This window comes from Streptomyces yunnanensis, from assembly GCF_029011865.1.
Taxonomy (GTDB): domain Bacteria; phylum Actinomycetota; class Actinomycetes; order Streptomycetales; family Streptomycetaceae; genus Streptomyces; species Streptomyces yunnanensis.
The window spans coordinates 396592-454262 of sequence record NZ_CP095749.1 but is presented as its reverse complement, the minus strand read 5'-3'; the positions used below and the strand labels follow the sequence as shown (position 1 = coordinate 454262).

The window sequence follows — 57671 nt, the reverse complement described above, 5'->3', positions numbered from 1 at the left end:
GAGGCGGGGGACAGGTCGTTGGTGTATTCCGGCGACACGGCGCCATGCCCGAGCCTCGCCGAACTGGCCGCGGGGTGCGACGTGTTGCTGTGCGAGGCCGAGAGCGCACAGGCGCCTGTCGAGGGCGAACAGGTCCACCACACGCCCGAGGACACCGGTGACACGGCGCGCGGGGCCCGGGCGGGCCGGCTGATCGTCACACACGTCGGCCGTTTCCTCACGCCGCGGCAGGCGGTGGCGCGGGCATCGGCCCGGTTCGACGGTCCCGTCGAATACGCCGCGCCCGGCGCCACCTTCACCTTCCGTTAGCTCGCCGCAGCCTCAGGGCGTCCGCCGAGGCGGCCGGGCGGGCAACAGGCCCTGGCGCCGGAACGGAGGGGGACGGCACCCCGGGATTGACATAGGCACGCCAAAAATCATGGGGCATCTGCCTTGTTCTCTTCAGGGGCGCATGCCTCAATTGGCACCCCCTCACAAAGGTGGTCCCCCATGAGACACAGCAAGCTCGGCATCGGCTCATTACTCGGCGTCGGCATCGCCCTCGCGGGCACCCTCGCGATGGCACCGGACTCCGTCGCGGTGACTCCGGACACCGCGACCCTCTCGTTCGACTGCGGTAGCTACGGCTCCGGCACGGCCACGCTCACCGCCACCCAGAACGGCACGGACGCGACCATCAGCGTTTCCACATCGGCGATCTCCTCGCCCATCGACCTCGGGGAGAACTCGGTCACCTCGCAGCTCACGATGACCAAGAACGGCACGGACACGACGGTGTTCAGCGGCAGCTCCAACCCGGCGATCCCGGCCGGTGGCGCGGTCTCCACCGGACCGCTCACCGGCACCGTCGCCCCGGGGGACAAGTTGGAAGGCTCCTCGCTCCAGGTGGTGGTGCTGGGCATCACCGCAACCTGCAAGGCCACGTCGCCGCAGACCCCGGGACCGTTCGTGTTCTGACGGCGGGCATGACGGCACGGCCCGACGGGCAGTGGGGTCGGCGGCCGGACAGCGGGGTCGACGGACAGCGGTCGTCGACCCCGCGCGTCACTGCGGGACCTCGTTCTGCCTCGTCACTGCGCGCGGCACACCTGCGGCGCCGTCTCCTTGATGCCGAGCAGACGGAAGTAGTTCTCACCCAACGCGATGTCGCGGAACGCCGTGTCGTTCAGCGCCTTGTTGATGCGGCTCGTGACTTCGAGCTCTTCCTGGTAGACCTGGAAATCCTTGTTCCGGGAAGCCACGAAGTCGGTTCCGGGAATGGCTCTGGTCGGATTGCGGTCGAGGAAGGACGCGTACTTCGCCCGCACCCCCGGCTTGCTGAAGTACTGGTCCTCCAGGACGCGCCAGCTGAGGTCCAGCGTCAGGTTGGGGTGTTCGTCGAGGAGGCGCTGCATGAGGCGGATGTGCTCGTCCGGGTTCATGGTGGACAGTTCCTTGGAGAGTCCCATATGAGCCCAGACGATCTTGTTGTCGGGGTAGCGCCGCAGCACCTCTTCCATCAGGTGCAGGTATTTCGTCGGTTCGGCGTTGCTGCCCAGGTCGGAGTGGAGGGTGATCGGAATCCCGCGCTCCCGCAGCGTTTTCATGAACGGCGCCCAGTTCTTGATGTTCTCGCTCGTCGCGGGCTTGTGGTGGTTGGGGAATAACGCCTGTTTGACGAGGTTCACCTCGCCGGCCCAGCGGAACATATCCGGGTACTCGCTGTCGTAGAGCGCGATCCCGGCGGGGATCGTCTCCGGGCGGTTCAGGTCCATGAAGGTCATGGACAGGGTGAGTTCGGGATCCTTCGACTGCTCCTGCGCATAGTCGGACGCGTTGACGAAGTCGTTCTTCATGCTCGGCGTGACGGGCGTGCCGGGGCAGTCCAGGTAGTAGGTGCAGCCCGAATTCACGGGCAGCGTCTGGCCGATGCCGTACATGCTCGCGTGGCGCACGCCGCTCTTGCGGAGATATCCGGTGAGTTCGTCGAAGGGAATCGCCTTGCCGCCGAAGGGGCGGAAGTGAAGGTGACTGTCCACCGCCGAGGTGTACGGCTCGGTCGCCCGGTCGTAACAGCCGCGCTCCAGTCGCCCCGCGTCGGCGCCGGCGGGCGAGGCGACGACGGCGACGGCCGTCAGGGCCGCTCCGAGCACGGCGAGATGCCGGTGGATTCGCGCCTTGCTCATGGGACCTCCGTTGTTGCTGATGCCGAATGGGTCTGCAGGGATTCTTACGGACCCGTGCCGGGGCACACCGCGAAATTCGGACGATGTGCGGGGCGCGCCATTCGGAGCGACCGCATTGCTGTCACGCGCCACCACGCGCCACCACATGCCCAACAGGAAAGCCTTTCGACAGGCTTCGCCTCCTGAGCAGGCACGTCGAGAATCACCGCCACCCTCGCCGCCGCCGCTCTGCGCCAACTCACAGGAACCGCTGGGAAATCGCCGGCACGATCATCATCGCGAGGGAAGCGGCCGCCGCGAGCGCCGCGCCCACGGAAACTCTGCTGAGCAGCCACAGCAGAGCACCCCAGGGTTGCGGATTGGCGCCCAACCGCACGCCCTTTCCGAAGGAGACTTTCAGGGGCAGCAGGCGCAGGAAGAGCAACAGCGCCGCCGCGCCGCTCACGTTCGTCGCGTCGACCGGAGCATTCACCGACGGCTCCGCGCACACCTACGAGCAGGCCGAGAGTGGTCCACGACAGACTGGGCGACAGCTCGGGCTTCTCTTCCATGCCTGCGTTATATCTGCGGTCCTGCGGTCCTGCGGTCCTGCGGTCCTGCGGTCCTGCGGTCCTGCGGTCCGGTCGGTGTCCCGCCGGTCGGACGACGGATCCGTACACGACATTGACGTGCGCACCTCCGCGATGCCGGAGACCGGAGCCCGCGGCGCAAACGTGGTCACGCGTCGGCCGGGCCCGCCAGCCATCCGCCGTCCATCCGCCCTCCGCACAGTTCGTGCGACCGCCCCGCCCCGCCGGACGGTGTCTCAGTCGCTGATCAAAGGAGCGTACGGTTCGCCCTCCGGCGTGAAGACGAGGACGAAGTCCTCCCCGGCTCCGAGGGCTACCTCGCGCATGCGGGCCAAGGCGTCCTCCTCGGCGGGAAGGTCGAGGCCGAGGGCCGCGGCGGCGCGGTCTCGCCGGGCCATGAGGTCGGGCATGTCCTCCTCGTACTCGGCCGCGAGGTCGCGGCTCTCCTCCGCGGTGAACGTTCGAGCGTCGCGCCACCACGGGGCGACCAGCAGGAGCCGCAGGAGTTCGGGCAGGCCGATCGCGACCAGCGCCGCGCCCCCTTCGGAGTCCGCGTACAAGACAGGCCGTTCCTCGCCGCCTTGGCCGCAGAAGAAGAACGTGCCCCCGGCGCCGTCACCGGCAAAGCCCTCCAACGCGGCGCCCGAGGCCAGGTGGACCTCCTCGACATGGTCGCCGCGATCCAGGTCGAAATCGCCGGGCCAGGCGAGGTAGGACGCGGCGTCGTCGTGTTCGCGGAGGGCGGCGAGCAAGGATGTCATGTCTGAAACCTTAAGGGCGTCACAGATGACAGGCATCATGAGGGGCGTCGTGGTCGCGTCGGTCAGCCGGGCTCGGCTGCCGGATCCGCGGTGCGCGCTGCCGCCACGATCCTTTCGAGGGCGGAGGCGTGCCGTTGGAATGCCTGGCGGCCGTGTGCGGTGAGCCGGAGGTGGGTGTGGCGGCCCGTGTGGTTCCGTGTCTTGCGCACCTCTACGTAGCCTGCCTCGGCCAACGCGGTGATCTGCTTGGACAGGGCGGAGTCGCTGGTGTCGACGGCGTCCCGGACGAAGCCGAACGCCACCCAGTCGGCCGGGGCCAGCAGCGCGACGATGGACAACCGGGCCTGCACGTGCAGGAATTCGTCGAAGTCCGGGTCCATCAGCCCTGGTCGTCCCTCTTGGCGATGCGCTTGACGAGGGGGCGGGTCGCGTAGGTGGCCACCAGTGTCACGACGGCGGCGACGGCCGCGGCGGGCACGGAGGGAATCGGCAGGTGGGCCAGGCGGGCAGCGATCACCGATGCGACGAACACCGCGATGACAACTGCCGCCACCCACAGGCTGAACAGTGCCCCCGCGACGGAGGTCCTCTTGTGCACGCGTGCCTGGCGGCGCTGCACCACCAGTCCGCCGACGATCAGGCCGGCGCCCACCAGCCTGGTGACCAGGCTCCACGGGCTCGGCAGATCGATGGACGATCCGGTGGCGAACACGGACAGCGCCGCGACGAGCCCGTAGGTGCCGGAGGAGGCATGGCGGACGTACTCGTCACGGGTCTGTTGCTGGCGGTGGTGTATGGCGTCGAGCGCGGCCTGCGCGTCGTAGGAGGTCATGAGGGGTCCCCGTTCCCGTCGTCCAGATTCTTTCCTGTAAGGAAAGTACCACCTTCTTTCTCTCGGGGAAAGAAGGTGGTCGGCGGTGCGGCGCGGATGCCTGGGAACGCGTCCGCAACGCACGGCCGCGGCATGGTCGTCGCGCGGCTGTTCGCCCGTCTCGACGGGGCCGCGATCGCCGGGAAGGCTAGAACCTGGAGGTCAGGCCCTTCCCGGTGTCGCCGGGTTCGGTGCCCAGGCCCTGCGAGTCGGGGAGTCGGGCCAGGCGGCCGTCGAGGTCCTGCGGCCAGTGCGTACCGACCTCGGCGTCCATCGTCGCCAGTCGGGAGCGCAGTGGCGTGACCTGTTCGGTGGTGCATGCCTGGGCGACGGTGGCGTACAGGGCGCGCAATCGCCGCTGTACCTGCATCGAGGCACCGCTGTAGTGCCGGATCTCGTCGGTGGCGATACAGACGTAGTCGGGCCAGGAGCGGGTGCGGTGTTGGAATGCGGCCGACGGGGCCGCGGGGCGCCGGGCGGCGAGCCTGGGCGCGATCATCACCAGCAGGTCCTCGATGTGGTCCAGGCACTGCACGGCGCGCCCGGGGTCGTTGATGGCCGGGGACAGTGCCTTGAGCGCGATGTCGACGAACGCGCGCAGTGCCCCGGCCGGATCGGTGCCCGCGCTGTAGGTGGTGCCGAACAACAGGTGGCGCGTCAGGCCCATGCGGTCCGGCGGCTTCGTGCCCGGGTGCACCAGGAACAGCGGTGCCTGTTGGGCGACGAAGTCGCCGGTGACCGGGACGAGTTGGATGCGCGCCCCGGTGCGTCGGGCGAGCCGCGCCAGACCGTGGTCGTCGCAGGCGATGAGCGTCTGGCCGTGCCTGGGCGGGGTGCCGAGCCGGATCACCACGGGCTCGGCGTCGGGCCGGGCGTCCGGGTCGGCAGCCTCCTCGGCAGGCGCGGCGGGCGCGTCCTTCGGGTGTGTGCGGTCCACCGCCTTACGGCCCTCGGCGGCCAGATAGCGCAGCAGCTGCCCCGAGTTCAGCACCGTCGTCACGCGCGCGACGAGCGCGAAGAACAGCACGGCGGACACCAGGGCGAGCAGGATCGCGAAGAACATCGAGATGACGGGCCGATAGTCCTCCTGGGTGACGGCGAGTCGCACCGAGATCATCAGTGTGTAGACGAACGTGGCCATGAAGGTGCCGATCGCCCAGCGCATCACGGGGTCCTGCCGCAGGATCGGCACCACGCGCACCGACAGTTGCGAGGCGCCGAACTGCATGGCCAGGGTGATCGCCGTGAACACCAGACCGGTCAGGGTGATCATGCCGCCCGCGACGGCGGACAGCAGCGTGGACATCGAGCCGCTGTCCAGGTGGACGAAGAAGCGCTTGCCGAGCTCATCCCCGTAGTAGGTGACCTCGCGGTCGATCAGCGGGAACAGCCAGGACAGGAAGAGCGCGGCGCACAGCAGGGTGACCGGCAGCGGCCAGAGCCGGGGAGCACGCAGCCGGTGGCGCGTGAGGTACCACTTCCAACGACCGCGACTCATGTGCCGAATGTATCGATCGCCGGTGCGTTGTCAGGGCCTGCCGCACCCCGGGACGTTCCCCCGTGACACGTTCGGCCGGCGCCGAACGCCGCGTGCTACGTCCCGGCGAACTCGGTGGTGCTGCTCAGGCCGTCGAGCAGTCCGACCAGCGCCTCGGTGGCGGCGCGCGGATCGGTGCCGCGCCAGGCGACGACGTGATCCGGCCTGATGAGCAGGGACTGGTCGGAGGGGAGGAAGTCCACGTCCAGGCGGTGCACGGCGAGGCCGGTGTGTTCGGGGTCCGGGTGCGGTGAGCGGGGGCCGGTCAACAGGGCCCAGCCCGGCCCGGCGAGGTCGACGGTCGAGCGGGTGCGGGCCTGGTCGAGCCAGCGGTGGGGAATGCGGGTGCCGACGCGGCCGATGGGATGGAATTCGGTGATCGGTTCGGGGTCGTTGGGTGATTCCGGGGTGACTGCGAGGGCTCCCTCGGTGTATTGGAAACCGCCGGCGCCCAGCACGAAGTGGTGAGCGAGCGTGGGGTCGGGGGACGACAGCTGATCACGGAGGTTCAGCGTGCGGCGGCTCGACTGGTCGGCCGCGAACCATCCGGCCGGACGGCGCTCCGCGTGGTAGCTGTCCAGCAGCGCCGGTGCCGCCTGGCCCCGGAGGACCGCGGCGAGTTTCCAACCGAGGTTGTGCGCGTCGGCGATGCCGGTGTTGGCGCCGCTGGCGGCGAAGGGCGGCATGACGTGTGCGGCGTCGCCGGCCAGGTGCACGCGGCCGGCGGAGTAGCGGTCGGCGACGAGCATCTCGGCCTGCCACGGCAGCACGCTGCGGACTTCCAGGTCGGGGGCCGGAACGCCGAGAACCGTGCGGAGCAGGGTGGGCCAGTCCCGGTCGGTGGCGTTCCCGCCGCCCATGAACACCCATCGGTGACGGCCGTCGACCGATGCCAGTGCGCCGGGACTGTCGGGGTGCTCGATCTGGCAGAGGTTGAATTCCCGGCCGCGCACGACCTCGCCGAGATCGGCGTGGAAGTAGACGTTCACGTTCGGCTCGCCGATGGGACCGCGCCCCGAGCGGCCGATGCCCAGTGCCTGGCGTACCGGGCTGCGTGCGCCGTCGGCGGCTATCACGTAGCGGGCCCGCAGCGATGAACGGTCCCCGGTGGCGCGGTCGAGGAGTTCGGCGACCACCTCGTCGTCGTGCTGCTCGAAGGCGACGAGTTCGGTGTCGAACCGCACCGTGGCGCCGGCCTCGACCGCGGCCTCGCGCAGCACCGGTTCCAGTACGTCCTGGGCGATCAGACAGGGCGCCTCCGGGCTGACGTCCACGACGGCTCCGCCCGCGCCGGCGGCGTGCCACAGGGGGAGTTGCTCGGACTCGGCCAGCGTCCGCCCCGCGGCCATGTGGTCGTGCCCGGCGAGATCGCGGGCCGCGTGATGGACCAGGCCGGCCAGGCCGAGTTCGCGGAAGATCTCCATGCTGCGCATGTGGAAGCGGCGTGCCTTGGGCTGCGGCGAGGTGGTCGACCGCTTCTCCACCACGGTCACCGCCACGCCGTGGTGGCGCAGGACCAAAGCGGAGGTGAGCCCCACCAGTCCGCCGCCCACGACGAGTACTTCAGGGGTCGGTGTACGTTGTCCACTCATGGTGTACAACGTACACCACCGCTACAGTGAATCCACCATGACTTCTTCTGAACGCCGGCCCGATACCGGTGGGCTGGTGTGGTTCGACGAGCCCGCACCGCCTCGCGCCACCGAACAACTCAGCCGCGAGCGCATCGTGGCCGCCGCGATGGAACTCGCCGACGACCAGGTGCCCGGCGAGATCACCATGCGGGCACTGGCCGCGCGCCTGGGCGTACGCAGCCCGATGGCCCTCTACCGCTACGTCGGCAGCAAGGACGGTCTGGTCGACCTCATGACCGACCAGGTCTACGGGCAGATCACCGTGCCCCGGGGCGACGGCTGGCGGGCCGCGCTCCAGGGGCTCGGCCGCACCAGTTGGGACGCCGTGCAGCGGCACCTCTGGTTCGCGCGCCTCGCCTTCAGCCGTCCCCCCATGGGGCCCAACGCCCTCCACCTCTACGACACCGCACTCGCCGAACTCGAACCACTCGGCCTCGACGCGGCAACCCGCATGGGATTCGTCAAGACCGTGCTCGGCCACGTCCTCGGCTCCGGACTCGCGCTGCTGGAGGAGCACACCATGCGGGCCCGGGTCGGACTCCACTCCGACAGTGACCTGCACGCCGCCGTGGTTCCCTACCTGGAACGCATCGCGGCCGCGGGCGAACACCCCCACTTCATCCGTTGGGCCACCGATCCCCAACGCCTCGCGCCCGAACCCCAGTCGTTCGAGCAGGTCCTGGAGTGGCTCCTCGACGGACTGGCCACCCTGCTCCCGCCCGAGGACCGGTCACCGGTCTGACGGGCCCATGCCGCGCCGCGGCGCCGGTCGACCGCCGCGCACTCGGTGGCGGCACGCTCGCGATCGACCGGCCGTGGTCAGTCCTGCCTGGCGAGAACGGTGCGCAGGACCTCGGCGAGGGTCGCGGCCGGATCCGCCGCGCCGGCTTGGCTGCGCCAGGCGACGAAGCCGTCCGGGCGGACGAGCACCGCGCCGCCCGGGCCGATGCCGTGCGCCTCCTCGCCGTCCGCGATGTCGATGTCCGCGCCGAGGACGTACGACCGGACCTCGACGCCCGACACGGTGCCCGGGTCCTTCGCGGACCTGGCCCACTCCTGGCCCTCGCTGCCGGCCAGGAGGACGAAGGTCTCGCCGTACAGGTCGAGGGTGGAACCGCCGTCCGCGGTCGGGCGGTGCGGAGCCCGCGTGCCTGGCTGGGCACGCAGCTCGGTGGCGGGGACCGGGGCGGTGTCGTGGTTGCCTGGCACTGCCGCCGAGGCGTACCGGAAGCCCATCGTCACCGCGGCGTAGTCGAGGAGTTCCCCCTGCGCGCCACCGGCCATCCGGTCGCCGAACCGGGCGAACGCCTGCCGCATGGCGAGCTCGCCGTAGGGGCGCCGCTCGGCGTCGTAGGTGTCGAGCAGACCGGGGCCGGCCCGCCCGGCGAGGACGGCGGCGAGCTTCCAGGCCAGGTTGTGCGCGTCCTGGACCCCGGTGCTCCCGCCGAAGCCGCCCGTGGGCGGCTGGATGCGCGCGGCGTCCCCGGCCAGGAAGACCCGGCCCGAGCGGTACGACCGTGCGACCTGGGCGCCGATCGGGAAGCCGAGCACGGTGACGTCGGTGCCGGGGATCTGCGGTCGCAGCGACACCTCGACGTCGTCCAGACCGGATGCGGCCCGCACCATCTCCGCCACGCGCTCGGTGGTGAAGTCCGCCACCGACTCCTGCCGCGGGTCGTACCCGGTGCTGAACAGCCATCGCGTGCCCGAGTCGTCGTGCGGCATCATCGAGCTGAACGGGCGCGGCTTCTGAAGGTAGGCGATGCCGATCCGGCGGCCGCGCACCGCGGCTGACAGGTCCGCGTGGACGAGCGCGGTGATCGTGTCGAACAGGACTCCCGGTCCGTCGGTTTCGATCCCCAGCCATGTGCGGACCGGGCTCCTGGAGCCGTCGGCCGCGACGAGGTAGTCCGCGCGGACCGCTCCCTCGTCGCCGCTCGCGCGCTCCCGGATCGTCACCGTGACGCCGTCCGCGTCCTGGTCGAGGGCGGTCACCTCGGTGAAGTGCCGTATGTCGGCCCCGAGTTCGCGGGCGCGGTCGCGCAGCAGGAGTTCGAGCCGGTCCTGGTCGATCCCGGCGTAGGTGTCGGTGCTGAAGGTGCGGGGGTCGTCGAATTCCGCCCCGGTGGTCTCCGCCACCGGTTCGTACTCGTCCGCGAGCGTGTTCGCCCGGAGCGGCACGAAGGCGCCGTCCTCGGCGCTGAAGCTCGCCCGGTGGATCGACGGACCGAGCCCCACCTGGCGGAAGACCTCGACGGTCCGCGGGGTGATGCCGCGCAGTCTGGGGTGTGGGAGCAGGTCGGGGTGGCGCTCGACCACCGTGACCCGGATGCCCTGATGGGCGAGGAAGAGGGCGGCGCTCAGCCCGGTGAGGGCGCCCCCGACGACGACTACCTGAGTCCTCTGCTGATTCATGTGCGCCAGAATCAACTGCCTGGATGAATTTGTCAAACGGTTGGATGATTAGGTTAGCCGGCCGGATGGCAGAATCCTGGCCATGACCAGCAAGAAGAGCGACACCAACGCACCGCGGGCGACGCGCCGGGCGCCGGCGGCGCACGAGCGGCAGCGCGACCCCGAGCGCACCAAGGCAGCGATCCTCGATGCCGCGATCGAGGTCTTCTCCGCCAAGGGCTTCGCGGGCGCCCGGGTGTCGGAGATCGCCGCGCGCGCCGGCGTGAACCAGCAGCTCATCTCGTACTACTTCGACGGCAAGGAGGGCCTGTACCGGGAGATCGGCCGGCGATGGCGGACCTACGAGGCCGAGACGATCCCCGACGACACCGACCACGCCGAGATGATCAAGCGCTATGTGCGGGCGAGCGTCGACCCCCGTCTCGGCGGGCGCCTGCTCGCCTGGGAGGGACTCGCCGACACCGGTGAGGACGACGACGAGGACGCGACCGAACGCAACGCCCGGCTGCAACACGAGGTGGCGCAGATCCGCGCGCGCCAGCAGGCCGGCGAACTCGACGACCGGCTCGACCCGGCCGCGCTGCTGCTCATCGAGATGAGCGCATCGAACGCGCTGGCCGTCTACCCCCAGCTGGCTCGCGGCCTGTTCGGCGCCGACGCGAACTCGCCCGAAGTGGTCGAGCACTACGCCGGGCAACTCGCCCAGCTGATCGGCTGCCTCGTCCGCGGCGACGCCGATCGCCCCGACTGACCTTCGACGGGCGTGTCCCGGTCGGCCCGCGCGGACGCCGGGACGGGCCGCGACCACCGGCCGCCTAGCACAGGAAGGCGGTCGGAGCCCCGTTGGGCAGCTCAGGGGTGTTGAGCATCAGGTCGCTGTCCGCGACCCCCGCCCAACCGAGCATGTAGCCGACGAGCGAGGTGTGCCCCGGCGCTCCGACGTAGAAGCCGGTCTGCCGGGCCTGCGCCAGCACCCGGTGCTGGTAGGACCGTGCCCGGTCGATCAGCGTCGGGTCGTCCAGATGGCGGGAGGCGGCGAGCAGGCACTGGACCACCCCGGAGGTCCCGTGGCACACCGACAGGTCCACCGGCCGGTCGTCGGGCAACGCGACAGCGGCCTGCACCAGGCGTTCCGCATGCGCACGCACCAGGTCGTCGAGCCCGGTGCGCCGGCCGATCTCGCCGGCCGCGAGGAGAACCCCGGCGGCGCCGTTGCACCAACCGGCGAGCGTCGGCCGACAGTCCGGCAGCTGGCGTTCCAGCCACTCGGCGGCCTCCCGCCGCCACTGCCCATGGGACATCAGCTGCCCGGCCCGGGCCTTGGCCCACATCACGCCGAGTTGCCCGTGCGCGACCTCCCACCCGGCGCCCTTGGGCTGGGGCCCGTGCGGATCGAAGGCCGTGCGCGCCAGAGCGTCGAGAGCTGCGGCACGCACCGGGATGCCGCTCTCCATACGGGACAGCAGGAGCATCAGGGGACCGGCCGGCCCGTTGGACAGATCGCCCTCGCGGTCCTCGCCCCGCTTGGCGATCTTTTCGAGCAGGGTGTCCAGCCAGCCGTCGTCGATCGCATCGGGCATCGACAGCAGTTGTGAGGCGAATCCGGAGAACGCCGATTCCGGGAGGGCGTCCAACTGCTCGCCGTACGTGTCGGTGAGTTCGCGGAGGCCGACTTCGGCGGCATGCGCGGTGCTGTGGCGCCCGGCCGATACCAGCGCGCGTCGAATGCCTCCCATGTCGTGGAAGGCCACGTGGTTGCCCGGGTTGATGGTGGGCGTATGGCGGTCCGGGCCGATGCTGCCGATCCATCCGGCGCCGGCGCCGTGCTCGGGCTCGTTGCCACTGGTGACCGCCAGATCGCCGATCACCTCGGCGATCCGCCCGCCCCAGGTGCCGGGCCCGGCCGGTACGAGGGTGGGGCCGAAGACCGAGTGCCGCCACACCCCGCCGGCATCGGGGGCGATGTGGCCGAGGCACTCCTCGACCAGGAACCGGTGGAACCTGTCATGGCGCTCTCGTGCCATGGCCAGTCCGCGGCGGGCCGTGGCGAGGGGAGAGCGGTGGAACAACGGCCACGGCTCGCCACCGTACGCACAGACGTCGGTGTCGCCGGCGAGCGTGGAGAAGTACGGGATGTCACCGGTGTCCAGGGCCGCGTGCTCGGCGGCGGCCAGCGCATCGTTCTGTTCCGGCGTCAGCGTCCTGTGGAACCGCCGTAGCAGACCGAACAACCGGCGGGATTCGCTCTCGTCGCGCAGATACGTCGGGTGGGTGGAGGCGTCCAGGTAGCGGGCGTAGACCTCCGTCGCCCGTATGAGGCACCGCACCGGCATGTCCGCGAACCGGCCCAGTACCGCGTCGATCGTGCCGGACCGCACGCATTCCAGGGCATCCCGATAGCCGCTCATCACGTCGACGAAGTAGTCGCCGATGGCGAGCTGTTCGCCCTTCAGGGACGGGACGTTGGCGGAATGCCGGTGGGTGAACGTCCGCCATTCGACCCGAATGCCGTCGCTCTCGGGGTCCACGACCGTCGGGTTCTTCAGCGACGACTTCTGCTCACCGAGCACGCCGACACCGGCAAGCATCACATCGATCACGGAGTGCGGGTTGTTGACCGGCAGCAGCAGCGTGGACGCCGGCCAGAGCCTCATCTGCTCCACCAGCGTGTCGGTGAGCGTGTCCTTCATCGCGGCACCGAAGTGGGCGCGCAGCAGCGTCTCGGTATCGACCACGCACGGGAACTCGCCGCAGGCGAGCAGGTTTTCGTCGTGCAGATAGGTGGCGCCGAGAGCGCCGAACAAGCAGATCAGAGCCCCGAGACGGTAGAAATAGCGCCCCGCCTGCACGTCGGAGGTCATGGGGTTAGTGGCCAGCATTGCCTGCCAGCCGTGGCCGCCCGGCGAGAGCGATGCGGGAACGCAACCGGAGAGGCTGTGTTGCAAATACGGCTCGGCGGCCTCGAACAGGGCATGGGCGAAAGCGTCCCCGGCCAGCGGCCTCGGCTTGTAGACCAGCTGCGCGCCCGAGGTGGTGGTGACGAACATGACCCGCTGATTGCCGTTGTGCGGATCGGAGTTCGACAGACTCACTTCCCGGATCGTCTCCTGCGCGCCGATTCCGGCGATGTCGGCCAATTGCGCACGGTCGTCGCGGAAGGCGACGAACATCCTCGCGTACGCCTTTCGCAGGTTCTCCGTGATCTTCCCCAGGCGACGCCGCAACACCGGGTACGCGTCCAAGACCGCCTCGCAGGTGTCCGGATGACGCAAGGCGAGGCGGAACGCATCGATGCCGGTGCGGCTGCCGGGATCCAGGGGGAGGCCGCGCTCGGTACGGAAGTGGTGGAAGCGCTCTATCAACGTGCGGTAGCTATGGTCCTCCACGACATGCAACGCCACCTGCCACAACTTGGCGGTGACCTTCTCGCGGTCCTCCTCGGCCACGGTCGCGGCGAGTTGCGGCGCCAGGTTCTCCGCGAACGTCTCCAGCGGAAGGACGTGCCGATAGAAGGGAAGGAACGCCTGCACGCCCAGAGTCGGATTGCTCATGCTCGCTCGCCAATCAGAGAAGAACCGGCGCCCGCCTTCGGAACACGGTGACGTGACCGGTTGTCGACCAGTTTCCGGTGGGGACCGTGCCGGATTTCCGGACGGAGACTCCGTGGAGAAGTCGCAATGCGGTACCCCATTGCGCGCAGATACGAGACAATGCGAGCTGACCCAGCGGGGTGAGGGTCACGATCCGACCCTCACCCCGCCGGGCGGTCATGCCGCAGTTATCTGGGCAACGATGTCATTGCTCAGTCGCGGAAACAGAAGCTGAAGCTGCACCCGATCTGGCTCGCGTTGGGGGCCGACTCCTGCTCCGGCTCCTGGCTCATCTCGATGAGCTGAGTCTCGTCGTACGTACCCAGAAGATCATCGCTCATGGCTGTTCATCTCCCTTTGTGTGGTAGGTGCTTACTCTGTGACCTTGACAGGGGGGAGTGAGATGTCGATGAAATCTCGATAGCGCGCCACATCTCGGGCTTCATCGGGGGCGTGCCCCACGAGCGCCGCGCACCCGACGCCGCGCGGCCGCCCTCCGGGCGACGACGGGAAGGTGACGACAGGCCCGAGATGGCGGAATAGGGATCCGGCAGGGCCGCAACGGGTTGACCGCGCCTGCTCAGTTCAGGCGCCGCCGGTAATAGGAGAGCGTGACGACCACGAGCAGTGGTCCCCACAGCAGCAGGGGTGCGTAACAGGCGTTCATCACGACGAGCGCCGGCCCGGTCGGGGCTCCGTGGGCCCCTCCGAAGCCGCCCGCCCGGGGGATCGTCAACAGCATCACAACGGCCGCGCCGAGCAACGCCGGGATCACCGCCGCCAGCGGCGCGACACGCTTCCCTCCGATCAGCGGGATCCAGCCCGGCACCACCTCGCCCCAGGGCTTGACCAGCCCCAGTGTGAGCAATGTGAGCCCTTCGGTGGCCAAGCTCATCGCGATGCACATGGCGCTGAACCAGCCGGGGATGTCCCATCCCGTGGTGTCGAATCCCACCGGTATGCCGACCCCCATCGCGATCCGCCAGATCCCGGACGGCACAGCGGTGAGTGCCGCAACGTGCGCGACTCGGACCACCCAACGGGCGGGGGGCCGAGTCTCGGAGACGGCAGCGGCTGTCGGTGTCTCAAACGTGACCATGGCCCCATGCTGTCCCGCAGTCCGCTCCGCCGAATCGTGCGCAAGGTCCAACCCGCCTCCCCCGCATGGGGGAGGGAGCCCTTCGACCTCGGCCGGAGGGCCGGCGACCCCCGCCTGCCCGCGCACCGACCGAGCCCAAGGGATCGCCTGCGGGCATGGCGCGGTGGTATCCGATGTCGGTGTGTGAAGAGGGAATTGGACTCCGGCACGAGGGCCACGAGGGCGCAGCGGTACGTGGAGCGCCGGTACGGCACGTGGTCCAACGATCGCCCCATGACGCAGGAGCGGCGAGACGAACAGGGCGCGGACCGGTCGCCCACGCGCCCGGTCCGGGCCCCGGCCGCGCTCGCGGTGGGACGAGGCCCACGACTGTCAGCGGTCGGCCAACGGCGTCACCGTCAACTACACGCGGATTCCGCCGTTTTGGCCGGAGCTGGTGCCAACGAATCCGCGGCCCCTCAGCGGCGGCGGGCGACGGTGATGATTTCCCGGCTGGAGGTGGTGATCGGCTCGCGGTTCCAGTCGCCGTACTGCGCCTCGATGTCGAAGCCTGCCGCCGCGAGGAACCGGCCCAGCGATGCGACATCGAGGAAGCGCAGATCGTCGTGGAGGACCCGGAGCACCGTGCCGTCCGGTTGCGCGACCGTCCCGCGGAGGGTGACCACGTCGCCGACGACGGAGTCCACATGGTGTCCGTACCGCAGGGGCCGGCTGGCCGCGTCGACGATCTCGACCATGTCATCGGGGTTGGCGGGTGTCCAGTTCTCCCAGGCCCGTGCCTGCGGGTGCCTGGTGTCGAAGAGGAAACGGCCCCCGGGGCGCAGTGCGTCGTGGATCGCGGCGAGTGAGGAGCGCACGTCATGATCGGTGATCAGGCACTGGAAGGCATGGCCGTTCATCGTCGCGAGAACGAAGCCGGCACCGCTCGGTGCCTGCGCCGCGGTGCCCTCGACCCAGGTGATGTCGGACCGGCGCCTGGCCCGGTCCAGCGCGGCGCGGTCCGGGTCCAGGCCGACCAGCCGGCCACGGTGGCCACGCTCACGGGCCAGCCGGAGCATGGCGCCGGTGCCGCAGCCGACGTCGAGGACCGACTCGGCGCCCATCACGAACGGGAAGTAGAAGCCGTCGTCGGGGCGCCCGTCGGGGTCCCACGGGTTCAGCACGTCGTACAGCGCGGCAGCGTCGGCGTCGGAGAACATCGCGAAAGTGTCCACCGTCTGCTGCGGCCCCGCAACGGCCCGTCCGTGGCGTACGGCAGACGCGCGTTCATGTTCACGGGGATCGACGACGTCGACGGGGCGTCCATGGGCCATGCATACGGCGACGCTTCGGACGTTCCGGGCCCGCTGCGAGGGTTGGCGTCCCCGGACGCGGCTGAGCGGGAGGTGGCGCTGGACGGCATGTACGGCGCGGGGCACCACCAGGGGGGACGTCTACGACAGCGCGGTCGCGTGCATCCCCTTCCTGTTCGCGCGGGTGGCGATGCTGGCTGCACGCCTGGTCGGCCCATCGCGACAACCGTCCGGACGTGGCCGGCGCGTGGGCCCGGATGGGCCCGGCGGCCACCGCGGCCGTGCCCCTGCTGCGCCCTGCGACAGCCCCCTGCCCGACATCCGGGTAGGCGGGCGCGCCGGCGACATCCTCACCTTCCCCGCCTTCCACCAAAACCACGTCCGGCTCGCGCCGCTGGCCTTCGGCGCGCTCTTCGACCGCACACCGGGAGTCGTGAACGGTGCCTGTGCGGGTACGGAGTCGCCGGTGGACGGCGCGCCAGCGCAGGGAATCGTGTGATTTCCGACCATAGTGGGGCGTCATGAGCACGGAGCCCACGTATCCAGTCACCCGCGACCCCCACCCCCAGGACCAACCCCCGGACCCGAGGATCGTGGCCATCGGCGTGGTGGCGGTTCTGCTGGTGGTGGCCTGGGCGTCGCTCGGGAAGGGCAACTTCGCCGCCGTGTCGGACGCCGCACTGCACTGGGTGCTGGCCAACTTCGGCTGGCTCTTCGTGGTGGCTGCCGACTTCTTCCTGGTGCTGTGCGTCGTCCTCGCATTCAGCCGGTTCGGCATGATCCGACTCGGCCGGGACGACGCGGAGCCGGAGTTCACCAATCTCGCCTGGATCGCGATGATGTTCAGCGCCGGCATGGGCATCGGCCTGATGTTCTAAGGAGTGGGCGAACCGCTCCAGCACTACCTGTCACCACCGCCCGGCTCCGGGGCCGAAGCCCGAACCGGTCACGCGGCCCGCACGGCGATGGAGTACTCCTTCTTCCACTGGACGCTCACCCCATGGGCCATCTACGGCGTCGCCGGCCTGGCCCTGGCGTACGCGGGCTTCCGCAAGGCCCGTGGCAACCGGCTGAGCTCGGCGTTCGTCCCGCTGATCGGCGAGCGCCGAGCCAACGGACGGACAGGCACGGCGATCGATCTCCTGGCGGTCTTCGCCACCGTCTTCGGCACGGCGACCAGTCTCGGACTCGGCACGCTCCAGGTCGCCGAGGGCCTCAACCTGACGGCGGGCACGCCCAATTCCCGGACCCTGCAGCTGGTCATCATCGTCGCGCTGTCGGCGGCCTTCGTGGGCTCGGCCTTCTCCGGGCTGCACCGGGGCGTGAAGTGGCTGAGCACGCTCAACATCGCGCTGGCGGCCCTCCTGATGACGTTCGTCTTCGTGGCCGGCCCCACCGTGTACGTACTGAACACGATCCCGGCGAGCCTGGGCGGATACCTCGGCAACCTGCTCCCCATGGCCTCACAGACCGGCGCCTTCACCGATCCCGGCTGGATGGGGTGGTGGACCATCTTCTACTGGGCGTGGTGGTTGTCCTGGGCGCCCTTCGTCGGCACCTTCCTCGCCCGGATCTCGCACGGCAGGACCATCCGCGAATTCCTCGTCGGCGTGCTGCTGGTCCCCAGTGGCGCGACCATGATCTGGTTCTCCGTCATGGGCGGCAGCGCGATCCGCCAGGACGCGACCGGTCGGGCCGACCTCGCCAAGACGGTCGCCAAGGGCGCCGAGGCGTCGCTGTTCGGGCTGCTCGACAGTCTGCCGCTGGGCACCGTCACCTCCTGGGTGGCGATGGTGCTGGTGATGACGTACTTCGTGACGAGCGCCGACTCGGCCTCGCTGGTCATGGGCTCGCTGACCAGCCGTGGCGCGTTGCACCCCAGGACCTGGTTGGTCGTCCTCTGGGGTGTGCTGATGGCCGCTGTCGCGGCCGTGCTGCTGGTCGCCGGCGGGCTCACCGCGCTGCAGGCGGCGACCATCCTGGTGGCGCTGCCGTTCGTGCTGGTGATGCTGACGCTGTGTTGGTCGCTGCTGGCCGAGCTGCGCGAAGACCCGGGCGCGGGCTCGCCGCGGCACGCCCTGCACGGGCTGCGGGACGCGGTGACGGCCATGGTCGGCGATGCGGTCACCGAGCACCGCAGACCGCGACACCCGCGGTTGCAGCGCTTGCATCGCACGGCCACCATGCGGCGCGGCGAGGCCGGCGACCGCGGACAGGAAGGCCAGGGGGACGGTGACGGCGCGGGGCGGTGACTGCCCCGAGGGTTTGTCGGCGGGGCAACGGGGCGATGGGGTCGCGCGCGACCACCTCTCGACGCCCCGGGAAGGGGAGGGGAGGGGAGGGGAGAGCTTGCCCGAAGACGGAGCGGCAAGCCCTCCCCGGGAAGCCTGGCACGTCGGAGGGGTGGAGCCACCTGCCCGTGTTGCGGATTCGGACAACTTCCGGTGGGGCGCCGGGTGGGCGGGCGAGGTTTCCGCTCCGGCCAACGGAAGTGATCACTGTGCTGATCCTGGAGGTGTCGGGGTCGGTATGCGGGCGTAGGGGGAGCTCGTGACGATTGGCGTGAACTCGTCCCTCTTTGCCTGGTCGACGTCGGCGCCTGTCACGGTTCTACTCGCGAGTAGGCATGATGTTGATCATGAACAGGACAGTCGCTGCCGGCGCAGCCCCCCGTGACCCGCAGGCGCAGGCACAGCAACATCCGCAGAGCCCACTGACCGCCTATCAACGGGACATCTGGGCCGCCGGTTCGCAGGCTCCGCAGTCACCGCAGTTCAACTGCGTACTCCACGAACGCTTACGCGGCACGATCGACCACGACGTCCTCGCCGCATGCGTCGAGAGCGCACTGCACCGCCACGCGACGTTCCGACTGCGGTTCGCGGAGCACGCGGGCAAGCCCGTGCAGTGGGTGGCGGCGGACGAGAGCATCCAGGTCGGCCGGGTCGACCTGACATCCGAGCCCGAACCGCGAGCGGCCTGTGCCGAGTGGATGCGGCGCTCGATGGCGACGGCACTGCCGCTCACGGAGGGCGGCGCGCTGGTCGAGGCCACGCTGCTGCTGGAGGGCCCGGACGTCACGCATCTGCACGTCAAGGCGCACCACATCGTCGCCGACGGCTGGACCGTCAACCGGCTGAGCCACGAGATCCTGGAGGACTACGCGCGGGCCACGGGTGACGGCGGACCGGGCGCCGCCGGTCCTCGCACGTCGTCCTCCTACCTGGCATTCATCGAGGAGGAAGCCGCCTACCGTGCCGGTGCCGAGGGCGAGCGCGACCGTGCTTTCCACCGGGAGGCCCTCGCCGGCGTGGCGCCCGCGCTCTTCCCGCGCACGGCCGGCGGGGGCGGGCGCGGCCGCCACTCGTTCGTCGTCGACGGGCATCTCGCCGACCGGGTCCGCGCCGCCGGCCTCTCGCCGTTCGCCTACCGCGCCACCATGTTCGGCATCTGGCTGACGCGGCTGCACCGCACCGAGGAAGTGGTCCTCGGCATCCCCTTCCTCAATCGGCCGGCGGACCACCACAAGGACGTCCTCGGTCAGTTCGCCAACACCCTGCCGCTGCGGTTCACCGCACCCGGTGAGCGGACGATACGGGAGCTGGTCGCCGCCACCCAGGACGCGATCCGTGCGCTTCGGCCCCACGCACGGCTCTCGCTGGGCGACATCCTGCGCGAACTGCCCACGTCGGCCGGAGGCCCCCGCCAGCTCTTCGACGTGACGGTCTCCTACCTGCGGTGGCCGCGGCCGGCACCGATACCGGGCGTCGAACGGCAGACGGTCATGATGGCCCCCTCACACGAACAGGACGCTCTGGGTGTCGTCGTGTCCGACTTCGACGACACGGCCGACGTCCGCATCGACCTGGACTACGCCCTCGACGTCTTCGACGAGGACCTGCCCATCGCCTCGGTCGCCGGCCACCTCGCGACGCTGATGGAACACGGCGTGGCCATGCTGGACCTGCCCGCAACGGCCGTCCCGATGCTGCGACCGGCCGAACACCGGGACCTCACCGCGGTGCGCAGCCACGGCCCGCAGGTCCCCTACGCGGACGACGCCACGCTGCACGGCCTCTTCGAGGAGCAGGCGGCCCGCCGCCCCGGGCAGACCGCCGTCGTCGGCCCCACGGGCGAGACCCTGACCTACGCCGAACTGGACGAACGGGCCAACCGCATCGCCCGGGCCCTGCGCGAGGAGGGCGTCGGCCCGGACGACCGGGTCGCGGTGATGATGGAACGGGGGCCGCAGCTGCTGGCGGTGCTCCTCGGCACGCTGAAGTCCGGCGGCGCCTACGTACCGGTGGACCGCGGCTACCCGTCCGAGCGCGTGCAGTTCCTGCTGGAGGACAGCCGCGCCAAGGTGGTGATCGTGGACGGCGACGGACCCACCGCCGATGCGCCCCCGGGCGCGCAGGTGCGGCACGTCGAGGAACTGCTGCGGGCCGGCGGTGCCCCGCTGCCACCGCTCGCCGGCCCGCGCGATCTGGCCTACGTCATCTACACCTCCGGATCGACCGGCCGCCCCAAGGGCGTGATGGTGGAGCACCACAGTGTCGTCAACCGCCTCGCCTGGATGCAGCGCCGCTATCCGCTCGGCGACGGCGACGTCCTGTTGCAGAAGACGCCGGTCTCGTTCGACGTCTCGGTCTGGGAACTGTTCTGGTGGGCCGTCGAGGGCGCCGCGGTGGCCCTGCTGCCGCCCGGCGGCCAGCAGGATCCGCAACAGATCCTGCGGACCGTCCGCGAACGGCGCGTCACCGTCGTGCACTTCGTACCCTCGATGCTCGCCCCCTTCCTCGACCTGCTGCAGGCTTCACCACAGGCCCGCGCGGACGCCCGCTCGCTGCGGCATGTCTTCTGCAGCGGCGAGGCCCTGCCACCCGAGCGCGTCGAGCAGTTCAACGACGTCTTCGGCGCACCCGATGCGGAGTGCCGGCCGCGCCTGGTGAACCTCTACGGACCGACCGAGGCCACCGTCGACGTGTCGTACTACGACTGCCCCGGCGACCCCGCCCGCGGCATCGAGCGGATCCCGATCGGCCGGCCGATCGACAACACCCGGCTGTACGTTCTGGGCCCCGACGATCTGCCCCAACCGGTCGGTGTCGCCGGCGAGTTGTGCATAGGCGGAGTCGGCGTCGCCCGCGGGTATCTGGACCGCCCGGAACTGACCGCCGAGAAGTTCACCCCCGACCCGTTCACCGCCCGCGGCCGCATCTACCGCACCGGCGACCTCGCGCGATGGCTGACGGACGGCACCCTGGAATATCTCGGGCGGATCGACGGCCAGGTGAAGATCCGGGGCAACCGCGTGGAGCTGGGCGAGGTCGCCAGCGCCCTGCGCACCGCCCCCGGCGTACGCGACGCCCTCGTCACCGACCACACCACCCCCGCTCGCGGCACCCAGCTCATCGGCTACTACGTCGCCGATGACGCCATCGACCCGGCACACCTGCGCGAGCTGCTCGCCCGGACGCTGCCGGCGTTCATGGTCCCGGCCTCCTTCGTCCGCATCGACGCCGTTCCCCTGACCCCCAACGGCAAGGCCGACCGCCGCGCGCTGCCCCTGCCCGAGGACACGCCGACCACCGGTCAGCAGCCGCGCAACCGCACCGAGGCCGCCCTGGCCGAGATCTGGGCCGGCGTGCTGGGCCGGGAGACCGTCGGCGTCCACGACGACTACTTCACCCTCGGCGGGGACTCGATCCTCATGCTCAAGGTGCGCGCCCGGGCCGAGGCACAGGGACTGCGGTTCTCCCTGACCGACCTCCTCCGTAACCCCACCGTCGCCGGACTGGCCACCCGCGTCGACAGCCGGACGGGGCCCAGCGACGACCAGGCCCTCGCGCCGTTCGCCCTCATCTCCGGCGTGGACCGCGCCCGCCTGGAAGACGCCCAGGACGCCTGGCCGCTCACCCGCCTCCAACTCGGCCTGGTCTACCACAGCCGCCGGCACGCCACCTCCGCCACCTACAAGGACGTCTTCCAGTACACCCTCGAACTCCCCTGGGACGAGGACGTCTTCCGGCGGTCCTTCGACAGGCTGGTGGCACGCCATCCGGCCCTGCGCTCGACCTTCGCCCTGGCCGGCTTCTCCGAACCGTTGCAGATCGTCCACTCCCGGACGGCCGGCGGCCTGGACGTCGTCGACCTGCGCACGCTCGACGGCACCGCCGCCGACGCCGAGGTCCGCGCGCACATCGACGCCCGCCGCCGCCACGCCTACGCCTTCGACCAGGCACCGCCGTACCTCTTCCGGGCGCACGTCCGGCCCGACGGCGTCGAGCTGGTTCTCAGCTTCCACCACGCGCTCCTCGACGGCGGAAGCGTGGCCACCCTCCTGCAGGAACTCCTCCAGGACTACGCGCACGGACTGGGACTGGGCATCGACCCCGTCGACGACCCGCAACCGCCCACCGCGGCCTCCTTCGCACAACACGAGCGCGACGCCCTGGCCTCCCCGCAGGCGCGACGGTACTGGAGGGAGAAGCTGGCCGGCTGCGAACCCCTGCAGATCGAGGCGTTCACCGCGCACCTGCCCACCGCCGACCACGAACCGGTCACGCACCGCGCCGACCTCTCCGGTGAACTCGTAGCAGAATTAGGGAAGTTCGCCGCCGAGCAGCACCTGCCGGTCAAGTCCGTGCTGTTCGCGGCACACTGTCTGACACTCGCCGTGTTCGCCGGCACCCACGACCTGACCACCGGACTGCTCACCCACGGACGGCCCGAACTCGCCCACGCCGAACGCACCGCAGGACTCTTCCTCAACGCCCTGCCCCTGCGCCTGGACGTCGCACAGGCCACCTGGCTGGACGTGGCACGCGAAGCCTTCCGTCAGGAATGGGACAGTCACCCCCACCGCCGCTACCCGCTCAGCGCGATCCAGGAGGACCACGGCGGCCCCGTCCTGGACACCGCCTTCAACTACGTGCACTTCCACCAACTGGCCGAGGTCCTCGACCTGCCGGGCGTCCACCTGCGGTCCTTCCGCACCTGGGAGGAGACCAACTTCCGGCTCCTGGTCAACGCGGTCACCGAACCCGACGGCGGACGCGTATGGCTGCGGATCGACGGAGACGGCGACACGCTCTCCGCCGACCAGGTGCGCCTGTACGCCCGTGCCTACTCGCGGATCCTGCGCACGATGGTGCAGGACCCGCACGCCGAGCCCGACTTCGCCTTCCTCGCCGACCGGCCGGCACTCGCGCCGGCCACGCCCCACCCCACCGTCGTCGACCGCTTCATCCAACAGGCTACCCGCACCCCGCAGGCGACGGCCCTGGTGAGGGGGGAGGAGCGGTGGAGCTACGCCCAACTGGCCCGGACGGCCGACACGGTGGCCCGCAACCTGCGCGCACTCGGCGCCCCGCCCCAGGCCCGCATCGGCATCGCCATGGACCGGTCACCCCGGACGATCGCCGTCATCCTGGGCGTGCTGCGAGCCGGTGCGGCCGTGGTGCCGCTCGACGTCGGCTACCCCGCCCAGCGGCTGGCCCACATGCTCGAACAGGCCCGGCCCTTCCGCGTCATCGCCCACGCCGCCCATGCCCACCTCCTCCCCGACCCCGCGCTGCTGCTGCCCGCCGAGTCGACGACCGAACCGGCCCCGGACCCGGTCGTGGACCTTCCGTCCCACGTCCCCGCCGACAGCACCGCGTATGTGCTGTTCACCTCCGGCTCCACCGGCCGGCCCAAGGGCGTGACCATGCCGCACCGCGCCCTGGCCAACCTCGTCGCCTGGCAGACCCGGGCCGTCACCGGAGTCCCGGGCGGCGCCACCCTGCAGTACGCGCCGCTCAGCTTCGACGTCTCCTTCCAGGAGATCTTCTCCACCCTGTGCTCCGGCGGCACCCTGCACCTGATGAGCGACGCCGAACGACGCGACATGCCCGGTCTGCTGCGGCGCATCGACCGCGAGGGCATCGAGCGGGTCTTCCTGCCCTACGTGGCCCTCCAACAACTGGCCGAGACCGCACAGGCACTGGACATCACCCCCCGGGCGCTGAGGGTGCTGATCTCCTCCGGCGAACAACTCCGCATCACCCAGGAGATCCGCGGACTGTGCGCGGCGCTGCCCGGCGCCGTCCTGGAAAACCAGTACGGGCCGACCGAGACCCACGTCGCCACCGCCTTCACCCTCAGCGGCGACCCGGCCGCGTTCCCCACCCTGCCCCCGATCGGCAGCCCCATCGACGGCGCCGAGGCCCATGTGCTGGACGACCGGCTGCGCCCGGTGCCCGCCGGAGCGCGCGGCACCCTCTACCTCGGCGGCGCCTGCCTGTCCGACGGCTACGAAGGCCGCCGTGACCTCACCAAGGAGCGCTTCGTCCCGCACCCGTTCGCCGGCGGCGACCACCTGCTCTACGACACCGGCGACCTCGGCCTGGTGCTGGCGGACGGGACGATCGCCTACGCCGGCCGGGCCGACACCCAGGTCAAGGTGCGCGGCCACCGCGTCGAACTGGCCGAGGTCGAACTGGCCCTCAACGGCCTCGCCGGCCGGTACCCGGGCCTGCGCGACGCCGCGGTGGTGGCCAGGCGGCACGAGAACGGTGACTGCTTCCTGGTGGCCTTCCTCGTGGGCGACGACGGCACCGGCGCCGACCTCACCGACATCCGTCGGCACCTGCGCACCACCCTGCCGGACCACATGGTGCCCTCCCACCTGCAATGGACGGCGCACCTCCCGCTGACCCCCAGCGGGAAACGGGACGACGCCGCCCTGCGCCGCCTCCCGCTGGCCCCCACCACCGACGCCACCACGGACGAGCCGCGCGACGCCTACGAAAGCACCCTGGCGCAGATGCTCGCGGACCTGCTGCACCGGCCCACCCTCGGCGTCCACGACAGCCTCTTCGACCTGGGCGGCACCTCGCTCACCGCGATGCGCCTGGTGGTCCAGATCGAGCAGCGCTACGGGGTGAACATCCCGCTGGCCGAGTTCATCGCGACCCCGACCGTGGCCGGACTCGCAGCGCGACTGCGCGCGGGCAACGCGGTCGCCACCTACGACCCGCTGGTGCCCATCCGCCCGCACGGCACCCGCCCGCCGCTGTTCATGGTCCACCCCATGGGCGGCAACGTCCTGTGCTACCTGCGCTTCGCCCGCCACCTCCCGGACGACCAGCCGCTCCACGCCCTCCAAGCGGCCGGCGCGGACCCCGGCACCACGCCGCTGCACACCGTCGAGGAGATCGCGCACAGCTACCTCACCGCGCTGCGCAGGGTACAGCCGCACGGCCCCTACACCCTCGGCGGATGGTCCTTCGGCGGCTTCGTCGCGTTCGAGATGGCCCGCCAACTGCGGGCGGCGGGCCAGGAAGTGGACCACTTGGTACTTCTCGACACCACGGCGCTCAGCCAGGGCGAACGCCACCGCCACGACGACGACGCGCTGCTGGGCTGGTTCTTCTGGGAGCTGCTCTGGCTGGAACGCGGCGGTGACTCCCCCCTCCAGGACATCCCGCGGGAACTGACCTCGCTGGAGGAGAAGTTCGACTTCATCGCCCGCCTCGCCACCGAGGCCGGGGTGCTGCCGGTGGGCAGCTCCGGAGCCGTCATCCGCCGGCTCTTCCGCGTCTACCAGGCGAACTGGCAGGCGGCGCTCGACTACCGACCCCGGGCGACGGACCAGGAACTCACCCTGATCCGCGCCCTGGAACCCCTGCCCGACGTCCTCACCGCGATGCACGGCGCGGCCGGAAGCCGTCACACCGACGCGACCAACGGCTGGGGGGACATGACCGACGGCCCGCTCCACGTCGTCGGCGTACCCGGCGACCACCTCACGATCATGGAAGAACCGCACGTCCACCACGTGGCGAAGACGGTCGCGGACCTGATCCGCACCGCACCCGACCGACCCCACCAGGAGATCTGACCATGCCAAGCCAACAGCCCCTCAAGGCCCTCGTCATCGGGGCCGGCATCGGCGGCCTGACCTGCGCCACCGCCCTCCGAAAGGTCGGCATCGACGTGGCCGTCTACGAGCGCGCCACCGAGCTGCGGGCCGCCGGCTCCGGCCTGTCGGTGATGAGCAACGCCCTCACCGCACTCGGCACGCTGGGCATCGACCTCGGCCTGGACAAGCGCGGTCAGGTCGCGGAGTCCTTCGTGGTCCTGGACGAGCGCGGCCGGACCATCAGGGACCTGCCCTTCAAGGAGGTCTGCGACCAGGTCGGCGCCCCCAGCGTCTGCCTGAGCCGTTCGGACCTCCAGGAAGCGCTGCTCGACGCGACCGCGGACTGCCCCCTCCACCTCGGCGCCGTCGCCACCGGCTTCCAGACCGACGACACCGGGGTCACCGTCCACTTCGCCGACGGACGCACGGCCCACGGCGACCTCCTCATCGGTGCCGATGGATTCCACTCGGCCGTCCGCGCCCAACTCGTCGGACCCGAAACCTCCCAGGACAGCGGTTACGTCTGCTGGCTCGGCGTCGTCCCCTTCGACCACCCCCAGCTCACCCCGGGCTGCGTACGCCACTACTGGGGCAGCGGACAGCGCTTCGGCCTCATCGACATCGGCCACGGCCGTGTCTACTGGTGGGGCACCAAGAACATGCCCGCCGAGCGCTCCCACGCCTGGGACGGCACCAAGGACGACATCACCCAGGCGTACGCCGGCTGGGCCGACGAAGTGCGGGCCGTCATCGAAGCCACCCCGGCCGCCGACATCCTCGCCGTGCCCTCCCGCGACCGTGCCTTCCTCGAACGCTGGGGAGAGGGACCGGTCACCCTGCTCGGCGACGCCGCGCACCCCATGCTGACCACCCTCGGCCAGGGCTCGGCCATGGCCATCGAAGACGCCGTGGTCCTCGCGCACACCCTGGCCGAGCCGGGAGTCCGCGACGACCTGCCGCTCGCCCTGCGCACCTACGAAGAACGCCGCCGCGACCGCACCCGGTCCATGGTCGCGGCCTCCCGGTCGATGAGCGACCTCGAACAGGCCGACACTCCCGCGACCCGACAGGCCAGGGACGACTACTTCCGTCTGACGCCCCATCAAGAACTCGCCCGGCAGAACGCCCAGGCCCTCACCTTCCCCGGCATCCCCTCTCCCCAACCCCGTGTCCGGCGCGCCCTCAGCCCGCTGGAACGCTGGTACTGGATCGCCGACCGCACCTCACCGCTCAACGGCATCATCCGCACCCGGCTCCACGGCCACCTGCAACTGCCGCTGCTGCGCCGCGCCCTGGACATCCTCCAGGCCCGACACCCCCTGTTGCGCGTCGCGATCAGTGGCGACGACGGGGGAGCGCCCGCCGCGTTCCGACCGCTGGCCGGGCAGCCGATCCCGCTTCGCCACGTCCAGGTGCCGGCCGACGCCCCCGACGCCGACACACGTTGGGAACACGAGGTCAACGCGCACGAGCTCGCCGAAGGCGTCGACTGGCACACCGGTCCGCTGCTGCGCGCCGTACTGCTCACGCGGGAGGGCGCCGAGCGCGCCGAGGACGTCCACGACCTGATCGTGACGTCGTCGCACTGCATAGCCGACGGCATGACGGGGCTGTCCCTGCTCAGGGAGTGGATCGACATCGCCGCGCAGCTCACCGACGGACAGGAGCCGTCGACCACGTCGCGGCGGGCACTGCCCGCCGCCGAAGACCTGCTGCCACGCCACCTCCGGGGCCAGGCGGGGGACAGCCCCCTGACGGCTCTCATGCAGCGGGACGAAGAGCAGCGCCGCCTGCTCCGGCCACGGCGCATCACCCCCAGCCAACCGGTCCCCTTCCAGCTGCGGCGCACCCGGATGGTGCACAGGTCCCTCACCACCGAGGAACTGCGGCTCCTGGTGAGCGCCTGCCAACGGCACGATGCCACCGTGCACGGAGCCCTGGCCGCCGCCATGGTGACCGCCGTCGCCCAGGAGACGGACACGCAACAGCCGACCCACTTCTCCATCGGCTCCCCGCTCGACTTCCGCTCCGACCTGGACCCCGCCGTCTGCTACGACGAGGCCGGCACCTACGCGGCCACCCTGCCCAGCCACGTCCGGTACCAGCCCGGGGCACCCCTGTGGGACATGGCCCGCGCCATCAGCCAGGACCTGGCGGACCGCCGACAGCGCGAGGAACACCTGGCCCTGGTCAACCTCCTGGACCGGGCAGGGCCCAAGACCTCGGCCGACGGTGAGGCGTTCATGCGCTACATGGACGAACAGGGCCCGCTCAACCTCACCCTCTCCAACCTCGGTCGCCACGACTTCCCCGACCGTATGGGCCCCTGGCGCATGTCCCACACCCAGCTGGTCGCCGGCATCTCCGTCACCGGAGCCGTCGTGGCGACCGCCATCACCACCCACGGCCAACTCGCCTGGAACTTCAGCTACGTCGACGACATCGTCCCCACCCCCCGCGCCCACCACCTCGCCGACGCATCCCTCCACGCCCTGCGCTCCGCCCTCTCGTCCGACACCCCCGAAACCGGCCACTAACCGGCAGATCAGCAACCGCACCACCCCCACCACGGAAGGAAGGTCACGTGTTCCACCAGAAGGCCAAGCCCCTGCCCCCCGCCGGACGCACCGTCGTCATCACCGGGGCCTCCACCGGACTCGGCAAACACTGCGCGCTCCAACTCGAACGGCGCGGCTTCCACGTCTTCGCCGGCGTCCGCAGGGCCGAAGACGGTGAGAAGCTGCGCGCCGAGGCGTCCTCCGCGCGACTGCGGCCCCTCCTCCTCGACGTGACCGACGAGGAGAGCATCCGCACCGCTGCCGCCGAAGTCGCCGAGTCCGTGGACGCACACGGCGTGTGGGGCCTGGTCAACAACGCCGGCACCTGCGTCTCCGCCCCGCTGGAGTGCGTGCAGCCCGCATCGCTGCGGCAACAGCTGGACACCAATGTCGTCGGCGCCGTCGCCGTCACCCAGGCATTCCTCCCGCAACTGCGCCGGAGCCGCGGTCGCATCGTCAACATCTCCTCGGGGCTGGGCAGCGTGGCGATTCCCTACCTCGGCGCATACGCGACCGGACAGTTCGCAAAGGAAGGAATGAGCGACGCGCTCCGGCGCGAACTGCGGCCCTTCGGAATCTCGGTCTCCGTCGTGAAGCCGGGTGCGATCGCGACCCCGATATGGCACAAGGTGCGGGAGACCGGCGAGAAGATCTTGGACAAGACCCCCCACGACATCGCCGACCTCTACCGACTGCCCTTCGAAGAGTTCCTGCGGATGAACGAACAGCGAGCGGAATCCAGCAGCACCCAGCCGGAGGACTTCGCCCGCACCGTCTTCCGTGCCCTCACCTCCGCCCAGCCCCGGACCCGCTACTGCGTCGGCAATGACGCCCGGACCGCCGCGCTGCTCTCACGGCTGCTGCCCGACGCCGCCCTGGACCGCGGATTCCACCAGCTGACCAAGGCAACCAGCAGGAATCCGTGACGCGCATGAGCGCCGCATAGCGCGCCCGCCCGGCCACCGGGACCGCACGTGAAGCCCACGCGGTCCCGGTGGTCCTGGTGGTCCCAGCGAGTCCCGATGGACGCCCGCACCTGATTGAATTCCCAACCTTCTTTCGGTGTTTCTCCGTCTTTCGGACTACCGAATTCACAAGAGCTTCGGGACTAAAGTCCCGGGAGTTGTCGCAGTTGTGTCACCGCGCCCCTGCCTTCGGCTTGCTGTTACAAATCCGACGGATTGCCGTTATGTGGGATGAATAACTTCCCTGACATCGCCGCCGAACGGGGCGGATGACGACAATCGACTCGGACCTGCAAAGGAACTCCTGATGACTTCCTCTCACCGCACGGCCACGCGCCGCCGCAATCTCGTCCGTACCTCCGCGATAGCCGCCGTCGCCGGCTCGGCCCTGCTGCTCCCGGCCGCCGCCGCGTTCGCCGACAGCCCGGCCCCCGCGAACCCCGCGTCCCCGAATGCCGAGCAGGACAAGAAGCAGGACGGCAATCAGAGCCAGGAAAACGGCACCCCGGACAAGGACGCTCAGGACAAGAGCAGCCAGGACGGAAGCAGCCAGGAGAAGAACAAGGAAAGCCAGGACAAGGACAAAAACAGCCAGGACAAGGGCAAGGACAAGAAGGGCGAGCGGAGTTTCGTCCGCGCCCAGAACTTGGCCGGCGGCTTCACGGCCAAGATCTACAAGCTCGGCCAGAACCACTACCAGGCCGACATGTACGCAAAGGCGCCCGACACCGGCAAGCTCGTCAAGTACGACACGTTGGAGACCACGGGTGGCAAGCCCGCCTACGGTCAGCACAACGGCGCCCACTTCGTCCTGCAGCCCGACGGCGCCATGACCTCCTGGGTCGAGGGCGGCAACAAGAAGCCAGACAACAAGGACGGCAAGGGCAAGGACGGCAAGAGCAAGAAGCAGGACCAGGGCAAGGCCACGCCGAAGAACCAGGGCAAGGTCATCCCCAAGGGCGGCGTCAAGGCCGGTGCCGAAGGCGTCGAGTCCGGCGACCACAGCATGCTGCTCGCCGGTGGCGGTGCCGCCACGGCCGCCGCGGGCCTCGGCTTCGCCGTACTGCACCGCCGCAAGGCGGGCCGGTCCGGCGACAACGCCTGAACCACCCGCACATCACAGGAGAGTTGAGGTGGCCCGCTCGTCCCTCACCGGAGCGGGCCGCCCCACTTCCGCCCACCGCCGTACTGCCGTCCTGCCATGCACCTGGAGTCGCCGTGACCACCACCCCCACCCGCCGTCTCCGTCGCCTCGCGACCGGTGCCGCGCTCGCTCTCGCCGTCGCCGGCGGACTGACGGCCTGCGGCAGCGGCGACACCCCCGGCCCCGATGTCAACATCAAGAACGCCGCGACCACCCCGGCCAAGGAGACCGCCCCGCCCATGGCGCCCTCCAAGCCCAAGCGCCTGCAGATCCCTTCCGCGGGCGTGAACGCCGGACCGTTCGTCCCCCTGGAGGTGGGCGGCGACGGCGAGTTGGGCGTGCCCCCGGTGGACAAGGCCGAGCAGCCCGGTTGGTGGACCAAGAGCCCCACCCCGGGAGAGAAGGGCGCCGCCATCGTCGTCGCCCACTACGACACCAAGAACGGCCCGGCCCTGATGCGCAACGTCAAGAGCATCAAGGTCGGCGACGAGATCAAGGTGCTGCGCGAGGACGGCTCCACCGCCACCTTCAAGATCCGCGAACGCCAGCAGGTCAGGAAGGACGCCTTCCCCACCCAGAAGGTCTACGGCGACACCGACCGCCCGGAGTTGCGCCTGCTCACCTGCGGCGGCGAGATCGTCGACGGCCACCGCTCGGCCAACATCATCTTCTATGCCGACCTCGTGAAGTGACCCGCGGCGCCGATCCGGCCCCGGTGGCGCGGGTTTCCGCCCGCGTGCACCACTGCCTGTATCGCACGGGAGTATGTTCGCCCCATGGTTGAGCATCGCATGATCGACGTGAACGGTATCCGGCTGCACATCGCGGAGGAGGGCGAGGGGCCGCTCGTCGTGCTGCTGCACGGCTTCCCCGAGTCCTGGCACTCCTGGCGCCACCAGTTCGCCCCGCTGGCCGCCGCCGGCTTCCGCGTGGTCGCCCCCGACCAGCGCGGATACGGCCGCAGCGACCACCCGCAGGACGTGGACGCCTACAGCATGCTCCACCTCGTCGGGGACGTGGTCGGGCTGATCCACGCCCTGGGCGAGAAGGAGGCATTCGTCGTCGGGCACGACTGGGGCGCACCGGTGGCCTGGCACACCGCACTGCTGCGGCCCGACGTGGTGCGCGGGGTGGCGGGGCTGAGCGTGCCGCCGCCGTTCCGCGGGGAGCGTCCGCCGCTCGTGGCCATGCAGGAGCGGTTCGGCGGCCGGTTCTACTGGAACTACTTCAACCGACCCGGGGTCGCCGACGCCGAGTTCGCCAAGGACACCCGCACCGCCCTGCGCAAGCTGTTCTACTCCGCCTCCGGCGACGCCCCCGGCGCCGGCCGCGCCGACCAGGCACTGGTGGCCGACCCGGCGCGCGGCTGGCTCGCGGACATGATCGACCCCGAGGTGCTGCCGGACTGGCTCACCGAGCAGGACCTGGACGAGCTCACCGAGAACTACGCCAAGGGCTTCACCGGGGCCCTGAACTGGTACCGCAACCTGGACCGCAACTGGGAGCTGACCGCTGCCTGGCAGGGCGCGGTCGTCAGCCCGCCCGCGCTGTACATGTACGGCGACCGCGACCTGGTCCCGGCGTTCCCCGGCACGCGCGAACTCATCGCGAAGCTGCCGGAGTTGATGCCCAACCTGCGCCGGGAGCCGATCGCGCTGCCGGGCTGCGGCCACTGGACCCAGCAGGAGCGGCCCGAGGAAGTGAACGCCGCACTGATCGAGTTCCTGACGGAACTGCGGGGCTGAGCCCGGGCGCCTCGGGCGGCCCCCTCGGGGCGATCGACTGTCGTGCCGGGCCTCCTCCTCTCACCGGGAGGAGGAGGCCCGGTCTTCCGTTTGCCCTCGCCACCTGCGGGCGTCGACCCACCTCAGGCGCTGGCCCACCCGGGACGTTCATGTGCTCCAGGCGCTGATTGATCGCCAGCCGTGAAGAATGCGTTCGTGGAGTGCGTCTTGGTCCGGGGGATGTCTGCCGCTTGACTTCGGGTGGGGCGGAAAGGCCGCCCGGATGCAACGACGAGACAGGGGACCCCTCATGACTAACACCGAACCCCGGGTCGTGGTGCGGCGCTACTTCGACGCGCTGGCGGCCGGCGATCAGGATGTGATCTGGGAGTCCTGGGCCGAGGACGGCAGCTGCTGGTACGGCGGCGACCTGCCGATCTCGGGCACCTGGCAGGGCCGGGAGGGCGTGATCGACGGCTTCCTGGCGACCGCCTTCGCTCACCTGGACCCGGACCGGGAGGTCGGCGTGCGGATCACCAACGTCTTCGGGGAGGGCGAGCAGGTGCTCGTCGAGTGGGACTCCTGGGCGACCGGCAGGACCGGCCGGCCCTACCAGCAGAAGAACATCGGCGTCTTCACCGTCCGCGGCGGAAAGATCGTCGAGATGCGGGAGTACGCGGACACCCAGCACTGGGAGCGCGCACTGGTCGCCGACCCTTCCTGAACTGCCGGAGCTGCGGCCTTCCCGGCAGGCAGCAACGGCGGGTCGGGGAGTGGCGGTAGGGCACCGGGCCCCCGCGGCAGGGGCGCGGTCGTCCTCGGCGGTGGCCGCGGACGACGGCCCCGACCCCTGGAGGCTCAACTGGTGTGGGCCTCCAGGGCGTCGACGATCTCGGGCCAGAGTTCGCGCGGGCGGTCGTGACCCATGTCGGGGATCAGCAGGAGCGTGGCGCCGGGCACCAGGTCCGCGGTGCGTTGCCCCCCACTGGGGTCGATCAGCGTGTCGTCCAGTCCGTGGATGACCAGCGTCGGCACCCGGAGCTCCTTGAGGGCGTCGGCCCGTGACCCGCTGAGGATCATCGCCCCGAGCTGACGCCCGACCCCGGCGGGGTAGTAGTAGCGGTCGTAGCTCCGGGCCGCCAGCTCTCGAAGGACCGCGGTGTTGCCGTAGCGCTTGGAGGCCCACAGCAGTTCCCGGTCCGCCGCCGCGATGTACCCCTCGCGGTCCGCCGGCTTCGGGCTGAAGAGCACCGCCCGGGCTTCCGGACTGGACTGGCCGTATGCGCTCTCCCCGGTCGAGGACATCATCGACGTCAGGGTCAGTACCCGTTCCGGATGGCTGATGGCCATCGTCTGGGCGATCATCCCGCCCATCGAGGACCCGACCACATGGGCGCGTTCGATACCGAGCGCGGTGAGCAGGCCCAGGCCGTCGTCGGCCATGTCCTGGAGCGTGTAGGGAACCATCGCCAGGGCGGAACGCAGGTCTCCCGAGCTCACGGCCGCGATGAACCGACCCATGTCGACGGGGTGATCGTCGAACGTGGTGGACAGTCCGCAGTCGCGGTTGTCGTAGCGGACCACATAGCGGCCACGCTCCGCCAGCGCACGGCAGAGGTCCTCGTGCCAGGCGATCATCTGGGCGCCGAAACCCATCACGAGCAGAACGGGGGCATCACAGGGATCGCCGAAGGTCTCATAGGCGAGGGACACTCCGCGCGACACATCGACGATCGGCATACGGGGAGCCTGCCAGGACCGGCCCCCGTCGCGCATCCATATTCCCGGTGTCGCTCGCGGAGTCAGCGACGGGCCGGCTCGTGGGCGATCGCCGGGCGGACCTTGGTGAGCATCAGGTCCAGGAACCGGTCGGGGTGGCGGAACCCGGCGAAGTGGCTGGCGTCGTCGATGAGTGCGAAGTCCTTCACGGGCGCGACCACGTCGTCGAAGAACCGCCGCGCCGGCCGTGGCGGGGTGAGGACGTCGCTCGCGCCCTGGAAGACGAAGAAGGGGAGGGGGAAGGAGGTGCCCTCGCGCCGTTCGTCGATGGTGACGGCCTCCGGTGCGAGGCGCTCGGAGAAGGTCATCCCCTTCAGATAGGCGCGCAGTCCACCGAGGGTGTGCTGCGGTGAGAACCACAGGGAGCGGATCACCACGGTCTTCATGGTGTCGTAGGACAGCGGGTCGGAGGTGATGACGAGCTTGTTGTAGGCCGACCACTGCTCCACGGTCCAGGCGGACTTGTCGGGGCCCATCGCGGTGACGCCGGCCAGTTCCTTGCGCTTGCCCGCCTTCTCCAGGCGCGCCAGCAGCGCGTGGTAGGCGGAGTTCTCGCGTCCGCCGGCGTTGATGTTCTGGTCGGTGCCGACGTAGGCGGAGTACAGCTCGGGGTGGCTGCGGGCCAGGCGGAGTCCGAGCACGGTGCCGAAGGAGTTGGCGACCAGCAGCACCTTGTCGACGCCGAGCCGGGTGCGGACGTGGTGGGTGAGCTCAAGGGCGTCGCGGTGGAGCCGGGCGAGGGTGAACTCGCCCTGCCCGTCGGGCCCGTTGTGGGCGAAGGTCCGGTCCGCCCCGCGCATGTCCCATCGGACGATGGTGAAGTGCCGCTCCCAGGCGCGGGTGCGGGGGACGTAGATGTGGTTGGAGGCGCCGGGGCCGCCGTGCAGCTCCAGGATCACGGGGTTGCGGCGGTCGTCGCCGCGGACCGAGACCCACTGGTCGATTCCGCCGATCCGGACGAATCCCGACTCGTCGATGCCGTGCGGGGCGGTGACGCGCAGCAGGTTGGCATACGAGGTGCGCTTGAGCTGTCGATAGCCCAGCAGGCCGGCGGCGGGGCCCGCGAGGGCGGCGGCGGAGGCGGTGACGATGGTGCCGAGCATGGGTTGTCCCCCTAAACTGTTTATGGCATAAGCGCCGATGTTTAAGGTATACACAGTTGTAGGGGTGGGCGTCAACCGCTCCGTCGGAACAGGGAGGACCGTCATGACCAAGGCCGCCAGGCCCAGATCCGCCGGCGACGACAAGAAGCAGCGCGACCTGCAAGCCGGCGTCGCGCTGCTGTGGGGTGAACAGGACCGGCCCGCCCGCGGCCCCAAGCCCAGCCTCACTCCGCAGCGGATCGCCGGGTCGGCCGTCGCCCTCGCCGACGCGGAGGGCCTGGAAGCGGTCTCGATGAGCAAGGTCGCCGCCGCCTTCGACGTCTCGGCGATGGCCCTGTACCGCTACATCCCCGGCAAGACCGAACTCGTCGAGCTCATGGTCGAGTCCGTCCTCGCCGACGTCCCCGACCTCACGACCGCGGGCCCCGGCTGGCGCCCCCGGCTCATCGCGTGGGCACAGCGCTCATGGCAGGTGTACCAGGCCCACCCCTGGCTCATCGCCGCCACCGCGATGCGCCGCCAGGTCATGGGGCCCAACCAACTCGGCTGGCTGGACGCCGCCCTCGCGGCCATGGAACCCACCGGATTGACCGCCCCCCAGCGCCACCAGGTCTTCCTCCTCCTCGCCGGGCACGTGCGCAGCCTCGCCCAGCAGCTCGTCGACTTCGACGAGGACCACAACCGCGAGTGGACCCGCCTGACCAACGAACTCCTCACCCGCCAGGCGGACCGCTTCCCGGCGCTGACCCGGGCCGTCGCCGACGGCGCCTTCGCACCCGACGACATCGACCCGCTCGCATTCGGCCTCGAACGCATCCTGGACGGCGTCCAGACGCTCATCGACCGGACCGGGCCCGCCTCGACCTGAGGGGGCGCCCGGCCCGCGGGCGCTGTGACGGGAAAGGCGGCCGCTGCCGGAGCGCCGGCCGACGATCCGCAGCGCCTCCGCCCCCTGCGGACCCGATCTGGGAGCGGAGGCGCTGGTCACCGGTGGCTGACGTGGAGCCGCGGCAGGGCGTGGCCGGCGCCGGCGTCCGCTGCGGGCGGCGTGCCTCCTGTGGTGGTCGAGGGGGGTGGGCGTCGGATGGTGGTGGTGTCGTCGGTCAGCATCAGGGCCATGAGAAGGCCAGCGGAGCGTTCGCTGAGTGCCTGGGCCGCGGGGAGCAGCCGATGGCGCTGTTCGGCGGGCAGGGACAGCGCCACACAGGTGGCGCGTCCGGGGATGCCGAGGGGGAAGGCGGCGCAGACCTCGCGGTCGGAGTACTCCAGCAAGTCGAACTGGGCGGCGTGCGGGCCGTGGCCGTCCAACGCTTCGAAGAGTGCACGGGGGTTGGTGATGGTGCGGCTGGTGAGCTTGATCGGCCGGTGGCGGGCGAGGTGGTTCATGCGGTCGTCGAAGTCGAGTTGGGCGAGCAGGCTCTTGCCGACGGCGCTGGCGTGGGCGGTGTCGCGGAAGGCGACCCACTCCGTCACCGGGGGAGCCTGCGGCCCGTGCGCAGTGTGCAGGACGTTGACGTCTCCGTCGGCGTAGTCGCTGACGTAGACGGCGGCGCCGAGCCGGTCCCGCAGGCCCGTGAGAGTCTGCTGAAGCAGTTGCCCGCGGCGCTCGGGGCGTCGGGTCATCTCCACCAGGGGGCCGGGCACATGGACGCCGGCGACCGTGCTGATCAGTTGTTGGCCGCGCAACCAGTGCAGCAACCAGGCCACAGGGCCCAGCGCAAGTCCACTTCGGCGCGCGAGGTCCCGGGTGGTGATGCCGTCCGCCGCATCGACGAGGTAGAGGATGTCCAGTGCCCGGGCGGCGGCCTTCCACTGTTGCGGGGTGTCCGCGTAGGCCACCGTCCTGCGGGCCATTTCGGTGAGGACGGCAGGCCGCAGCGAGTTGGCGGACCACCACGGATCGCGCCCACCGGCCTCGTCGGCTCCGGTGTCGGGGACGGGGCCCGGCTGGCGGGGCGGCAGCGGTAGCAGCAGTCCCTCGCCCCGGGGCGCGGCGTCGGCGGGGCCGGCACAGTCGCGGCGCGCATGCCGCGGCGGTGGGGACGAAGGGGGTTCGGCTTCCAGTCGGGGCGGGGGCTGGTGCCTGCGTCCGGGGCGGGGCAGGTTGCCCAGTCGGGGTGCCGGCACCGGAACGAGCCGGCCGGCGGCCATCGCCACGTTCCCACCGGGTCCCGCCTCCAACGGCGGCGCGCAGTCGCCGGCCCGTGCGATGTCGTGCGGGGCGTCCGGCGCCGCGGATTTCCCCATGCCGTCGCGGACTTCGTCGATGAACTGCGGGTCCTCGATGCGCGGGGCTTCCGCGGCGCCGTCCGTGCGGCCCGTCATGCTCTTCAGCAGTGCGCGGGCATCGCCGTGTCCGTGCCGTGCGGCTTCGGCCACCAGGAACCGTACGCCTGCCCCCCCTCCTTTCCCCGTACGAGCGGCCAGGGCTGCCAGGCGGAACAGGGCTCCGGGATGTCCGGCTTCGGCGGCCTCCCCCAGCCATTGGGCCGCCAAGGGCAGCTCATGACGTGCCAGCGCCTTGGAACCCAGCCGATAGAGGGAGTTGGCGTGGGCCCGGTCCTCGGTCGTCATCGGGTATTGGGAAGTCAGGGGACCGAAGTCTCCGCACGGCCGGTCCCAGAAGTCGGGCGGACCGGCGAGTTGGGCCAGCAGCGTTGCGAGCCCGGCCGGGACCACCGGCTCCGGGCGACCTGCCCCGCCGCCGTGGCCGTCGTACCTGCTCACATCCCTCACCTGTCCCTCACCCCGTGCTGCTTCTGCTTGCGGTGCCCAGCCCGAATATGCCCGGCGAGCTTGCCCCTTAGTTGCGAAACGGCCTTATTCCGCATTCTGTGGAGCTGATGCGCGGAAATGCCGAGCGCGCGTGCGATTTGCGCGTCGGAGAGCCCCCGGCTCTGCAGGTCCACCACCTTCTGCTGCATGCTTTCGGGCATGTCTTCGATCGCCGGCTTCACCAGGTCCTGGAGCACCCGGTCCGTACCCACCACCGGCTGCTCCGGCACCGAGTCCAAACCGTCGTTGGCCAGCAACACCAGCTTCTTCCGCAGCAGTTCCGTACGGAAGCGGTCGAACGCCAAGTTGCGGGCCGCCCGTTGCAGATACGCCTGCACGTTCGTCTCCGGTGCCAGACCCCCACGCGTGGCCTTCGACCCCACCCGCAAGAACGCTTCCTGCGCGATGTCCTGACACGCGGCCAAGGACAGCGACTCGAACTCCCGCCGCAGCGCATACGGCTGTCTGTCCATGAAGTCCGGGTAGTACTCCAGCAGCCGCTGGGCCACCTGCCCCTCCACGATCACCGCCTCTTTGGGCGGGCCGTCGCCTACCACGGGCCCCGCTCCTCACCCGCCGTGCCACCACCTGGGACGCTGTCGGTGGTGATCACGACATGCAGAGCCACCGCAGTCGGCGGCACGGTGACATCCACCCGCACCATCGAGGGACCGGCGACGCACCGGTGTTCCTCGTGCCCCCGTCGATCCGCGGCACCGTGGGATCGACGGGGCCCTCCTCCGTCGGGGACACGCTCCCGGCGCAGGCGCAGCAGGACGCTCAGTGCGTGTACCGCGCTCACGGCGGCCGGGAGGTATCCGGTCCATTCCAGGGGCGGTGTCATGTAGTGGTTCTCCCTCGATCGGGCAGGGACGCGGTGTACGCCCTCGCCCCTTCCGACGAAGCGGGAGGTCCACTTCTCCCCCGACCGCACCGCCAATCAGCCGAACGGGTGACGGGTTCCGGCGGGCAGCGGCCACGCCGGCCCGGTCGCCGTGTCGGTGTCGTCGAGGTGTCGCTCAGGCGGTGAGGGCGGGGTAGTCGGTGTAGCCGCGGTGGTCGCCGCCGTAGAAGGTGGTCGTGTCGGGGGTGTTGAACGGGCCGCCGGCGGCGAGCCGGCGCGGCAGGTCGGGGTTGGCCAGGAACAGCGCCCCGTAGGCCACCATGTCCGCGGTCTCGTCCTCGATCAGCTTGAGGGCGTCGGGGCCGGTGGGGGCGGGGTGGGTGAAGGGGTTGAGGACGAACGTGCCGTCCCATGCCGTGCGCAGCCGCGCGGTCAGGTCGCCGTCCGGACCCTCCAGCAGGTGCAGATATGCCAGGTCCAGGTCGGAGAGCCGGGCCAGCAGGGCGAGGTAGGTCGCGCCGGGGTCGTCCTCGGCGATGTCGTTGTACGGGTTCCCGGGCGAGATCCGCAGGCCGACCCGGTGGCTGCCGATCGCCTGGGCCACGGCGGTCGTGACCTCGACGGCGAACCGGATCCGGCCCTCGACGTCGCCGCCCCAGGCGTCGGTGCGCTGGTTGGAGTTGGGGGCGAGGAACTGGTGGATCAGATAGCCGTTGGCGCCGTGGATCTCCACGCCGTCGAATCCGGCCTCGATGGCGTTGCGGGCCGCGTCGGCGAAGTCGGCGATGACCTGCCGGATCTCCGCTTCGTCAAGTTCCTTCGGCGTCACGAAGTCCATCGGGCCCTGGTGGGTGAAGACCTGGCCCTTGGCGGCCACCGCCGACGGCCCCACCGGCACCAGGCCGTCGGGCAGCAGGCTGGGGTGGCCGATCCGCCCGGTGTGCATCAGCTGGGCGAAGACCACTCCGCCTTCGCGGTGCACGGCGTCGGTCACCGTCCGCCACGCCCGCACCTGCCCGGGGGTGTGCAGGCCGGGGGTGTCGGGGTATCCCTGGCCGGCCGGCGAGGGCTGGATGCCCTCGGCGGACCTGTCAGTCACGCGATCTTCCGCCTGGCCCGCATCCACCGCATGCTCGCCGGACAGCTGCTGCGCCGCATCGGGCTGCATCCGGGCCAGGAGCTGGTCATGATGCACCTGTGGGAGCTCGGCCCCCAGCGGCAGACCGACCTGGTGCGCCTGCTGGACTCCGACGCCGCCACCATGACCCGCACCGTCCAACGCCTGGAACAGGCCGGCTTCGTCCGCCGCCGCCCCTCACCCACCGACAAGCGCGCCACGCTCGTCGAACCGACGGCCGCCAGCCATGCCCTGCGCCACGAGGTCGAGCAGGTGTGGACCCATCTCGAAGACCTCTCGACGGCCGGCTTCTCCACCGAGGAGCGGACCGCCGCCCTGCACACCCTGGAACGGCTGGAGCACAACCTCGCACAGGCCGCCGCTGATTCCGCGCACGCGGACACGGAGCGATAGCGCGCCGGCACCCCGCCCGGGACGGGGCGTGGGCCGGACGCACCGTTGGCGGGCGGGCCTGGTCACGCCGTGATGCGCAGTATGCGTGGGGGACGGGGCGCCGGTTCGGGTAGCCGAAGCGGCCGGTGGCCCGGTGTGATGCTCCCCAGGAGGGTGGCGTGACGGGCGCCCGTACTGGACGGAAGGGTGCCGGGCAGCCCGTGGAAGGTGAGGAATCCCAGGACGGCGAACGCCAGGGCTTCCTTGGCCTCGGAGGGCAGGCCGAGGTCGTCGCTCGGACGCAGCGGTACGCCGGGGAGTTCCTCGGAGATCATCCGCATCAGCGTGGGATTGCGGGTGCCCCCGCCCGAGGCGATGAGCTCGGTGACCTGGTGGGCACGGCAGGCGTCGGCGACGATCACGGCGGTCAGACGGGTCAAGGTGGCCAATACGTCGTCCGTGCCGAGCCCCGGCGTCCGTCCCAACGCCTTTTGCAGGTAGGGCAGATGGAAGTGTTCCTTGCCGGTGCTCTTGGGGGCGGGCCCGCGGTAGTACGGGTCGGACAGGAGAAGGCGGAGCAGGTCGGGATCGGTCCGGCCGGCGGCGGCCCGGCGCCCGTCCTCGTCGCAGTGCGCCGCGCCCCCGGTGAAGTGACCGATGGCGGCGTCCAGGAGGGCATTGGCGGGGCCGGCGTCGAAGGCCAGCGGTTCGGTGTCGGGTGCGACCACGGTGATGTTGGCGATGCCCCCGAGGTTGAGCGCCGCCGGCGTACCGGGAAGCGCGCGCAGCAGCAGGGCGTCGGTCATGCTGACCAACGGGGCGCCCTGTCCGCCGGCGGCGACGTCCTTGCTGCGCAGGTCGGAGACGACGGGGAGTCCGGTGTGCTGGGCGATCCAGGCGGGCTGGCCGAGTTGGAGGGTGCCGCGGACGGTGCCGCTGTCGACCCAGTGGTAGAGCGTCTGACCGTGGGAGACCACAAGGTCGGCGACATCGGCGCACAGCTCGTGGAGGGCGCGTTCGGCGACGGTGGCGAAGGCGCGTCCGATGCCGGTGTCCAGGGCGCAGCAGGTCTGCGCGGTCGTGGCAGCCGGGGGCAGCGTGGCGGCGATGAGGCTGCGCAGATCGTCCGGGTAGGGCACGGAGAGGTGTCCGAGCGGGCGCAGGCGCAGGGTGTCGTCGTCGAGGGTGAGGTCTGCGGCGGCGGCCTCGATGGCGTCATAGGAGGTGCCGGACATCAGACCGATCACGCGCAGGGCGCCGTCCGGTACCTCCGCTGTGCGGCCGGGGCGGGACGGAGACATGGTTCCCTCCTGAGGCTGCCGACGCCGACGGGGGCGGACGGCTCCCGCGATGTGGTGGGAATCGAGTGTGACAGGGTTTCCCGGATTCCCTCACCACACCGACCCACCACTGGGAGATGTCGGTCGGGATCAGTCCAGAGCCTGGTACTCGGCTGGTGGCGCGATGAGTTCGGGGTGCTCCACCGTGTAGCGATCCCCGTAGAGCGCCAGCATGGCCCAGTGCCAGGCTTCGTCGTGGAAGACGAGACCGCGGTAGGGGGCATCGCTCGGCTCGTACGGGTAGTGCGCCACGGCGGCCTCCCGGGCCCGGGCCGGTGACAGGCCGCCGTAGCGACGCATCACCCAGGCATAGCGACCTCGCTCACCTCGCAGGCATGCGAGGTACTCCTCCTCGCTCCACGTCATGTGACAACCCTAGTTGCCTGGCTCGGGGCGTCCGGGCTCCTCCCGCGGGCGGCGGTGTCCGCAGTCGGTGCCTGTGGTGGTGATCCGGGCCGATCAGTGGGGCGCCGAGGCAGCGCGCTGCGCGATCCAGCCGGCCATCGCCCGTACGCCGATGCCGATGGCGCGCTCGTCCGGGGCGAAGTCGGGGTAGTGCGGGAAGCAGGTCGTGATGGGAGAGTTGGGGGCGCGGACGCCGAGGAAGGTGTAGGTGCCGGGGACGTGGTCCAGGTAGAGGGCGAAGTCCTCGCCGTTGAACGGGAAGGCGGCGTGGAGCTCGGTGACCGCGTCGCGGCCGAGCGCCCGGCGCAGGTGGTGGGCGAGCGCGCGGGCATCGCGTTCCGGGCAGACCATGGCGGGGAACGGGTCGGCGGGGAAGCTCACCGTGGCGCCCGCGTACGAGGCCGCCAGCCGGCGGATGCCCGCGCGGACCTCCGGGTACCGCTCCTGCGGCCAACAGCGCGAGGACACGCTCACGGTGGCGTCCTGCACCCTGGCCCGGACGGCCACGAAGCGGTTCAGCGGCCCATGGGGTGTCCGGACGTCGGCGACCATCCGCTCCAGGTCCGCGGGTGTCTGCGGCGGTGTCACCGTGGCGAGCGCGCCGATCGCGGCGGCCAGCCGCCCTGCGGTATCCGGTGCGTCCGGCCCCGCGATCGTCACCTGGGCGTGGTCCTGGCCCGGCAGGCCGTAGCCGGGGGTCACCGCGAACTGCCCCACCGGGAAGGGCCCGCAGTGCAGTGCGTGGATCTCCTCGACCCGGGTGCGCTCCAGCACCCCGGCGTCGATCATCGCGCGGGCGCCGGCGAGCGCCTCCTCGGCGGGTTGGAAGAGGAACACCGCCGTTCCGCTCAACTGGCGCCGCAGCCGTGCCAGGACGTGCGCGACGCCGAGCGCGATCGTGGTGTGGAGGTCGTGCCCGCAGACATGGGCTGTTGCCGGGCCGCCCCCGACGATGTCCTGGGGCGGCACCGCGTCCATGTCGGCCCGGTACGCGATGGTCCGGCCCGGACGCGCACCCCGCAGGACGCCGACGACGCCGTTGCCGCCCACCCCGGTGACGACGTCCAACCCCGCCGCCCGCAGCTGCCGGGCCACCACACCGGCGGTGCGCCGCTCCTGACCCGGCGCCTCGGGGTGCCGGTGGAGGTCCTGCCGGAGCGCGATCAGACCGCGCCGCAGGCGCTCCGCCTCGGCGTCCACCGCTCGTTGTGTCACCGTGCGCGGCCGGCCCGCGGCGACGGCATCCCCTGCCGCGCCACCCGCGATCCCCACACCTGCCGCCGCGGCGCCGGCGAGCAGCGAACGGCGCGCGAGAGCCTGCCCCAGGGGACGGTTCGCCGTTCCAGTGGCTTCTACCGGCCCGTCAGCTGCTACCGCTCCTACAGCTCTTGCCCTTCCTACAGTTCCTGCTGTTTCTGCCATTCCTGCTGTACCTGCTGTTCTCACTGGTCACCCTCGTGATGCATTGAGCTCCGGCACGGTTCCGCGGGGTGCGGTCGTCGCCGTTCGGTGAGCGGAGCTTCCGTGTGGACATGGACACGATCGCCCGGGGCGGCGGTCGTTGCCCATCCGGCGAGCCACCGCTGAGGGGTGGGGGTGGCCCCAGCGCGGCAGGAGCGGGTTCACCGGCTCTTGCCGCCCTTGACGTCCACCGGAAGGTCGTCGCGCAGCTCGCGGAACAGCCGCTGTGCTCGGGAGCGGTCCCAGAGCACGGCGCTGCCCTCGGCGGTGGGGATGCCGATGGCGGACACCGGAGCGTTGAGCTGGGTGCCGTGGCCGCCGTTGACTCCCCGGACCGCCTGGAACATCGAGGTGAGGTCCAGCAGATCGGTGTTCCGGTCGACGATGAGGGTGTCCAGTCCGGCGTTGAGGGCGGAGTAGACGGCGAACGGGTTCAGTACCGTGCCCGGCTCCGCCGCCCGGTGGGCGAGGGCGGTGAGGAACTTCTGCTGGTTGCGGGTGCGGCCCAGATCGCCCTGGGCCTCCTGGTGGCGCTGGCGGACGAAGGCGAGCGCCGCGGTGCCGTCGAGGGTGTGGCAGCCCTTGGTGAAGTCGGCGCCGGACTTCTCGTCCTTGAGGTTCCGGTCGAGGCAGATCGGGACGCCGCCGACGGCGTCGACCAGGTTGACGAAGCCCGCGAAGCCCACCTCCACGTAGTGGTCGATCGTCAGGCCGGTGTTGTGCTCGACGGTGTTGACCAGCATTTTCGGACCGCCGATCGCGAACGAGGCGTTCAGCTTGTGCTTCGCCGGGCCGTGCCGCTTGCCGGTCATCGGACTGGTGTAGGCCGGGACGGTCAGCCACGAGTCGCGCGGCAGGCTCACCATCGTGGTGCCGGCCGGGCCGGTGTGCAGCAGGATCATCGAGTCCGTGCGCCGGCCGCCGGCCGAACCGGTGTGCAGCTCCTGCTTCTCGCGGTCCGTGAGGCCCTCGCGGCTGTCGGACCCGACGAGGAGGTAGGTGGTGCCGCTGCCGCTGTCCTCATCCCCGCCGGACGTGCCGAGGTCGACGGTGTCGTGGAGCTTGCCGTCCGCCCAGGCGAAGGCGCCGGCGGGCACGACGAGGAGGGCGACCAGCAGCCCGACGGCGATACGGACCACCGGCCGCTTGCGCCGGGAGCGGTGCGCGCGGCGCCGCGGTGCGGGTTCGCCGGCCGAGGACGGGGCGCCGGCCCGGTGCCCCCCTGTGCTGCTCATGTGCTCACTCTCCTCGGTCACTTCGACGACAGGGTGCTCGGATGGGGGACCGGCTCGCCGAGCAGATGTTGGTCGGCGGTGCCGGAGCGGTGCATGCGGTGCCAGGTGAGACGGGTGCCGAGCAGCGCGGTGACCACGGACTGGATCACGACGAGGTACAGCAGCTGCCGGTAGAAGAAGAGTTGGAGCGGCAGGGCCCACAGCACACCGAGCCGTTCGTGGTCCAATCGCAGCGCATAGGCCGCGGTGGCCATCTGGACGGCGAGGAAGCCCAGCCAGACCCCGAGGGCCTGCGGGGTGTCGCCGAAGCACAGCCCGTAGAGGGCGAAGACGTCGACGACCGGTGCGAACAGCGGCAGCACGATCTGGAACAGGGCCAGATAGGTCAGTCCGCGACGGCCGAAGCGGCCGGCCGGCCCGACCTCGATCAGGGCGTGGCGGTGCTTCCACATCGACTGCAGCGTTCCGTAGCACCAGCGGTAGCGCTGGCGCCACAACTGGCGGAAGCTGCTGGGTACTTCGGTCCAGGCGACGGCCCGCTCCTCGTAGACCGCGCGTCGGCCCGCGCGCCACAGTGCCATGGTGAGGTCGGTGTCCTCGGCCAGGGTGTCGTCGCTGATGCCGCCGATCGCGGTGAGCGCGTCCCGGCGGAACGCCCCGATGGCACCGGGGACCGTCGGCATGCACTCCAGCACCTCGAACATGCGCCGGTCCAGATTGAAGCCGAGGACGTACTCCAGGTGCTGCCATCTGCCCAGCAGGCCGCCCCGGTTGCCGACCTTGGTGTTGCCGCTGACCGCACCGATCGTCGGGTCGGCCAGCGGCTGGATGAGCTGGTGGAGGGCGTCCGGCTCGAAGACGGTGTCCGCGTCGACCACGACGATGATCTCGTGACGCGCGTAGCGCAAGCCGGTGCCGAGGGCGTTCGGCTTACCGGAGTTGGGCTGCTGCACCACGGTGACCCGCGGGTCGCCGAGGCCCCGGGCGATCTCCGCGGTCCGGTCCGTCGACCCGTCGTCGATGACGAGGATCTGCAGGTCCCGGTGTGTGGAGGCGAGCAGGGAGCGCACGGTGGCCCCGATGCCCGCCTCCTCGTTGTACGCCGGAACCAGCACCGTCACCGGGTCGGTCACCTTGCGCAGCCAGGGCGCGCCGGACCGGTGCCGGTGCCGGCGGCGCACATGGACGCGGGCGAGGAAGGCGACCACCACCAGGCGGAGGATGCCCAGTGCGCCGGCGATCCCCAGCGCCCAGGTCATTGCGCGTGCGAAGGTGTGCCCGAGCGACTGGATCCGGATCAGCGCACTGCCCTGGATGCGTTCCAGGAGGGAGGCCGGAGTGACCAGCGAGGGCCTTTCGAGTCCGTCGGTGACCGTGGTGAAACGGCCCACTTCGGGGTCGGTCAGCAGCTTCTCCGCCTCCTGGTACCCCAGCGCGGTCTGGCTGTACTGGCGGACCACGCCCAGCGGAGGTCTGCGGGTGGACGGGGTGGCGGCGACGAGCAGGTAGCCCTGGTCGGAGGCGTGTTGCGCGGCCGTCCACTCCGCGCCGCACAGCGTGTCGGCGGTGGTGGTGTGCGGCAGCCGCAGCAGCCGGGTGGTGACGCCGGCGGCTCCCGCCAGGGCGGTACGGGTCAGGGAGAGTTCCCACCTGGCGCGGAGCGCTGAGGCGCTGCCCAGGTCGCCGCCTGTGTAGGTGTACGAGCCGATCTCGTGGCCGGCTTCATGGATGCGCCGGACCAGGTCCGGGTGGCGCGCCGCCTGGGTCCCGTAGAGGAAGAAGGTGGCGTGTGCGTGGTGCGCGCGCAGCAGGTCGAGCAGCCGCGGGGTCCATACCGGGTCCGGGCCGCCGTCGAAGGTGAGCGCGGCGGTGCGGAACGGCATCTGCGCGGTCTCGGCGGTGCCGGCGCCGGTGACCCGCAGCACCGGATCCCCGTTGTCGGCGGATCTCGGTATGGGACGGGTGCAGGCTTGTCGCGTGCGGGAGCCGTCGACCTCGTGGGTGGTCCAGCCTTCGAAGAGCAGGGAGGCCGCGACTATGGGGAGGATCAGCAGCAACAACAACCAGTGCCGGCGTGGGGGGTGGCGCAACGCGTGCCGCCCCTGGCCTGACATCGCCACAAGGGGCCCTTTCTGTCGGGGAGTCTGCCCGGTGGGAGGGCGGCCGCCCGCGCGGGCACGCCGGGGCGGCGGGCGCGGGCGACGACGCCGAGGTGCGGTACCGGGGAGCGCCTGGACGCCCGGCGGTGGTGCCGGGGAAGGCTTGATGCCCCGTCACCGGGTGCGACGGTGAGCGTCGCACCCGGGGCGGCTCGCCGGTGCTGCCTCTCCTACGGGGCAGGGACGGGGTCCGCGGGGGCGGCGGACGAGGACGCGCGCTGCCCTATGGGCACGGCGGGTCCGGGAGTGCGGGACGGCACCGCGCGCCGGGGGCGGTCGGTGCTGTGGGGTTGCTGATGTCTTGCGTGTTGCGGGAGTTGGCCGGCCTGGTCCGGCGCCGGTTGCCCGGCCGCTTGCGGAGATCCGCCGAACACGACGACGAGAAGCACGAGATATCCGGTGCACATGCACCCTACGGTCAACGCCACACTTCCCAGTAAGCGTCGACGCCTGCCTGAGGTGTCGACAAATACGGGACGATTGCGCTGTTTACCGGGGCGAATGCTGTGGGGGGTAGCGGTTCGCATGGGGGGTGAGTGTATCCAGCTGTGCGCGAAGCGGAACAGAAAGATCGGCCAGTGCTTCCGCGCCGGTGGCGTCGGTGGTGAAGCCGCCGGTGGCAAAAGCGCAACTCCTACCCGCCCACGGCATGTTCATTCATCACCGCACGGCAATCCGCCGACCGATGTCCCTTTCGTCCGGACGCTTCCGGCGGGATTTCACATCCTCTTCGCGAAATGATTCATGATGTGAAGTCACTCACGTCGCCCGGCGATAGTGCCGGGCAATTGCGCCGTTCAATAAGCGTGTTGCGGTGATGTGTGCGGTGTTCGCCCCTCGCGGTATATCCATGGGCGACAGCACACAAATCCGGCGCATCGCCGGCCGTTTCGTCGCGCTCCGGCGGGGCGCTTCGACGGTCCGTGGCGCCGCGGCTCGACCGCCGGGCCGGCGCCCGATCGCGCCGGCCCGGCAATGCTCACCCCGTCGCGGGCGAGCGCTCCAGGGCGTGTCGTCAAACTCCCGTCGTTCGCCCGGAGGGCGGGCCTCGCGGCGTCTGGTGCGTGCGATCTCAAGGCGGAGGGTCATCCCGGTACTGGGCGTACCGGGGTGAGCCCGACAACGCAGAGAGCGTGCGTGCCAGGCGTCGCGAGGCAGGCGGGAGTTTGACGACAGGCCCTAGAGCCGATGCGTTCGCCCCCGTGCCTGCCCTGCCGGGGCGCGCCGTGTCGCGGGCGCCGCGGTGTCGGCGCAGCAGCAGGTGGAGCACGGCCAGCAGGACGGCGGTGGCCAGTGCGCTGTGCCAGAGGAGGGCGTCCAGGCGGCCGGCCGAGAGATAGCCGCCCGCGGCGACGGCCGCCACCGCGCACACCGCCCGGTCGACGATGCTTTCGAGGGACAGCAGGGTGGCGCGGGGCGCCCCCGCGGGGATGGCGTCGTTCACCAGCTTCCGCTGCAGCGGATAACCGAAGCCGGCGACGGCGGCGAACAGGCACAGCAGGGCGACGACGGCCCAGGGCCCGCCGAGCGTGCTGCCCGCCAGGGTCGCCGCCATCGCCAGGCTGAGCAACGACACCCAGGTCACCGGGGACAGCCGGGTGGTGAGCCAGTGCGGGCGGGCCGAGGCCACCGCTTCGGCGACGGTCATCGCGGCCAGCGCCCCACCGTGCGCACCGTCGGGGATGCCGTGGTCGAGCAGGATCGGCTGGAAGAGGTTGACCTGGCAGATGCGGGCGAGGGTGAAGAGCGCGACGCCCTGCACCATCACCAGGGCGAGCCAGGGCGTGGCGCGGACGGTGCGCAGCGCGACCGTCGCCTCGTGCCAGAAGGAACCGGCGGTGCGTCGGCCGGAGCGGCCTGCCCGGTCCCCGCCGTCGGAGGGGTACTGGCGCGGCAGCAGCACGGCGCAGACCAGCGAGCCGGCGGCGCTCGCCGCGCTCAGGACGTACGGCGCGCAGTGCGCGAGAGCCATCAACGGGCCGACCAGCGGCCAGCACACCACCTTCGCCGCCAGACCCAGCGCCCTGGCCTGGCCCTCGGCCTTCAGGTAGTGCTCGGACGCGCCCTCGGCCCGCAGGCCGTCGTAGAGGTAGGCGCTGGCGGCGCCCGAGGTCAGTGAGCGTCCGGCGGCGATGAGCAGGAAGTGGACCAGGAAGCCGGAGTAGTGCAGGGCCAGCACCGGGACCAGGTTCGCCGCGGTCATCACGACCGCGCCGGCCCGCAGACAGTTGCGGGTGCCGATGCGGTCGGCGACCAGCCCGGTGGGGATCTCGAAGAGGCAGAAAGCCAGGTAGTAGATGCTCTGGATGCCGAAGATCTGGCCGTCGGTCAGGCCGGCCTGCCGCTGGTAGGCGTAGAACACCGGCATCCACCACAGCAGGTTGAACAGCAGCTGGAAGCCGTTGTTGAGGCGGATGATGCGGCGGGCCCCCGGCGAGGGGGGCGCGCCGACCCGGGTGCGGGGCGTGCGGGAACGGCCGCGGCCGAGGCGGCCGCTCACCGCGCGTAGGGGCGGATCTGGACCACGTGGAAGGCGCCCTGATCGGTCATCAGCCACTCGATGTCCAGGGGCCGGTCCACGTCTTGGTCGCTGAAGTGCGACTGGAGCAGCCGGCCGGCCAGCGCCAGTCGGCCCAGCCGCTGCCGGGTCCCGGCGGGCAGGTCACTGCCGCACGAGCCCAGCGCCACGGTGCGGCCACCGCCCTCGACCGTGTTGTACAGGTACTGCAGCGGCAGCGCGGTGCCGTCGACGACGGTCTCGGGCGAGCCGGGGGAGCAGTTGAGGCAGACGTTGCGGAAGTCCGCGCGCCGGGTCGGGTTGCAGGTCACCAGTACGCCGCCGAGGTCCGCGGCCTGATAGCGCTGGATGATCACCCCCATGTAGGCGTCGTCGAGCGGGATGCCCGCCTGGTGGCGCAGCCGGACACTGCGGGGCGAGAACAGCGACGCCCACACCCGGCGTACCGCGTCCAGGAGTTGGGCCGTGCCGCGCACGTCGGTGACCGAGTCGTAGACGCCGGCGGCGGAGAACCCGGGCAGGTCCTCGGCGTTGGAGGAGGACCGCACCACCAGACGGTCCGCGCCGTCCGGGCCGGCGGGCAGCGCCCCGGTGATGCGGCGGGCCAGTCCGTCGGGCATCGGGGCGTGCCGGAGCAGGTCCTGCAACGTGCGGCAGCGCCGGTCCACCGTGTCCGCCGCGTCGCCCTCCAGCGCGGCCCTCAGCTCGTCGATGCCCGCTCGGACGGTGGGGGAGGAGGCCAGGAAGCGGTGTTGCAGGGCGAACGGGAGCGCGACGCCGTCGGGTGCCTCGACCGTGGCGCGGGTGAACGCCGAGGCGGCGGCCCGCAGTTCCGCGCCGCGGGTGGTGGGTGCGACGCCCAGGCGCGCCGTGAGGTGGGCGTACAGGTCGGTCCGCGGCGGGCGGGGACGGCCGTGGAACGCGGTCAGGTCGACGCGGTGGTCGCCGAGGACGTGGTGCAGCTCCCCGAGGTTGGCCGCCTTGGTGCCGTAGCAGTCCTGGTCGGTGCGGCGCAGCCGGTGCAGGGGCAGTGCGGGCAGGTCCGTCAGCCGCGGGGGGCGGACCCGGACCGGCTGCCGTTGCCACGCCGGCGCGGTGAGCGTCGGCGGCTGGGCGAGGCGCACCAGGGTGATGTCGTCGTCGCGCACCTCGTAACGGACCCAGGCGCCGTCCAGGCCGTCCGCCACGACCAGGTGATCCAGGTCGCGGACGATCGCGTTGGGGATGCCCCAGCCGGAGGCGAGGACGTTGGTGTGCGAGAGCGGGGTGGTGGGGGTGGTGTTGATGAAGCCGGCGACCCGCGGCACGTCGTCGGGCAGCCGGGGCATGGCCACGATGTCGGACCAGCCGAGGGCACCGGCCGCGGCGGCGTACTCACCGGCCGTCCGGAAGTGGCGCAGCCGGCCGACGGCCTCGCCGGGGTTCAGCGGGGTCCGGGTCCGGCTGCCGAACAGCTGATGGCTGTGGATCCGCGGCACCCGGACGTCGCTGATCACGGCGAGTTCGTGTTCCTGCCCGTGGTTGGCCGGTTTCAGCAGCAGCGGGAGCCGGGCGTCGAGCCGGTGGCGGACGGAGGCGTAGAACTCCTCCAGCAGGGGGCCGGACATGGTGTCGGCCTCCGTCGTCTCCAGAACGAGGAAGGGCCGCTCCCCACCGTCGGTGCCGTGGTCGGTGTGCAGGGAGAGCACGCCCAGCAGGAACCGGCGCTCGGGGTCCGTGTAGACCGAGGCGTTGACGGCGTCCAGCCGGGCGTCGAGCTCCGCCGGCCGCATGCCGAGGATGCGGGTGGCGAGGTAGTCGACGTGGAAGGGGTGCACCACGGTGTCGAGGAGGTGCCAGGTGTTCTCGGCGCGGTCCACCACGACCTTGAGATAGGGGTGTCCGGCCAGGGTTCCGGCCAGGGCGCGGAAGAGCGGCAGGGAGAGCTGCTCGCCGACGGTCGTGCGGTCGGCTGCGGGGCGCGCCGCGGTCATGGCGAGGGTGGTCGCAACGCCGTTCATGAGCGGGCCTCCAGGGGCTCGGTGTCGTCCCCGGCCGCCGGGAGGAGGCGCGGCAGGGCGTCGACCAGGACGCGGAAGTCGTGCAGCACGGTCTCGGGGTCGGTGGCGGACAGCAGGCACAGGGCGGCCATGGTGTTCGCGCCGGCCGCCGGGTCGTAGACCGGCACCGGTGTCCCGTCCGGGAGCGAGTTCTCGGCCACCACGGACAGCGCGCTGCCGGGGCTCAACGGTGCCGCGTCCCGTACGGCCGGGAAGTCCCAGCGGCGGCGGTCCGGCCAGGCGGCGCCGTCGCCGTCCACGGCCAGCACGACGAGGGAGCCGGCCGCCCCGCGCGCCTCCTGTGCCGGGCGGGCCTCGGCCGGCCAGTTCACCGGGCGTCCCAGCAGCTGGTCGACGAGCATGCCGATGAGGTCCAGGCCGAAGACCTCCTCGATCTGCGGGACGGTCATCGCCCCGCCGAACCGGGCCGCGGTCTCGATCACCCACATCCGGCCGTCGGCGCCGAGCTTGATCTCGGTGTGGATACCGCAGTTCTCCAGGCCCAACGCATCGACGGCCCGCCGGGCCAGGGCCACGACGCGCTGCTGGGCGTCGGACGGCAGCGCGGCCGGGGTGATGCCGGCGCGCTCGGTGAACGGCTCCACCGTCGGCATCCGGCCACTGAGGCAGACCGGGTGGAAGACACCGTCGACGACGGCGCCCTCGACGCTGACGTAGTCGCCCCAACCCGGCTGCGCGAACCATCCCTCCGCGGTGCCGGGCACGATCTCCTCCACCAGGAAGTCGCCGTCGGCGCCGGCCACATGCAGCTCGGCGTAGCCCAGCCCGGCGGATTCGGCCATCACCTCGCGCGCCCGGCGCCAGGCCGCCGGCACCTCGTCGGTGCAGCGGATGATCCGGTGTGCGGTGGACCCGGCGCTCCAGGCGGCCTTCAGCAGCAGCGGGCCGCGGAGTTCGGCGGCCGCCTCGTGCAGCTCCCGCTCGTCGGCCACCGGCCGGAACCGGGGCTGGGGGACACCCTGTTGGGCCCAGACACGGCGCATCAGCCGCTTGTCCCGGGCGAGCGCGCAGGACCGGCCGGCGCCGGCCAGGCCGAGCTTCGCGCACGCCTCCGCGACCGCGACGACCGCGTACTCGGAGAAGGTGACGACCGCATCCGCGCCCACCTCCTGGGCCCGGGCCACGATCAGGGACACCAGATCGCCCCGCTCGGGCCCGTCGGCGGTCACCACGGAGGCGCACCGGCGCCCGGCGGACGCGGCGACCGTGGGCGGCAGCGGGCTGAGCGCCAGCAGGTGCACCGCCGCACGTGCGGCGACCCGTGACAGGGCATACCCCAGGGGCGGTCCGCCCTTGGCATACACGAACAGCACCGTGCTCACTGGAATCCGACTCCTTCACAGATGGGTGAGGCCGTCTGACGGCAATCGGCGTCCGCGATCCGATGCCCGGACGCCCTGTATCCAGCGAACCAGTCGGACGGCCCCCGGTCGGCCGCCACGGGCCCCGACTCCTCAGGCAAATGCCAGAGTTGAAGGCTTCGCAGGACGGCTGTGAAGGTTCTGTGATGCCGTAGGGCCTGTCGTCAAACTCCCGTCGTCCGCCCGGAGGGCGGGCCGGGCGGTGTCCGGTGCGTGCTCTCGGCGTGCCGGGCGATGGCCCCTGTACGGGCGTACTGGGGCCATCGCCCGGTGCGGCGAAGGGGGTCCCCCCGCCCGAGCCGTGCGAAGCCGGTTCGAGGGTGGGGGCGTGTGACGGGCGACGACCGGCAGACGGGAGTTTGACGACAGGCCCTAGGGGCGTCGGCCCGCGCCGAGTCGCGCCAGATCGGCCGAGAACCGGGCATACGCCATGCGGGCCGGGGATACGGATGCCCGTGCGAGCGGCATGGAAAGGGCCGCGGCGCGCACCCCTCGAACTCCTCCGCACAGAAAGGCCGTCGTGGACGAGACCGGTCTGAAGTCGCTGCTCGAACACCTCCCGGTGTCCTGGTGGGAGGCCGACCGCGAGCTACGGGTGATCGACAGCGGAGGCGGGGCCTTCGGCGACACCGGCACCGCCCAGCGCTTCCTCGACACCCTGCGCCGGGAACCGCCCGCACCCTCCACGGAGCCGGGCGAGCGGCACCGGCAGGCGCGGTTCGACGGCCGGCTCTTCGACGTGAACTGGCCCCTCGACGCACCCCGCCCGGACCGCACCCGCGGAGTCGCCGTGGAGGTCGGTCCGGCGGAAGCCGCCACCCGCCGCTACGACGCCTTCGCCGACCTCGCCCCCGCCGCGGCCTTCATCCGGGACGCCGACGGCCGCTACCGCTGGGCCAACCACGCCTACGCCCACCTCTACGGCACCACGCCCGAGCACGTCATCGGCAAGTACGTCCACGACGTCGACGCCCCGGTCGACGCCGACCACGTGCTGGCACTGGACCGGGACGTGCTCGCCCGCGGCAAACCGGTCCGGCACACCCTCACCTACCACCGCGCCGACGGCACCAGCGGCCACGCGGCCGGCCACCGCTTCCCGGTCCGCGAGGGCACCGAGACCTGTGTGGCCGGAATCTACGTCGACATCAGCGACTACACCCGCGCCCTGCGCCAGCGCCGGGAGGCGGAGGACAACCTCTACGCCCTGCGCGACCACAGCGGCCTGCCGTGCGCCCTGCTCTCCGCGGGCGGCCGCATCCTGCAGGCCAGCGCGGCGGCCGCCGAACTGCTGGGCACCCGGCTCTCGGAGCTCGTCGGCCGCCGGGCCCACACCCTGCTCGCCCCCGCACCGGATCTGCCGGCGCTGGAACGGAGTTGGCGCGCCCTGGTCGCCCGCCGTAACCGCCGCCTGCAGACCTCCGCCGTCCTCCTCGACGGCAGCGGCCGGCAGCGCCGCGCCCGGCTGCACCTCACGACGGTGGGCCGCGGCACGTCCCGCGCCGCCGGAGTCTGGGCCGTGGTCACCCACCAGGGCCTCGCCCACGAGGCGCACCCGCCCCTCACCGCCAGCCAGGTCCGCATCCTCTCCCTGCTCGCGGCCGGACGCAGCAACGCCGAGATCGCCACGCAGCTGCACCTGTCCCGGCAGACCGTCGACTACCACCTCAGCCGCCTCCGGGACCTCCTGGACGCCCCGACCCGATGCGCCCTGGTCGCCCGCGCCTACGTCCTGGGGATCCTCGCGCCCCAGGCATGGCCACCCCGCTCCGCGACGGCGGGACACCCGCACAGCGCCACGTGACGGCCGCCCGTCCGCCGAGCCCGCCGTGCCGCCCGACCGGGGCAGCGGCCGCCACGCAGCAGGCTCCCGGCACATCCCGCCCGGTTGTCGCGGGACGGGATGCGCCGGGAGCCATGTGCCGCGCGCGGTGCTCAGTGCGGCTCGACGCGCCTCAGTGCGACGCCGTCACCGTGCCTTCTTGCCGGAGCAGGCGCCGGACGCGCACGCCGTCAGCCAGGCATCGAAGTCGTCGTCGTAGCGGGTACCGATGTCGTTGTTGTAGACGGCGTAGCCGCCCGCGTAGTCGCCGGTCCTGAAGTGCCCGAGCATGTTCGCGATGTCCTCGGGGTGCTTCTCGAACATGTAGCGGACCGCGAGATAGCCCCACGGGTAGGTGCGGGTCACATCGCTGTTGGCGTAGGTGCTCTGGAACAGCGTGCTCAGCTTGTAGGTGTGCTTTCCGGCCTCGCTCACCGCCCCGTCGTCGGTGACGCCGCGGTAGCCGTACGAGACGTACTCGGCGAGCCCCTCGATCCACCAGACGTCCGGGACCGTGGTCTGCTGGTTGAAGTCGCCCTTCATGTCGTCGCGGGCGTCGAGGTAGTGCGTGTACTCGTGGTTGAGGTTCCAGATCCCGGCCGGGAAGCCGTCGTCGGGGTCCTTCTGGTACTCGATGGACATCGGCTGGTTGTCAGGCTTGGTGGGGTCCCCGACCAGGGTGATGCCGCCGTTGTTGGTGTCGACGCCGTAGATCGCCCCGGCGTAGGTCTGGTAGTCGTTGCGGCTGGCGAAGACGACGATCTGGACCGTCGACTCGTACTGGCCGGGGATCGGGCCGTTGTCCTTCACGAGCTTGTGGAAGAAGGCGTCCTGGTTCAGGAGGCTGGCGCAGGCGGCGTCGAGGTCGGCCGCGGTCAGCGCCTGCGCCTTGATGGTGTGCGTCTGGTCGCAGGAGTGGGTTACCGGCAGCGCCGCCTTGGTGAGTTGATCGGCCAGGTTGCACACCCCGTAGTACGAGCAGTTGCCCTTGTCGTAGGAGTCGGCCTGGGAGGCGACCGTGACCCACAGCGGCGCGGTCGGCCCGGTGATCTTCGACGCGTCCAGCAGCCCCTTCATCAGCGGCCGGACCTTGTCCTGGAGCGGCTGGTGCTCGACGTAACGCCCCACGTTCATCCCGGCGTTGGAGTCCAGATAGGACTTGTCGGTGCCCAGCAGGTCCAGGTGGTCCCGCGCGAACGAGTCGAGCGTGTCGATGATGCTCGGGTCGGCCGTCACCGCCTTGACGTACGCGTCGTTCCAGTTGCCGCGCCAGAGCGGGGTGTAGACGTCGTTGACGGCCGCCAGCATGCTGGGGATGGCGTCGTAGGAGCCGTTGTAGCCCGTCAGCACCCGCTTGTAGACGTCCAGGTAGCGGCCCTGCTCGTTGGCGCTGTCCGAGAGGACGACGACCTCCCCGAGGACATCGCCGTTCCCCGCGGAGACGTCCTTGGAGTGGGCGTTGGCGAAGAACGCGTCCAGGCCGCCCTCGATGGCCGTGGCCAGGTCCTGGCCGTATTGGCCGACGTCGGACGGGTGGTTGGACTGCACGTAGTAGCCGGCTCGCAGGAACAGCACCAGCTGCCACACGTTCGCCGAGTTGTCGCCGGAGTACGACGCCGCCCCGTCCTTGAAGGCGTTGGCCACGGTGACCATCTGCTCCTCGCGGAACACCGCGTGCGCGTCCTGACCGGTGACCGAGAAGAGGGTGTTGATGCAGTCCATGGTTGCGGCCTTGACGGCCTGGACCAGGTCCGATCCGGTCCGGCCGCCGAAGTCGCCCGGGCTGCAGGCTGCCGCGCCGGGGTGCTCGGTGCCCTTGTGCTTCGCCGCTGCAGTCGAAGAAGTGGGGGGATTCTTCGCGTTGAGCGGGCGGAGCCCGGCGGGGTCGAGCGGCCGGCCCGGTTGCGCCGGATACTCGCCCGTGCCGACGGTCGAGCCGGTCGGCGGCGGTATGTGGTGCGGCACGGGGCGGGACCCGGTCGCGGACGTGGGGGTGGCCGTCGGCGAGGGCGTGGCCAGTGCGGGCGTCGCCACAAGGCTGGCGATCGTCGCGCAGGCGGCCAGGCCGCCGACCACACATCTGGGCCAGGTGAAGCGATAGCGCATCCCTGCTCCTTCGTGGACAGATGCGCCTCGGGAAACGGTGAGGCGTGATCGGCACCTTCTCAGGGCACCCCGCCCGCCGACAATGCCGTGTGACATAGCACATGGGACTGACCGGCCATAACATCCTGCGTGACGAACTCCGCTACATCGGCGGGCAGTTGCCCCGCACCGAGCGTCTCCGCCCGGACCGTCCGCCTCTACGGCCTGGCCGCGCTCCACGTCCGCGAGGCCCAGGTGCGCAGATGGGGCGACTGTGCGCTCAGCGCACGGTACGCCGCGGAGGCCGAGCCGACGAGGGTCTCGGCGATCTCGGCGGCGACGCTCTCGCGCCGCCACGCCAGCACGTAACGGCACCACAGCGGCGTGCCGATCAGCGGTTTGACGATGACGCCGGGGATCGGCCGGAGCGTCGCCTGCACGACCGCGACCCCGAGCCCCTCGGCGATCATGCTCTGCAACTGCAGCTGATCACCGAGGAATTCATGCACCGCCGCCGGGGTGAATCCGGCCGACCTACAGGCCGCGTAGAACACCCCCGGCCACCCCGCCCCGTCGTCCGGCGTCACGAACCACGCGCTGTCGGCCAGATCCGCGAGCCCCACATCCACACTGTCCCTGAGCCGGTGGCGGGCCGGCAGCGCGACGAAGGACGGCTCGGTGACGATCCCGCGAAGCACCACCGCGGCGGAGTGCCGTAGCTCCCGCCCGGGATAGTCGGCGGCGATGGCCGCGTCCACCGCACCGTCCTCCAGCAGCCGGACGATCTCCGAGGACGGATACACGCTGCTCACCGTGAGTGCGACGTCCGGCAGCCGGTTCCGCAGCCGGGCGACCATCCCCGGCAGGACCGGGGAGTTGGTCGCCGCCAGCCGGAGCGCCCGGTGCGGGCCCGCGGCGCTCCCGGCCGGCCGGCGCCCGATGGCATCCGCGCGGGCCAGCACGTCACGGGCCTGCGCCAGCAC

42 protein-coding genes and 2 pseudogenes (2 of these 44 only partly in view) are annotated in these 57671 nt (G+C 71.2%); 17 read left to right on the top strand and 27 right to left on the bottom strand.

All coding sequences use genetic code 11. The features are described 5' to 3' along the window. Both MOV08_RS02000 and MOV08_RS01995 read left to right on the top strand, forming a co-directional pair. Positions 1-309, top strand: the final stretch of a protein-coding gene (locus tag MOV08_RS02000; protein WP_275305912.1) for an MBL fold metallo-hydrolase. 462 nt of this gene lie to the left of the window's left edge; only the last 309 of its 771 coding nucleotides appear in the window; the start codon falls outside the window, past its left edge; it ends in the stop codon at positions 307-309. Positions 310-489: 180 nt separating this feature from the next. Continuing rightward, positions 490-957 carry a hypothetical protein gene (locus MOV08_RS01995; RefSeq protein ID WP_275305911.1) on the top strand — a complete coding sequence of 156 codons (468 nt, stop codon included), beginning with the start codon at positions 490-492 and terminating at the stop codon, positions 955-957. Positions 958-1070: 113 nt separating this feature from the next. On the opposite strand, the gene MOV08_RS01990 is transcribed toward MOV08_RS01995, so the two are convergent. From MOV08_RS01990 to MOV08_RS01960, 7 genes are all read right to left on the bottom strand, one after another. Then, the gene (locus MOV08_RS01990; RefSeq protein ID WP_275305910.1) at positions 1071-2165 is read right to left on the bottom strand and encodes an amidohydrolase family protein; all 1095 of its coding nucleotides are present in this window, start codon (positions 2163-2165) and stop codon (positions 1071-1073) included. 238 nt (positions 2166-2403) lie between these two features. Next, positions 2404-2637, bottom strand: a complete 234-nt coding sequence (locus MOV08_RS01985) for a hypothetical protein (RefSeq protein ID WP_275305909.1) — start codon at positions 2635-2637, stop codon at positions 2404-2406. Between the two features lie 333 nt (positions 2638-2970). Then, complete coding sequence (locus MOV08_RS01980) at positions 2971-3495, bottom strand: hypothetical protein (protein WP_275305908.1); 525 nt, start codon at positions 3493-3495, stop codon at positions 2971-2973. Positions 3496-3557: 62 nt separating this feature from the next. Then, complete coding sequence (locus MOV08_RS01975; protein ID WP_039628996.1) at positions 3558-3875, bottom strand: transcriptional regulator; 318 nt, start codon at positions 3873-3875, stop codon at positions 3558-3560. Next, complete coding sequence (locus tag MOV08_RS01970) at positions 3875-4327, bottom strand: hypothetical protein (protein WP_275305907.1); 453 nt, start codon at positions 4325-4327, stop codon at positions 3875-3877. Before MOV08_RS01970 ends, MOV08_RS01975 begins: the two co-directional genes overlap by 1 nt. 187 nt (positions 4328-4514) lie before the next feature. Then, positions 4515-5864: a DUF2254 domain-containing protein gene (locus MOV08_RS01965; RefSeq protein ID WP_275305906.1), complete on the bottom strand. Its 1350-nt coding sequence runs from the start codon at positions 5862-5864 to the stop codon at positions 4515-4517. Positions 5865-5959: 95 nt separating this feature from the next. Continuing rightward, a complete protein-coding gene (locus MOV08_RS01960; protein ID WP_275305905.1) occupies positions 5960-7495 on the bottom strand; it encodes an FAD-dependent monooxygenase in 1536 nt (511 codons plus the stop codon). A 37-nt stretch (positions 7496-7532) separates the two neighbouring features. Here MOV08_RS01960 and MOV08_RS01955 point away from each other — a divergent pair, with 37 nt between their 5' ends. Beyond that, positions 7533-8279, top strand: a complete 747-nt coding sequence (locus MOV08_RS01955; protein WP_039639942.1) for a TetR/AcrR family transcriptional regulator — start codon at positions 7533-7535, stop codon at positions 8277-8279. Positions 8280-8356: 77 nt separating this feature from the next. Here MOV08_RS01955 and MOV08_RS01950 read toward each other — a convergent pair whose 3' ends face one another. Continuing rightward, positions 8357-9952, bottom strand: coding sequence for an FAD-dependent oxidoreductase (locus MOV08_RS01950; RefSeq protein ID WP_275305904.1), 1596 nt, complete (start codon positions 9950-9952; stop codon positions 8357-8359). An 82-nt stretch (positions 9953-10034) separates the two neighbouring features. Here MOV08_RS01950 and MOV08_RS01945 point away from each other — a divergent pair, with 82 nt between their 5' ends. Further along, the gene (locus MOV08_RS01945; RefSeq protein ID WP_039628988.1) at positions 10035-10703 is read left to right on the top strand and encodes a TetR/AcrR family transcriptional regulator; all 669 of its coding nucleotides are present in this window, start codon (positions 10035-10037) and stop codon (positions 10701-10703) included. 64 nt (positions 10704-10767) lie between these two features. On the opposite strand, the gene lanM is transcribed toward MOV08_RS01945, so the two are convergent. The 4 genes from lanM to MOV08_RS01925 form a co-directional block, all read right to left on the bottom strand. After that, positions 10768-13503, bottom strand: coding sequence for a type 2 lanthipeptide synthetase LanM (gene lanM, locus MOV08_RS01940; protein ID WP_275305903.1), 2736 nt, complete (start codon positions 13501-13503; stop codon positions 10768-10770). Positions 13504-13754: 251 nt separating this feature from the next. Further along, complete coding sequence (locus MOV08_RS01935; RefSeq protein ID WP_268254004.1) at positions 13755-13883, bottom strand: hypothetical protein; 129 nt, start codon at positions 13881-13883, stop codon at positions 13755-13757. 239 nt (positions 13884-14122) lie between these two features. Next, the gene (locus MOV08_RS01930) at positions 14123-14542 is read right to left on the bottom strand and encodes a hypothetical protein (RefSeq protein ID WP_275305902.1); all 420 of its coding nucleotides are present in this window, start codon (positions 14540-14542) and stop codon (positions 14123-14125) included. A gap of 557 nt (positions 14543-15099) precedes the next feature. Further along, on the bottom strand, positions 15100-15840 hold the full coding sequence (locus tag MOV08_RS01925; RefSeq protein ID WP_275305901.1) for a class I SAM-dependent methyltransferase: 741 nt from the start codon (positions 15838-15840) through the stop codon (positions 15100-15102). 69 nt (positions 15841-15909) lie between these two features. On the opposite strand from MOV08_RS01925, the pseudogene MOV08_RS01920 reads away from it, so the two are divergent. The 10 genes and pseudogenes from MOV08_RS01920 to MOV08_RS01875 form a co-directional block, all read left to right on the top strand. Continuing rightward, a pseudogene (locus MOV08_RS01920) lies at positions 15910-16120 on the top strand (HEAT repeat domain-containing protein); the annotation flags it as partial. A 60-nt stretch (positions 16121-16180) separates the two neighbouring features. Beyond that, a complete protein-coding gene (locus MOV08_RS01915; RefSeq protein WP_275312059.1) occupies positions 16181-16432 on the top strand; it encodes a hypothetical protein in 252 nt (83 codons plus the stop codon). A 22-nt stretch (positions 16433-16454) separates the two neighbouring features. Next, a pseudogene (locus MOV08_RS01910) lies at positions 16455-18185 on the top strand (BCCT family transporter). A 386-nt stretch (positions 18186-18571) separates the two neighbouring features. After that, entirely contained in the window at positions 18572-25819 is a 7248-nt protein-coding gene (locus tag MOV08_RS01905) for an amino acid adenylation domain-containing protein (protein WP_275305900.1), read from the top strand. Between the two features lie 2 nt (positions 25820-25821). After that, a complete protein-coding gene (locus tag MOV08_RS43735) occupies positions 25822-28377 on the top strand; it encodes an FAD-dependent monooxygenase (RefSeq protein WP_338057125.1) in 2556 nt (851 codons plus the stop codon). A gap of 47 nt (positions 28378-28424) precedes the next feature. Next, positions 28425-29324, top strand: coding sequence for an SDR family oxidoreductase (locus tag MOV08_RS01895; protein WP_275305899.1), 900 nt, complete (start codon positions 28425-28427; stop codon positions 29322-29324). Positions 29325-29670: 346 nt separating this feature from the next. After that, positions 29671-30468, top strand: a complete 798-nt coding sequence (locus MOV08_RS01890; protein ID WP_275305898.1) for a hypothetical protein — start codon at positions 29671-29673, stop codon at positions 30466-30468. Positions 30469-30581: 113 nt separating this feature from the next. Further along, positions 30582-31199 carry a class F sortase gene (locus MOV08_RS01885; RefSeq protein WP_275305897.1) on the top strand — a complete coding sequence of 206 codons (618 nt, stop codon included), beginning with the start codon at positions 30582-30584 and terminating at the stop codon, positions 31197-31199. 84 nt (positions 31200-31283) lie between these two features. Beyond that, positions 31284-32252: an alpha/beta fold hydrolase gene (locus MOV08_RS01880; RefSeq protein ID WP_275305896.1), complete on the top strand. Its 969-nt coding sequence runs from the start codon at positions 31284-31286 to the stop codon at positions 32250-32252. 289 nt (positions 32253-32541) lie between these two features. Next, positions 32542-32955: a nuclear transport factor 2 family protein gene (locus MOV08_RS01875; RefSeq protein WP_275305895.1), complete on the top strand. Its 414-nt coding sequence runs from the start codon at positions 32542-32544 to the stop codon at positions 32953-32955. Between the two features lie 134 nt (positions 32956-33089). Here the strand turns inward: MOV08_RS01875 and MOV08_RS01870 are convergent, their stop codons facing one another. Together MOV08_RS01870 and MOV08_RS01865 are read right to left on the bottom strand one after the other, a co-directional pair. Next, the gene (locus MOV08_RS01870; RefSeq protein WP_275305894.1) at positions 33090-33971 is read right to left on the bottom strand and encodes an alpha/beta fold hydrolase; all 882 of its coding nucleotides are present in this window, start codon (positions 33969-33971) and stop codon (positions 33090-33092) included. Between the two features lie 62 nt (positions 33972-34033). After that, on the bottom strand, positions 34034-35113 hold the full coding sequence (locus MOV08_RS01865) for an alpha/beta hydrolase (RefSeq protein WP_275305893.1): 1080 nt from the start codon (positions 35111-35113) through the stop codon (positions 34034-34036). Between the two features lie 103 nt (positions 35114-35216). Between MOV08_RS01865 and MOV08_RS01860 the strand changes: the two genes are divergently transcribed. Beyond that, on the top strand, positions 35217-35981 hold the full coding sequence (locus tag MOV08_RS01860) for a TetR/AcrR family transcriptional regulator (RefSeq protein WP_039628962.1): 765 nt from the start codon (positions 35217-35219) through the stop codon (positions 35979-35981). A 116-nt stretch (positions 35982-36097) separates the two neighbouring features. On the opposite strand, the gene MOV08_RS01855 is transcribed toward MOV08_RS01860, so the two are convergent. From MOV08_RS01855 to MOV08_RS01845, 3 genes are all read right to left on the bottom strand, one after another. Further along, complete coding sequence (locus MOV08_RS01855; RefSeq protein WP_275305892.1) at positions 36098-37840, bottom strand: IclR family transcriptional regulator domain-containing protein; 1743 nt, start codon at positions 37838-37840, stop codon at positions 36098-36100. A 5-nt stretch (positions 37841-37845) separates the two neighbouring features. After that, positions 37846-38445 carry an RNA polymerase sigma factor gene (locus MOV08_RS01850; protein ID WP_275305891.1) on the bottom strand — a complete coding sequence of 200 codons (600 nt, stop codon included), beginning with the start codon at positions 38443-38445 and terminating at the stop codon, positions 37846-37848. Between the two features lie 462 nt (positions 38446-38907). After that, entirely contained in the window at positions 38908-39831 is a 924-nt protein-coding gene (locus MOV08_RS01845) for an alkene reductase (RefSeq protein ID WP_275305890.1), read from the bottom strand. Here MOV08_RS01845 and MOV08_RS01840 point away from each other — a divergent pair. Continuing rightward, the gene (locus tag MOV08_RS01840; RefSeq protein ID WP_420834115.1) at positions 39757-40263 is read left to right on the top strand and encodes a MarR family winged helix-turn-helix transcriptional regulator; all 507 of its coding nucleotides are present in this window, start codon (positions 39757-39759) and stop codon (positions 40261-40263) included. The genes MOV08_RS01845 and MOV08_RS01840 overlap by 75 nt on opposite strands. A 62-nt stretch (positions 40264-40325) precedes the next feature. On the opposite strand, the gene MOV08_RS01835 is transcribed toward MOV08_RS01840, so the two are convergent. The 8 genes from MOV08_RS01835 to MOV08_RS01800 form a co-directional block, all read right to left on the bottom strand. Continuing rightward, the gene (locus MOV08_RS01835; RefSeq protein WP_275311679.1) at positions 40326-41495 is read right to left on the bottom strand and encodes an anhydro-N-acetylmuramic acid kinase; all 1170 of its coding nucleotides are present in this window, start codon (positions 41493-41495) and stop codon (positions 40326-40328) included. A gap of 177 nt (positions 41496-41672) precedes the next feature. Next, positions 41673-41948 carry a hypothetical protein gene (locus MOV08_RS01830; protein ID WP_275305889.1) on the bottom strand — a complete coding sequence of 92 codons (276 nt, stop codon included), beginning with the start codon at positions 41946-41948 and terminating at the stop codon, positions 41673-41675. Between the two features lie 93 nt (positions 41949-42041). After that, positions 42042-43313, bottom strand: coding sequence for a M20 metallopeptidase family protein (locus tag MOV08_RS01825; RefSeq protein ID WP_275311678.1), 1272 nt, complete (start codon positions 43311-43313; stop codon positions 42042-42044). A gap of 296 nt (positions 43314-43609) precedes the next feature. Continuing rightward, positions 43610-44683: an LCP family protein gene (locus MOV08_RS01820; protein WP_275305888.1), complete on the bottom strand. Its 1074-nt coding sequence runs from the start codon at positions 44681-44683 to the stop codon at positions 43610-43612. 17 nt (positions 44684-44700) lie between these two features. Beyond that, the gene (locus MOV08_RS01815; protein ID WP_275305887.1) at positions 44701-46797 is read right to left on the bottom strand and encodes a bifunctional polysaccharide deacetylase/glycosyltransferase family 2 protein; all 2097 of its coding nucleotides are present in this window, start codon (positions 46795-46797) and stop codon (positions 44701-44703) included. Between the two features lie 1117 nt (positions 46798-47914). Then, on the bottom strand, positions 47915-49342 hold the full coding sequence (locus tag MOV08_RS01810) for an MFS transporter (RefSeq protein WP_275305886.1): 1428 nt from the start codon (positions 49340-49342) through the stop codon (positions 47915-47917). Further along, positions 49339-51360: a PEP/pyruvate-binding domain-containing protein gene (locus MOV08_RS01805; protein WP_275305885.1), complete on the bottom strand. Its 2022-nt coding sequence runs from the start codon at positions 51358-51360 to the stop codon at positions 49339-49341. Before MOV08_RS01805 ends, MOV08_RS01810 begins: the two co-directional genes overlap by 4 nt. Then, entirely contained in the window at positions 51357-52742 is a 1386-nt protein-coding gene (locus MOV08_RS01800; protein ID WP_275305884.1) for an ATP-grasp domain-containing protein, read from the bottom strand. Before MOV08_RS01800 ends, MOV08_RS01805 begins: the two co-directional genes overlap by 4 nt. 559 nt (positions 52743-53301) lie before the next feature. On the opposite strand from MOV08_RS01800, the gene MOV08_RS01795 reads away from it, so the two are divergent. Next, on the top strand, positions 53302-54585 hold the full coding sequence (locus tag MOV08_RS01795) for a PAS domain-containing protein (RefSeq protein WP_039628952.1): 1284 nt from the start codon (positions 53302-53304) through the stop codon (positions 54583-54585). A 165-nt stretch (positions 54586-54750) separates the two neighbouring features. Here MOV08_RS01795 and MOV08_RS01790 read toward each other — a convergent pair whose 3' ends face one another. Together MOV08_RS01790 and MOV08_RS01785 are read right to left on the bottom strand one after the other, a co-directional pair. Next, positions 54751-56709, bottom strand: coding sequence for a collagenase (locus MOV08_RS01790; protein ID WP_039628951.1), 1959 nt, complete (start codon positions 56707-56709; stop codon positions 54751-54753). Between the two features lie 197 nt (positions 56710-56906). After that, positions 56907-57671: the 3' portion of a LysR family transcriptional regulator gene (locus tag MOV08_RS01785; protein WP_039639924.1), read on the bottom strand. It continues 195 nt past the right edge of the window; only the last 765 of its 960 coding nucleotides appear in the window; the start codon falls outside the window, past its right edge; it ends in the stop codon at positions 56907-56909.

Coding starts and splice junctions, on each gene's coding strand:
- MOV08_RS01995 (WP_275305911.1), top strand. CDS start 490: ATGAGACACAGCAAGCTCGGCATCGGCTCATTACTCGGCGTCGGCATC.
- MOV08_RS01990 (WP_275305910.1), bottom strand. CDS start 2,165: ATGAGCAAGGCGCGAATCCACCGGCATCTCGCCGTGCTCGGAGCGGCC.
- MOV08_RS01980 (WP_275305908.1), bottom strand. CDS start 3,495: ATGACATCCTTGCTCGCCGCCCTCCGCGAACACGACGACGCCGCGTCC.
- MOV08_RS01975 (WP_039628996.1), bottom strand. CDS start 3,875: ATGGACCCGGACTTCGACGAATTCCTGCACGTGCAGGCCCGGTTGTCC.
- MOV08_RS01970 (WP_275305907.1), bottom strand. CDS start 4,327: ATGACCTCCTACGACGCGCAGGCCGCGCTCGACGCCATACACCACCGC.
- MOV08_RS01965 (WP_275305906.1), bottom strand. CDS start 5,864: ATGAGTCGCGGTCGTTGGAAGTGGTACCTCACGCGCCACCGGCTGCGT.
- MOV08_RS01960 (WP_275305905.1), bottom strand. CDS start 7,495: ATGAGTGGACAACGTACACCGACCCCTGAAGTACTCGTCGTGGGCGGC.
- MOV08_RS01955 (WP_039639942.1), top strand. CDS start 7,533: ATGACTTCTTCTGAACGCCGGCCCGATACCGGTGGGCTGGTGTGGTTC.
- MOV08_RS01950 (WP_275305904.1), bottom strand. CDS start 9,952: ATGAATCAGCAGAGGACTCAGGTAGTCGTCGTCGGGGGCGCCCTCACC.
- MOV08_RS01945 (WP_039628988.1), top strand. CDS start 10,035: ATGACCAGCAAGAAGAGCGACACCAACGCACCGCGGGCGACGCGCCGG.
- lanM (WP_275305903.1), bottom strand. CDS start 13,503: ATGAGCAATCCGACTCTGGGCGTGCAGGCGTTCCTTCCCTTCTATCGG.
- MOV08_RS01935 (WP_268254004.1), bottom strand. CDS start 13,883: ATGAGCGATGATCTTCTGGGTACGTACGACGAGACTCAGCTCATCGAG.
- MOV08_RS01925 (WP_275305901.1), bottom strand. CDS start 15,840: ATGTTCTCCGACGCCGACGCTGCCGCGCTGTACGACGTGCTGAACCCG.
- MOV08_RS01905 (WP_275305900.1), top strand. CDS start 18,572: ATGAACAGGACAGTCGCTGCCGGCGCAGCCCCCCGTGACCCGCAGGCG.
- MOV08_RS43735 (WP_338057125.1), top strand. CDS start 25,822: ATGCCAAGCCAACAGCCCCTCAAGGCCCTCGTCATCGGGGCCGGCATC.
- MOV08_RS01890 (WP_275305898.1), top strand. CDS start 29,671: ATGACTTCCTCTCACCGCACGGCCACGCGCCGCCGCAATCTCGTCCGT.
- MOV08_RS01880 (WP_275305896.1), top strand. CDS start 31,284: ATGGTTGAGCATCGCATGATCGACGTGAACGGTATCCGGCTGCACATC.
- MOV08_RS01875 (WP_275305895.1), top strand. CDS start 32,542: ATGACTAACACCGAACCCCGGGTCGTGGTGCGGCGCTACTTCGACGCG.
- MOV08_RS01870 (WP_275305894.1), bottom strand. CDS start 33,971: ATGCCGATCGTCGATGTGTCGCGCGGAGTGTCCCTCGCCTATGAGACC.
- MOV08_RS01865 (WP_275305893.1), bottom strand. CDS start 35,113: ATGCTCGGCACCATCGTCACCGCCTCCGCCGCCGCCCTCGCGGGCCCC.
- MOV08_RS01860 (WP_039628962.1), top strand. CDS start 35,217: ATGACCAAGGCCGCCAGGCCCAGATCCGCCGGCGACGACAAGAAGCAG.
- MOV08_RS01830 (WP_275305889.1), bottom strand. CDS start 41,948: ATGACGTGGAGCGAGGAGGAGTACCTCGCATGCCTGCGAGGTGAGCGA.
- MOV08_RS01820 (WP_275305888.1), bottom strand. CDS start 44,683: ATGAGCAGCACAGGGGGGCACCGGGCCGGCGCCCCGTCCTCGGCCGGC.
- MOV08_RS01815 (WP_275305887.1), bottom strand. CDS start 46,797: ATGTCAGGCCAGGGGCGGCACGCGTTGCGCCACCCCCCACGCCGGCAC.
- MOV08_RS01805 (WP_275305885.1), bottom strand. CDS start 51,360: ATGAACGGCGTTGCGACCACCCTCGCCATGACCGCGGCGCGCCCCGCA.
- MOV08_RS01790 (WP_039628951.1), bottom strand. CDS start 56,709: ATGCGCTATCGCTTCACCTGGCCCAGATGTGTGGTCGGCGGCCTGGCC.